Genomic DNA, 52,207 nt, shown 5'->3' with positions numbered 1-52,207 from the left:
GTAAGGATCCGCCCCTAGAGACAATATTTGTGACTCGGGAAGTCTTTTGAAAGTGGCGGGCGGTTTCCCGATTTATACCAGCGTGGATGGTGACAAAATCGACACCGTCACGGGCGTGTTGTTCCACCACAGCTAAAAGTTCTTGAGGAGTTATGTCCTCTAATTTCTTGTCTAAATAACCTAGGGCATCATACATAGGAACTGTACCGATCATAGCAGGAGACATATAGATAAGTCGGTGGCGGAATTCGACAGTTTTACCGTAGTTACTGAGATCCATAATTGCTTCTGCTTTCATATCTAAAGCCATGCGCACTTTGGCTAACTCACTATCTATGTTGGCGCACTCCGGGGAGATGCCCAAGTTAACGTTAATCTTCGTTTTAAGTCCCAGACCAACGCCCTCTGGACTTAACGAGGTGTGATTATGGTTAGCAGGGATGGCTATGCTTCCTGCTGCCACCCGGAGTCTGATTTCTTCAGCACTCAATCCCTCTTTGTCAGCGACAGTTTGCATGGCCGCTGTGATGACTCCTTTTTTGGCATGTTCCATTTGTGTACTCATCAAATCACGCTCTTTCTATAAAACTTCTCTTATGTCAGTATCTTGGTGACTAGGGGATGTTTCACGTATCAAAGGGATGTTTTATTTGGTATAGCGTTTAAGGTGCCAAGGGGACATTTGGTTGCCTGGACGTTTAAAAGGTCTATGTCTCCATAATACGTTGTAAACTCTTTATCTTGCCCGGAATGTCTGAGTTGCCCACAATCTCGGTAACTAAGGCGACGGTCTGAGCTCCTGCCTTGACGACTTCGGCTAGGTTATGCTCCTTGATGCCGCCGATTGCGACAAAGGGGATCTCCAGATTCTTAACGACATAGTCTAAATAGTCCAGTCCGACAGGATCACACACATCAACTTTGGTCTGGGTGGCAAATATTGGTCCTACTCCGATGTAATCAGCACCATCCTTTACTGCTGCTTGTGCTTGAGCGGGCGAATGGGTGGAAACCCCAATGAGGAAATTGGGGCCAACGAGCTCACGGACCTTGTACAGAGGCAAGTCGTCTTGCCCAATATGCACGCCATCAGCGCCCACGGCAAGAGCCAGATCTATGTGGTCGTTGATAACGAACAAGGCACCCGCTTGATGGGTCATAGCCCGTAGTACGAGACATTCCTCATACATAACTCTCACCTTTTTAGACTTCTCCCGGTACTGCAGGATAGGGACGCCAGCGGCTAAAATCTCGCCCGCCACTTCAAGATTACTGCGGCCCAGAGAGTGGGGCTCGGAGGTAAGGGCATAGATGCCAGCGGGAAGAGTCCGTTTTTTTGCAGGGTCTAATTCGTCCATCTTCTGCCGAGGCATTCCTTTCATTGTTGGTCACATCCTTCGTTAAGTACCCAGGCCAAAACCAAGTTAGCCTGTTTAGCAGCTACAACACCGACACGGGGAGAGAAGGGTGGTTGGTCTTTGGCCACGTCGGTACAGAAATCTCCGACGACAGATAAGCCAGAACCCCAATGCATGGTTCGGATCGTATCGGTATCTCCCCAACCGGCTAGCCCAGACGCGCCTACGACTTTTTTCCCAGCAGTCAGCCCTTCTTCCACAAACATTTTCTTAGAGGCGGTCCGGTCAAACCCCTCAACCCATATTGGACACTGCCCAAATATCGTCTGGACATTATCGGGTGTCACGAGAACCGGCCATAATTTCAAGTCTAAGTCAGGGTTGATCCTTAATAGGTTTTCAGCTAGAGCCTCAGTCTTCAAGAGTCCTAATTGATCCGGGAAATACACTTGTCGATTCAGGTTGCTGGCTTCTACGCGGTCAAAATCGGCCAAGACCAGGCGCAAAAACCCGCTGCGTACTAAGTGCCAAGCGACATTGGAGCCCAAGCCACCTAAACCTGCGATCCCTACAGGTGTTTGTCGGACTTTAATTAATTGTTCTGGTAGCAATGTCTCGTTTAAGCCAGTCATTAAAGGATTCATTGCCCGACAACATCCTTTTCCCGCATATTGACCCAGTCGCAAAAAGCCGGTAGATATCCTTTGGCCCGGATCATCCGCACTACTTCAGGGACGGATCGTTCATCAGCAATTTCAAATTGGGCACTGCCTACGTTGTCAGTCTCACTATAACCCCCGACCGAAGTGAGGGCCCCGGCAGACATACGAGTGATTCCGAGAGGCAGCAGATTCTCACGCATTTGCGGACTTTCTCGAGTGGACAAGGTCAGGCCAGCCCGGGGGAGAAATAGTCGGTAAGCTAAAATAATTTGGACTAAAGCGGCATCCGTGACGGGAGCAGCAGAGGAGTTAAAACTACCAGCATAGGGTCTGAGGCGTGGCACAGAGAGTGCGATTTCCACCCCAGGATAGGTCCTTTGCAAGTAATCGGCATGAAGTGCCGAGAAAAAGGCATCTTGTCGCCAATCAGAGAGACCTAAGAGCGCGCCGATGTTAACGGCAGAGATTCCAGCAGCACAAGCTCGCTCTGGAGCCTCTAAACGATTGTGATAATTGCGCTTAGGTCCGGCGGGATGCACTTCCGCATAGGTGATTTCATCGTAGGTTTCTTGAAAGAGCGTGACTGAATCAATCCCTGCCTCATATAGACGTCGGTATTCGTCAGTGGATAGGGGATATACTTCAAGCCCCAGAGAGGCAAACATGGGTCGTAAAGCATGGACACATTCTTCCATATAAGAGGGTCCGCTTTGAGTGCGGGATTCTCCTGTCAAGAGCAGCAAATGCTGTAGTCCAGACGAAGAGATAGCTTTCCCTTCCTTGATGACCTGTTCGACGGTTAACTTGGAGCGTACAATTTCATTACCAGCATGAAAACTACAATAGACACATTGGTTACTACAATAATTAGCGAGATACAGAGGGGTAAACAAACCTATCGTGCGGCCAAAATTGCGGATGGTTAGAGCCTGAGCCTTTTTGGCCATGGGTTCCAAGTAAGATTGGGCAGCAGGAGATAGTAAGACTGCTAAATCTTGAGGGCGAAGAGTCTCACGGGCCAACGCTCGCTCGACATCGACTTCGCCAAAACCAGCCCAGGTCGACTCGGAAAGACTTAGTTGCCACTCCCTGATTTGCTCGTAAAACATCGCTTAACCCTCCTGCAAAAAGCCGGTTAAAGGAGAGGAAGCTTCAGCTTCTATCCGACGTTCACCCGGACCAGCTAAATAGCCTAGACGTCCTGCGGCTACTGCAAGGCGAAAAGCTTGAGCCATGAATACAGGATCTCCTGCCGTGGCAATGGCCGTGTTCACAAGCACTGCGGCCGCTCCCATTTCCATGGCCTCAGCTGCTTCTGATGGTCGACCGATGCCCGCATCGACAATAATGGGCAGAGAAATCTCCTCGATAAGAATACGGATGAGTTCTTTGGTTTGTAAGCCTCGATTGCTGCCAATCGGAGCTCCTAAGGGCATGATGGCTGCAGCACCAACCTCTAGCAAACGTCTAGCAGCACCCAGATCCGGGCTCATGTAAGGGAGTACAATAAATCCCTCGTTCACTAGTTGTTCAGTGGCTTTGAGTGTTTCCCAATTATCGGGTAGCAAGTAGCGCTGATCCTGTACTACTTCGATCTTTACCCAGTTTCCGCAGCCAGCAGCCTGAGCCAAGCGAGCAATTCGAACGGCTTCTTCAGCAGTGCGTGCACCGGAAGTATTCGGCAATAAAATGGTGTTCTTAGGCATGTAATTAAGAATATTCTCCTGCGGGTTTTTCCAGTCGACTCGGCGTAAAGCCATCGTTACTACCTGGCTGCCGCTCGCTTCCAACACCTGAGGCACTATTTCATGCGACGAAAATTTACCAGTTCCTACGAACAGTCGGCTATGCAAATTTACTCCTCCGATGAGTAGACTGTCAGCCAATGGATTAAGACTTTGTTTGGTATCGTTCACGTTATTAGCCCCCTCCCATAAAAATTAAGATTTCTAAACGGTCGTCAGCGTGTAAAAAAGTACTCTGCCAATGTTCTTGAGTTAGGATTTTGCCGTTGAGCTCCACGACCGCCGCTTTAAGGGTCACCGCTTTGTTTTCGAGAAACTGGAATACAGTACATTCTGAGAGAATTTCCTGTGCTTCGCCGTTGACAACAATTTGCAACGGACCGTCCTCCTTTCGCTTGTTCAAATGTGTTTGTCAGGGGTTCCCATCTTACTGCCATGGTACCAGAGAGGGTATAAAGCTATAAAAAAATGAGAACTGCGGTAAGCAGTTCTCACTTATATTCCAATATAAGTTAAACGATTGCTTTCCTCCGCTGGTATTAACCAGATCAGGTTCAAAGGGATCGAGTTTCCTCATCTCAGCCCCGAAGGGCACCCCTAGCAAAAAAAACGTATTCAGTTAAGTAGGTATATAATACTTATCTTGGTAAGTGTTATACCTGTATTCATTATATACCTAAAAGGGCGTAGGTGTAAATATAGGAAAAGGTTATAGAGACTAGTTATCGACGAGTTCAGGTGTCGCAAGGCCAAGAAATGTTATTTTTTAGTGTACAGGATTCGTGCTAATTCGTACTTAGAGTGTGCAATAATGGAAAAAGGAAGAACGGTTGGGTCTTGTGGTATTAAATGTGTATACCGGGGCGGGCGACGAAGGATTCCTCGAGGATTGCCCAATCAGGTTATAGTTAGATTGGATGGTGAGATCCATGAGAATTCCATTGCTCTCTTTGTTCTTACAAGGAATACCTGAACAGACTGCAGTTTTAACTTTAGCTTTAGTAATTGCCAGAATACCTCTAAAGTGGAATAGAATTTTATTGATTGGGATTTTCCTAGCTTTTTGTGCGTATGTAGTGAGACTGTTTCCTATCCTTTTTGGGATTCATACTATTTTGCTGCTCTGTGTACACTTTATCATTTTGACTTGGATCACTAAGGGGGATGCCGGTCTATCTTTTATCGCAAGTTCATCGAGTTTCTTAGTGTTAGTGATATTTGAGTTTAGTTGTATGTCCTTGTTTATGTATATTTATAGATTTACTACTGAAAACTTATTCGATGACCTGGCTATAAGGATTGCGGTTGGAGAACCGCAGGTGCTTCTTTTATTTATCTCTGCTTTTCTATTAAATAAATACATAACAAGAGTTGCTAGAACCTATAATTGAGGATTGCATCTTTGATTAACATTTGAGATTCATCGAGACAAGGCTTCTATAAAGGCTAATTTCAATATGTACATAGGTCTTAGGTACTGTTATTATGTGACGTTAAAGCTAACAGTGTCAATGGTGTATTAACTATTAAGAATCCCTCTCCAAATCTAGAAAATATTTTCTAGTAAGACAAGTTTCGCGTAAATTCGCTCTTGAAATGTGCAATAATTGAAAATAGAGGAAGACTGGTAGTGTGTTGTTAGAAAAGTATGGTTATGTTTAATTGGAGAGGTTGTGAGATCTATAAACATACCCTTAATTGCTTTGTTCTTACAAGGAATACCTGAGCAAACTGCAGTAGTCACTTTAGCATTTGTAATTGCCAGAATACCTTTGAAGTGGAATAAAATTTTATTGATTGGAATTGTTTTAGCTTTTATTTCTTATGTTGTGAGACTGTTTTCCATCCCCTTTGGGGTTCATTTTTTCTTGCTAATTATTTTATTATTTATAGCTTTAACTTGGCTTGGTAAGGGCGATTTCGGTTTATCCCTTCTCGCAAGTTTATTGAGTTTTTTAGCATTAACAATATTTGAGTTTGTATGCCTATCCTTGTTAATGCCTCTTTTTGGAGTAACACCCGAAACCCTATTCACTAACCTAGTAATAATAAGGATCGCGATAACAGAACCGCAAGTAATTCTTTTATTTATCTTTGCTTTTTTATTAAATAAATTTATACCAAAGAAGATGAGGTCGGAAATGAATGAGTTTCTCTGAAAATATTAGTAATAAACTCACTGAAGTAATAACAAATGAATTGGATTATAATGATGATAAAAAGGAAATTATAGTGTATGCCATTGAAACAGCACTTCTATTCGTCTTAGGCTCATTTTCAATAATGCTTCTAGGATTTGCTTTAAATGCTTTACTACCGGCTTTTGTTGCCGCAATTTTCGGTGGTCTATTACGAAGAGTATCGGGAGGCGCTCATTTTAATACTCCTTTAAAATGTTTGACCATTAGTTCTATTACATATGCTTTAATTGGAGTATTAACTAAAAAAATTGTTAATTATGACTTGATTAATCAGTCTGTTCTGATAATTCTCTTGCTTATTTCTTTTTTATTAGTAGCTTTCTTAGCTCCTGTAGATAGCGAATCAAAGCCAATTCGTTCTAAAAGATTAAAAGTTAAACTCAAGATCTCGTCAATGGTTTTCGTCATTGTTTCATACCTACTTATTTCTTTTATTGATAATAAATTAGTAAGTAGTAGTGCGGTTCTAGGTGTATTTTACCAGAGTATCACCTTGCTGCCTATTTTTAATAGAAAAGGAGGTGAATATAGACTATGAAAAGGTATTTCTTTGCTACACTTGCTTCAATACTATTGCTCTTAGCTAGTGCGACTTCCGTTTTTGCATGTGGTTTGTGGGCATATCAACCTAAAACTCCGAAAGCATTGCAAAAATAATCAGGAGGTTGCCAGTCGTGCAAACATCTATGGTAAACAATTTAAAAGCTGGGAGTAGATCCTAGCTTTTAAATTGTTTACCATAGATTATCATAAGCTTCTTAGTACCATTTAGATTGATAACTTTTGGGGGGATAGTTGGAGGATAATCATATGGTTTTTAACATTAAAAATTTCTTAGCTAAACAATCTATTATTCAATTAACTTTATTTAAAGTCATATTTAGTATCTTTGCTTTTCTCATTATTCTCATATTACTCTACGGACAAAATTTTTGGGAGAAACAGATCCTGAAATTTAATTATAATTTATTGTTAAGTGCCTCAAATGTACAAACAAAAATACAATCTCAGATTATCTCTATAGAAGAATTAAAAAAAGATAAAGATTTAACGAAGACTCAAAAAATATTAAAGATAGATGATATTATACAGCCAATAATTAACAAATATAATGATAATCTTGTAGGTTATTATGATGTTGAATTAAATATAATAATTAAAAATCAAAATGAAACCGATATTTCGTTTAATGAAGTTCGTACTACAATAGGAGCAATAAACGAATTTAATAACTTATCAAACAATAATAAGGTCATTAGTGTCAATATACCAATCTATGATAAGGAAAAATTAGTAGGCTATGTTTGGGCCTATACAAAGAATGCAGATTATGTATTCTCATCTTTCTATAACTTCAATGACATTTTAATATTGGTTTTAAGCCTATCAGTCTTAATTATTTTTTTAATTAGAAAGCATATTAAACAGATTGAATTGTGCTTAGAAGAATTCAGTAAAATGATAATTAATAATGGCGAACAACAAGAACAGATTTTAATTAAACTCCCTGAATTAAGACCTATCTTATATAAAATTAGTTGTTTCACAGATGGTTTGAAGCGGATGAACTTAGAATTGGAATCATCAAAACGTCAGATAGACAATATTATGGAAGGAATCTCAGATGGTTTTTATGCTATAGATCGCGAATGGCAGTTTACGTTTGTTAACAACGAAACACAAAAAATCATGTCGGTGCGTAAGACTGATTTAATAGGAAAAAACATATGGGAGATCTTCCCTCAGGGAATAGGTTCATTAACTTATGATAAACTACAAGAAGCGATGTCTCTAGAGGAATCTATTCATTGGGAAGCAACAGGTTTTATTAAACCTGATCAATACTATGAATATCATGCTTATCCATTTGAGGAAGGATTGACAGTTTTCTTCAGAGATATAACCGTATTGAAACGACAACAGTTAGAGTTTGCCCGTTTAGAAAGACTCAATCTTATAGGGCAGTTAGCAGCTGGAATTAGTCATGAGATAAGAAATCCACTCACTACCGTCAAGGGATTTCTGCAAATGTTTGGTTCGAAATCTAAATACGAACAAGACAAAGAGAATATGGATTTAATGGTCTCAGAGATTGACCGTGCCAATGAAATAATTACCGATTTTCTATCCTTAGCTAAAGCAAACTTAGATAATATTAAACCTAGAAACATCAACGAGGTTATCAATAAAGTATTCCCTATGCTTCAAGCAGATGCCTTTAGCAACAATAAAGAAGTTGTTTTTGATCTCAATAAACTACCAGATATTATGATCAACGAAAATGAAATAAAGCAACTTATATTAAACTTAGTACGTAATGCGTTAGAGGTCACCCCAGAGCAGGGGAGTGTTATCATTAGCACCTATTTAAAAGAGAATAAAGTTGTATTAGCCATTATAGATCACGGAACGGGAATACCTCAGGACGTACAAGAGAAAATAGGCACTCCATTTTTCACCACAAAAGAAACCGGAACTGGTCTTGGATTAGCGATTTCTATGGGAATCGCCCAAAGGCATAAAGCTATTTTTAATTTTAAAACGGGAAGTGATGGGACCGTTTTTTACATAATCTTTCCGACATTCTTATAATTCCTAATTTATATACTTATTTCTGAATTTACAAGCAGTGATAAAGATTAATAACATACAAAAATAAGTTAACCACTTTGTGTCCAATAATTGTATAATCGAATATTAAATGAAAACTAGGGCTTCGTCATATAGCGAAGCTCTTCTGTTTGGAATTAACCATCAATTGGATTTTCAGGGCCCGAGAGATTTAATTGATAAAATGCTAGATCAAGCCACTTACCAAACTTGAAGCCCGCATTTTTTATGGTACCGGAGTATTCAAAGCCTAATTTTTCATGCATTTTAAGGCTAGTGTGATTAAATGCATCAATGCCCGCAACTAATGTGGCAAACTTTCTTTCATCAGCAATTCTAATTATTTCTTTGACAAGTTCAGTACCAATTCCACGGCGCTTATATCCATTATGTACATAAACTGAATGCTCTATTGTATATTTATAAGCTGGCCAAGCTCTAAAAGGGCCATACGTTGCAAACCCAATAACCTTATTATTGTCTTCAAAAACAAGAACAGGGATTCCATCCTCATTCTTTTTATTAAACCACAACGTTCTCTCCTCAAGCGTCTGAACGTTATAGGTGTATATTGCTGTAGTATTTAAGATAGCATCGTTATAAATTTCTAGAATTTCGCATAAATCATTTGCTACTGCTTGTCTAATCATAATCATTTTCGGTACCTCCTTAGATTAGTATAACATAATTTAGCATGTAAGGTACTATATTTGCGTCTTATACTGTCTCCTTAATCAGAGAGCAACCATTAAGTTGACATGGCTGCCTGATTTAAATATTTCAACTAAAGAGCCTAAAAGGGCTCTTCTTTTATTGTATTTATAAGTGTTTGTGAATTTGATTGAGTCTCAGAAAAGCAATGGATTGTTGAGTAAAGATTGACAATATATTTCTTTGTACAAGTATGAATTTTGTGTTATCATATGGTCAGATGGTCAGACCGCGACCTCTTATATTATTCGCCCAATTTATATTCAATCAATTAAAAGTTTGCGTGATCTTTTTTAATAAAACTACTATATAACTAGGAGGTTAAGTCATGGAAATATTAGTTTGTATTAAGCAAGTTCCTGGAACTACGAAAATTGAAGTTGATCCAATAACAGGTGTTTTAAAAAGAGACGGTGTCGATTCAAAAATGAATCCTTATGATCTGTTTGCTATTGAAACAGCTTTGAGAATTAAAGAGCAAGAAGGTGGAACGATCAAAGTTATAAGCATGGGACCACCTCAAGCAAAAGATGTTATCAAAGAAGCATTTATGATGGGGGCTGACGAAGGAGCTTTAGTATCCGATCGAAAATTTGCTGGAGCAGACGTTCTTGCTACATCTTATACCATTTCTCAAGGGGTTCGTAAGATGGGTAATTTTGATCTAATCCTTTGTGGCAAACAGACAACTGACGGTGATACCGCTCAAGTCGGCCCGGAGATGGCTGAATATCTCGAAATACCACATATAGCGAATGTTTTAAAAATAATTGAAATAAAAGAAAAATCTGTTGTTGTAGAAATGGACATGCCAAACACACTTGAAATAGCTGAAATCCAATTCCCATGTCTATTAACCGTAGAAAAAGATATATTTCAGCCGAGACTTCCCTCCTATAGAAAAAAAATAAGTACTAAAGATCGAGATATTAAAATTATATCATTAAATGATTTTGAAGATAAAGATGAAAAGAGATATGGGCTTACAGGTTCACCAACACAAGTAGAGAGAATCTTCCCACCCTCGGCTAATAATGACAGAGAGACATGGACAGGTACTGGGGCACAGCTCAGTTTTAAAATAGCGGAAAAACTCAAACAACTAAAGTTTGTATAAAGAAACGGAACGGAGGTATATAGATGAGCAAGCTAATTTGTCACCAAGATAAAATTAATGAGTCAAACATTCAAGAATTAATTGATGTCTGTCCATTTGATGCTATTGAAAATAATAACGGGATTATTGAAATTAACGCTGGTTGTAAAATGTGCAAGATATGCGTTAAAAAGGGACCAAAAGGTATCATGGAATTTGTTGAAGAAGAGGTTGCGAAGGTAGATAAGAGCGCGTGGAGTGGCATCGGGGTCTATGTTGACCATGTTGAAGGGGAGATCCATCCAGTGACCATGGAACTCATTGGAAAAGCAAAAGAACTTGCTGCAGTGGTTAATTTTCCTGTCTACTGCGTATTTATTGGACACAATATTACAGATAAGGCAAAAGAATTGCTTTATTATGGAGTGGACGAAGTCTTTGTTTACGATTATGAAGAATTAAACCATTTCAGAATAGAGCCTTATACAGCTGCTTTTGAAGACTTTGTTAATAAGATAAAACCATCTTCCTTACTGGTTGGAGCGACAACCATTGGCCGATCACTGGCCCCAAGAGTAGCTGCAAGGTTTAGAACTGGTTTAACAGCAGACTGTACAGTCCTAGAAATGAAAGAAGATACAGACCTTGTTCAGATAAGACCTGCTTTCGGTGGAAATATCATGGCCCAAATTGTTTGTCCTAACACGAGACCTCAAATGGCAACGGTAAGATATAAGGTTATGAATGCTCCGGAAAAACAATGCGAGCCAAGTGGCCAGATTACTGTATGTGAACTGGACAAAGCAAGATTGGCGTCTAATATTGAAGTTTTAAAAGTTACAAAAAAAGAAATTGAAGAAAATATCTCTGACGCAGAAGTCATTGTTGCTGTGGGAAGAGCCCTAAAGTCTGAAAAGGATATGGCCATGGTTGAAGAATTAGCCAATCTTCTAGACGCTCAAATAGCTGGAACAAGGCCCCTTGTTGAGTCGGGTTGGATTAATGCTAAGAAGCAAATCGGTCTATCCGGTAGAACGGTTAAGCCAAAGCTAATCATTACTCTCGGCATTTCAGGTGCAGTTCAGTTTTCTGCTGGCATGAACAGTTCAGAGCGCATATTTGCAATAAATAAAGACCCAAATGCTTCGATTTTTAATGTAGCTCATTATGGAATTGTTGGAGATATCTACGATATCGTTCCTCAATTAATTGAAGATATTAAAAACTCAAGAGCTGAGGCTTGTGCTCGATAACTAGTGGAGTGTGAAACTCCATCGGAAGTTTGACTGAACTTATCCAGGGGGCTATATTTTCGAAGAGCGCCACTTTTAGTTCAAGGTTGGAACTCCATGGCGATTAGTCAGCGGATAAATTAAGAAAACGTGGAGGTAATTTCATGAACGATTATAAAACGCTTGAGGCTAACGATATTGATTTCTTAGTGTCGGTTCTAGGGAAAGATAGAGTTTTTACGGGAGAGTCCATTAGTGAAGATTTCAGCCATGATGAATTGGGTGGAATCAGTAGAATGCCTGATGTCTTAGTTGAAGTTCTTTCAACAGATGAAGTGTCCAAAATAATGAAATATGCCTATGAGAATACAATTCCGGTTGTGGCTAGAGGATCAGGAACAGGTCTTGTGGGGGCATCTGTTCCGATTTTCGGTGGAATTATGATGAACATGTGCGGGATGAACAAAATACTCGAAATTGATGAAGAAAACTTGACGTTAACCCTTGAGCCAGGTGTGCTTTTAATGGAAATCGGTAAATATGTTGAAGAATACGATTTATTCTATCCACCCGATCCAGGTGAAAAATCAGCGACAATCGCGGGTAACATCAATACTAACGCGGGCGGTATGAGAGCTGTTAAGTATGGAGTTACAAGAGACTATATTAGAGGACTCGAAGTCGTTCTTCCTAACGGAGAAGTCATTAATGTCGGAGGGAAAGTTGTTAAAAATTCTTCCGGTTACAGCATAAAAGACTTAATCTGCGGATCCGAAGGAACGTTAGGTATCATTACAAAAGCGATATTGAAGCTTATACCACTGCCCAAGAAAGCAATATCGTTGCTAATACCTTTTCCAAATCTTGATATGGCGATAAGTACCGTGCCTAAGATTATAAAATCTAAGGCCACACCAACTGCTATAGAATTTATGCAAAGAGAAGTAATTCTTGCTGCTGAAGAATTTCTGGGCAAAAAATTCCCTGACAATTCTGCAGATGCCTATCTGTTATTAACGTTTGATGGCAACAGCACAGAAGATATAGAAAAAGATTACGAGAATGTGGCTAATATTTGCCTTGAAGAAGGTGCACTCGACGTCTTCATCATTGATACAGATGAACGAAAAGAGGCTGTTTGGTCAGCAAGGGGTGCTTTCCTCGAAGCAGTGAAAGCTACAACGACTGAGATGGATGAATGTGATGTTGTTGTTCCAAGAAATAAAGTGGCCGAATTTATTAAATATACCGATGTTCTGCAAAAGCAGTTTGATGTAAGAATAAGAAGTTTTGGACATGCGGGTGATGGTAATTTACACGTCTATGTTTTAAAGGATGATCTTTCCGAAGAGGCCTGGAAAAAGAAGCTGGCTGAGGTTTTTGAAGCAATGTATAGTAAATCTGTGGAACTACGGGGATTAGTGTCTGGAGAACACGGTATTGGGTTTGCAAAAAAAGAGTATATGTTAGAGCAATACGGACCTGAATATGTAGGACTAATGAAAAATATAAAATTGGCATTTGATCCTAAAAATATACTAAATCCAGGAAAAGTTTGCGAGTAATATGATTTAAGGTGCAATTTTAGTGTGAGCGCTTACTTTTATTTTATTAATAAAGGAGCGCTCTTTTTCTGTACTGTCTGCAAGCATAACTTATCGTTCCATACTTTCTGGAAGGACCCTTCTCGCCATAGATGGTGCTTTGCCGTCCTGCAAGAAGGCTAATACGTGCGAAGACAGTGTCTTCGGGCAGCGCTCATGACTTAAACGTCCTGTTTGAGTCATGAGCGGGTTCAGACTCTTGTATTTCCTATACTTACCAGAATCGATCGTAACAAAAGTAGTAATTAATATTGTATAATGAATTGAAGGACTTATAGTCCTAGTCTTTTTCATGTAATGCTCCTCTTTGTCCCTCCGGGACAGCATAATCGGAGGGTACTTTTTTTGAAAATCTAGGACTAGTACTTTTTTTATCAGGAAAATATGAGATCTCCGATGGAGGTCTCTTTCTTAATATATCGGAAAGTATAAGTTTTGGAGTACATGGAGGTACCCAAAAACTTGTCAAAAACTAATTTCTTGAAGAATTCTTAACATACTCAACGTAAAATATTAATAACTCTATTGTATTCTTATAGCAGAGAGATTCATTTAGATAAAGAAGAACTACATGAAAAAGATGAAAAACCGTCCTTGCTGTGGGACGGTTTTTCGCACGTTTAAAGATATTCAATGCTTCTTGTGACATCCTGTGTCTCTCGGAGCCAAAGAGGCCCGATGTTTGTTATTTAACACCGAGCCTCAGATTAAATTGCTTTCTTGAAAATTGACCAAGGTGTATCGACTGCTGAACCATTTTCTAATAATTGTTCAACTGTTCCTGGCGTATAGAATCCTGCTTCTTCGGTCTTCAATAAACACTCTTCTAATGTAATTTCCTGCCAAGTATCTTCTCCCTTAAGTTGAGCTAAAACTTTCATTTGATCAATCCTCCATGATTTATTAGCATTTGTCTGCCTAATATTATAGCAGGAAACATGTCTCAAAGAAATCCTCTCTTTCATCAGTCAGTTTTTAACCAATGGCCCGACTCAATGGCCCGCTATCAATAGTTCTATTTCTTTAGGGTCTTTCATGAAACATTAAGCAAAGAGGTTTTTGATGTTTAGCGTCTAGCCAAAGCGGTGTATAATGAAGGAAACTGTTGCTATAGAAGTTCTTGAAGTTGTAATTGCATATATAGTAGGAGGTTGTCTCATGAAGTCAGAATGGAAACGATCTGTTTGCCCGTATGACTGTCCCGATACGTGCGGACTTTTAGTTAAAGTTGTCGATGGTCAAGCTGTCAAGGTTACTGGTGATCCGGAACATCCCTATACTAGAGGGACTTTATGCCCCAAAATGGTTCATTATGAGCGAACAGTTCACTCTCCACAAAGGCTGAAGCACCCTCTACAGCGCGTCGGGGAAAAAGGATCAGGTCAGTTTAAACCCATTACTTGGGATGAGGCAATTCAAGGCATTGCCGATAGGTGGAAGGCGATTATGACTGACTATGATGCGGAAGCGATCCTGCCCTATTCCTACGCGGGAACCCTGGGTATTGTTCAGCGCAACTGTGGGGAAGGTTTTTTCCACCGTTTGGGTGCTTCAAGATTGGCTCGCACTATTTGCTCTTCTGCCAAGAGTTATGGCTGGGCGTCGGTGATGGGAGAGACCCTAGCGCTACACCCTGATGAGGTTAAGCACAGCGATTTGATTATCTTGTGGGGTACGAATGCTTTAGCAACGAACATTCATCTGCTGAATTATGTCCGAGACGCTAAAAGACATGGCGCTACGGTCTGGCTTGTTGACACGTATGAAAATCCCACGGCCCAAATTGTTGATAAGGTCGTGTTAGTCTGTCCCGGAAGTGATGGTGCTTTGGCTCTTGGCATAATGCACATCTTAGTACGCGAGGGCTGGATTGACCAACCGTTTATAAATCGACATGTACAGGGGTTTGATCAGTTGCAAACAGAGGTTTTGGCTGATTACCCGCCGGATAAAGTCAGTCAAATTACTGGGGTTAGCATCAGCTTGCTTGAAGAAATGGCAGCTTGTTACGGCAAGGCCCGCGCGCCTTTTATTTCTTTGGGATCCGGTCTGTGCCGCTATGGCAACGGGGCGATGACCGTTCGCACCATTACTTGTCTTCCCGCACTTGTTGGAGCTTGGGGTAAGCCGGGAGGTGGGTTGTTGAGCAGTATTTCTACGAGTAAGGCCTTTAACACGGCTAGGGTAACGCGCGAAGATTTGTTGCAGAAGCCAACTCGTATTGTAAATATGAATCAACTAGGCTATGCACTGACGGAATTAGAGCAACCGCCGATTATGGGTTTGTATGTATATCACTCTAACCCAGTCGTCGTAGCCCCTGATCAAAATATGATTATCAGAGGACTTATGAGAGATGACCTATTTACGGTCGTTCATGAGCGATTTATGACGGATACAGCCCGCTATGCCGACATTATCTTGCCGGCTACAAGCTCATTAGAGCACCCGGATATGTACCGTTCCTATGGTCATTACGGCATTCAGAGAGCGGCTGCGGTTATTCCTCCGGTAGGCGAAGCAAAATCAAACTGGGAAGTTTTCCAGTTACTTGCCCAGGCAATGGGTTTTGATGAATCTTTCTTTGATCAAAAGACTAACGATGTTATTAATCAATTAATAGATCCTCCCACTTCATGGCTCGAAAGCGTTGATTTGGCAAAACTTCAAGCAGGCCGCCCCGTCGAACTTTCTCTGCCTGAGAATTATAAAACAACTTTCCTTACTTCATCAGGTAAAATCGAACTATACAATCCTCATGAAGCTGAGCCTTTACCGCGTTATTTTGAGCCTTACGGTGATGATGCCCCATTCTATCTGATGAGCGCACCTAGTTTGTATTCGCTGAATTCTTCCTTCAATGAGCGCCCCGATTTACTTCGTAAAAAGGAAACAGCTTATTTGCAAATGAATGTCAAAGATGCTGAGACCAAGAATCTGCAGGATGGTCAGAAAGTGATCGCTTTTAACGAGCGGGGCGAAGTGCATTTTATTCTTAAGTTAACGACAACGGTTCCCCCAGGAGTAGTAGTAACCGAAGGGTTGTTTTGGAACGAAAATCTGTCTGAGTATCGCACTGTAAATGCCCTTACATCTCAACGACTAACTGATAGAGCAGCTGGTAGTACGCTTTATGATGTCAAAATCGATGTCCGGCCGGCAATTACCGGCAACTAAGGGTCTAGCCGAAATGCCTAGGTAAAAGTAGTTTATATTCTCTTCAATTAATGGTGAGGAGGTGATGTGCATGGCTTCGGTTGTACGTGTTTTACATTGTGCAGGATTTCGCTTTGACAGCCCTTCATGGGAAGGGCCGGAGGAGTGGGTTACCCAACGAAATCAAGACTTGTGGCAGACATTTGAAGGTGTCCTCTCGCTTTGCCTTTCGGAAAAAATCGATTTTCTTTTACTGGCTGGAAATTTGTTCGAACAAGAGTATGTGCGCAAAGAGACGGTTGAGCGAGTGGCTAAATCATTTGCCAAGTTAGAGGGAACAAAAGTTTTTATCGTTCCTGGAGAACGTGATCCGCTCGTTACTACATCTGCCTATCGCTTGGCAGTATGGCCGAGTAATGTGCATATCTTCTCAGGTGGCCTCAGCAGTGTAAAAACTTCCCTGAACGTCACAGTTTATGGAGCGGGATGTACCTCTTATTGCCAAGAAGAGCCATTCCTTGATGATTTTCAAACTTCGAGGGATGGAACGCTTCAGCTTATGCTACTTCATACTGAAGTAGGTTCAGTAAAGAATAAAAGCTTAATTTCTATCCTACCTGAGCAGATTGCCGCAAGTGGTTTGGATTATTTAGCCTTAGGGCATCGGGACGTTTGGAGTGAGGTCCGGCAAGAGGGAGAAACATATTGGGCCGACTGTGGCTCGTCTGAGGCTAGGAGTTTTCGTGAGAGCGGGCCCCATGGTGTCCTGTTGGGGGAGATTGAAAAAGGGTCCGTTCGGCTTGAATTTCGGGAATTGGGTCAGCGTCGCTATATTGAAAAGACACTGGCTATCGAACCCGATATGGCAGGCCTTGTCGAAAAACTATTGGCAGAAACGAGCACACAAGAACGGCAAAAAAATATATTTAGGCTCAAGTTGGCTGGATCTTTAGAAGACGTAGAAGCAGCCGTTCCCGCCTTACAGAACGTATTGGAGGGTAAGTTCCGTTACATTGAGGTCTTACCCTCCGAAGGGCGACCATCACAAGCAGAGCAAGATATTGTTAATAAGGTGGGACGAAAGACTACCAACGGATATGGTTTTCCCATACTAACACAACTATTTGCCGATAAAATCAAAGAGCGCCTTGATGTATTAGAGAGCTCTGAGGATTACGAACATTGGGAGCTTGTACAGAGAATAGGGTTAGCAGCGCTGGGGCAGGGACGGGAAGACGATGAGGATTGAACGAATCATAACCCACAATTTAACAGGCCTAGGGGACCTCGACTTGACATTTCCTGTTGGCCCAGTTTTGCTCTTTTCTGAGGATAGGACTCGACAGAGGATGCTAGGCGGTTTATTCCTGGAACTATTCTATGATATAAAGAACCCTCTGGTTTCAAAAGTTCAAGCTCGTAAGGGCGTAGTCGAAGTGTGGATGACTGGGGGAAATAATCGTTTACATATTTGTCGACACTCCATTATGAATGACGATGGGCTAGAGCGATCCTCAGCTTTGGAGATTGAGGATGAAACCGGACAGCAAGTATCCTTGCCAGAAAGGACGACGCTGGGAGAGTATTTATTTCGGGTAAAACAGCGAGCTTTCCTGCAGGGAGGGATCGTGGAATGGCCAGAAAATGATGAAACCGCTAACTTATCTCGGTATGTCCGCAACATGCGGCAAGGCGGGGACGCAGGTCTCTCGTTGAGTAAAGTGCGGGCTTCTCTAACAGGGGCGCAAAAGAGAGTAAAAGCACAAACGGAGAGCATGTTGCAGGTCAAGGCTGAGTATGATTCCCTGCGGCGTGAATGGGAAGAAGCACACCGCCAACAAGAAAAGGAACGGCTGCTGCTTATTGAGATAAAAAATTTCCAGGAAAAAGAGAAAATTCTCGCCGAAAGGATTTCTTATGCAGCGAAAACTCAAGAGCGCTTGACTGTGCTTCGTCAAAACTTGGACTACCGTGAGTTACGTCAACTCCAAGGTGAACTCGCTAGGTTGGAAGAACGCTACAGGGAATCAGAATCAAAGTTGACTGAACTTACCCATGAGACCCAAGTAGACTGGGCCATGATTGAGGGCTTGCGTGAAGAGTGCATGGAGTGGGCATATCTTCAAGAAAAGGTAAGTCGGATAGCTGTCGAATTCCAAATGCGGACACAAATAATTAACGAAACGCAGGATTTTCTGCAAACATCTGGATATCAGGGATTGTCGGAAAATGAAGTACAACGGTTGCGACGGGCTAAAGAAGAGAAGCACAAAGCCCAGCAGGAACTGGAACGGGAACAGGACAACTTTACAGTCGTGAAAAGTAAATTTGAGGAATTACAAAAAGTATGCATGGAAGAGATTGCCAGGCTTCAAGAATTCTCAGTTATGGCCGGAGTAACAAATGCCTTAGAAATTAGAATAGCGCAAAAAGAAAGGTATTTGGCACAGTGGCAAAGCTCAAAAATTGGTAACTTTCTTGATAGGGTACTGCAGGAACAATTAGGCGTGAAAAGTATTGGCGAAAGGTTTTCTCTGCGCATTGCAAAACACTACCAAAACTATCATGCTTTAAATAACCAGGAATTCACAAGTCAACTGAAGGAATTTCGTAACCAACGGGAGCGGGTAGAACAATTACAACTAGAATTAGAACGATTGAATGATAAAGTTCATTGGGAAGAAAAACTACGCAAGATAATAAACTCCCGTACTATGATCCTAGACCAGGCTTTTAGCAAAGCTAACGTAGCTGATCTTGCGGCTTGGTTGAACGGGTGGGAAGACCACCAGCGCAAGAAACACCAGTTGGAGCTATGGCATGGTGAGCTACAGCTTGAACTAGAACAGCTGAAGATGGAAGAAAGTAAGATGGCTGCATCTGCGAAACAACTCCGGGAGAAGTTGGCAAATTGGGGGACCCTGGCAACAGACAGAGATGAAGTCCTAGCTGCCGTTCTAAAGGTTGCCAGGCAACTGCGAGCGAAAGACGAGGCGGCGAGGGAAGTTAACCTGTTTACCGAGAAGTTTTATAATTTGCTCGGCGACCGCAATATGGAGTATCTCGCTAAGATTTTGGAACCTTTGGCGGATTTAGAACGTGAAAACCATCGTTTCAATGAAGAAAAGATGGTTGAAATAGCAGTATGGCAGAAAGAACAGGTGGAAATTCGTCGGCAACTGGAGACCGCAGAACAAAGTCTCCAATGCATCCTCAAATTTCCGTCGTTGTCTGTTCTGGAGAAAAAGATAGAGACGGTTAAACGGCAGTGGATGGCCTATGAAGGCTTGCATGATGCCTTGGATGACGCTCAGGCCTTGTTAGAAAATTCTTGGCAGGAATGGAAAACCGTGTACGGTAAGCAACTTAAAGAAGAAAAAAAGTGGATTTTCAGTCAAATGTCCTCTTCACCAGCTAAAGGGGCAATAGAGAGAGCTGTGACAGAAGGGAAACGAGATTATTTTGCTTATCGCATGGCTATCGCTCAGTTAGCCCTTCGAGACAACAACGAAGTACCGTTTCTTTTCTCAGTAGGAAAACTGAGTAGCGGACAAAGTTTTTGGGAAGAAGTTTTGAAGTATCTTCTTCAACTTTCTCATTCCAGACAAGTAGTTCTTGGAACCTCGGATGCTGAACTGTGGCAAAAGCTAACTGCAAGCAAATGGAAAAGTATGGTGGTCTAGGTCCGCTGAGGAAATATATCGGCTAGCGTCCCGTCTTGCACTTTCAGGCGATTTGCTTGATTAAGAAACACGGGTATCTGGGTAACTGGAGAACGTTCGAGGAGGTATGGCGATGAAAAGGTTAAAGGTAACGATCTTGATAGAGAATACAGTAGGTGCTCCGTTAGGACTCTTGTCAGAGTGGGGGTTGTCTATGCTCTTGGATTTTGGTGATGAGTGTATATTATTCGATACAGGGGAACAGGGAAACCTTCTGAGTAACGCTCGGATTTTAGGTCATGATCTTCGGCGAATTGACCGAGTGATCTTAAGTCACGGGCACTATGATCACACGGGAGGACTGCTAAAGTTTCTGGAATACAGAGGAAGAGTTCCGGTTTACGCTCATCCGGACTTGTTTTCAGAGCACTATGCCCTGGGATTTAAGGAACATGAAAATAAATATATTGGTGTACCGTTTCGTAAGGAGCAGCTGGAGAGCGCCGGAGCTGAGTTTCACTGGCATAGAGAACCCGTAGAACTAAATCCTGGACTTTGGCTAAGTGGTGAAATCCCTCGTGAAACAGCCTTTGAACGTTTGGATAATAGACTGGTTGAGATGAAGGGCGGGCAAATCGTCCAAGACACTCTTCCAGATGATTTTAGCTTATTCTATAAGACAGACCAGGGATTAGTTATCCTTTTAGGCTGTGCGCATTCAGGGTTAGTAAATATCGTAGAACATGCTAAACGGTTGACGGGCGAGAACAAAATAAGAGCGATTATGGGCGGGACCCATCTAGGCCCTGCAACTCAAGATCAGCAACAACAAACGATTGACTATCTCAAAGGACTTGATTTGGCTTGTTTGGCTCCGAATCACTGTACTGGATTAGCTATGTTGAGTAAGTTAGCGGCTGAATTTCCAGGCGTGTTTGTGTGGGCTGCGGCAGGCAATACGTTGGAGTTTAAGTAGCCAAGATATAAGAGGAACACAAAGAGGGGTTTTACATTAAAGCGTGCAGTTTTGCAAGTCGATCAAGAGTTCATGATGTATTTGAAGTAGAAATTGAATATCTCCTTCGGATAGTTTTTCTAATGCTAAGATCATGGCTCTATATGACAGAGCGTTTTGGCAAGATTTCTTTGCTAATGCTTGACCTAGGGAGGTTAAGTTCAAATGAATTTCCCTGCGGTCTTCTTTGAAGGTATTTCGCTCAACAAGAGCTAAGGTGACAAGATCGTCCACATTAATGCTTACTGTACTTTTAGAGAGCTGTAACTTTTCTGTTATTTCCTTGAGAGTTATTTCAGGACAAGAATAAATAGTATTTAAGATTCCCATTTGTTGTAATGTTAGACCAAGGCTTGCAGCGTTTTGTTTAGTGAATTTAGTTAGAGTTTTATTGATTGCCACAAAAGATTGGACTACATTGGCAGCTTGCTTAACTTTATTATCATTATAATCCATGTTTATGAACCTCCAATCATAGAATTGGTTTAAAACTATAACAGTTCGAACGTGAACTATTATAGCGGGTCGAGGAAAAGATGTCAATTTACGCTAAACAACAACCAGCCCCTCAGCTAATATCCGAGAGGCTGGTTGTCAACAATGCGGGATTTAAGATTAATTTAATGTGTGATGAATTAATTTCCATTAATCGTAATGGAACCACTTATTTGGCACTCTACTGCAATAAATGTATTGCCCCCACCTCGGGAATGAGTAGCAGGTTTTTTAAACATATACAGTCAAATAAAAATGTTTCGTGTCTTTCTTTGTCTTTTAATGTCAAATTTTGATTTCTATGTTAAGAATAAACAACAGCTAAGTGGTTGTCAAGAATTCCACGCAATCCGTGAACTTCAAAAACCCCCACTTATTGAGTAAGGAGCCCTAAGATGCCCAATTTCTAATCACCATTTTAAGGACTTACTACAATTTTTGTGCGGGAAAACGACTCAAAACTGGAGGAATCTTAACTCCAGCTATGGCTCTTGGTATTACGGATAAACCATATGAATGGAAGGATATACTTTACTTTAAGAAATTTTAAACTATATATTAAAATAGTTTGCTAGTTTATGTTTATTAGGAAAGTCAATGATATGACAAAAGGAAGGGTTTTCTACCCTCCCTTAATTGTTTGAACTATTTCAGCTTATTAATAGTTGTTTTCTTTTGCTTATAAAGGATGTACTTTGGAATCGGGTTAGTATCGTCAAGGTTTACTTCTTTGAAGATTGAACTCTTCCTACTTTAATTATAACATATAAAAAATTGTAAATGTAGACTATTTGTTCCCATTTGATGCTGCTATAATGCAATAGCACGTTAATGTGATTTGTTGGAGAGGTATTATTGTGGAATCCAAAGGAATTGATATGATTCCAGAAACAAAACTAAATGCAGTAAAATAAGCCTTAGAGGTGACCCTTTCTACCGGTATTTGAAAGAATTGCCAAAGGAGAGAAACGCATGAGTTCCATTGTGCTTGGTTTTCAGGATATTGACAAAACAAAACTCATGGTTGTTGGGGGTAAAGGCGCGAACCTGGGGGAACTTTCCAAGATTGAAGGAATACGCGTACCGGATGGCTTTTGTATTTCTACTGAAGCCTTTAAAAGAATCATTGGGGAAACGTCGTCGATTAACGAATTACTTGATCAGTTATCGCATCTAAAAGTGGAAGACTGGGATAAAATCGGTAAACTTAGCAGGAAGATTCGACAAATCATTATGGAAGTGGAAATTCCTTCCAATGTTGTGAAAGCAGTTACTCACTTTCTCTCCCAGTTTGGCGACAAACATGCTTATGCAGTGCGTTCTAGCGCGACTGCTGAAGATTTACCACATGCCTCTTTTGCTGGTCAACAAGACACCTATTTAAATATCATCGGAAAAGAAGCAATCTTGCAGCATATCAGCAAATGTTGGGCTTCCCTATTTACGGATCGTGCGGTAATCTACCGAATGCAAAACAGATTTGACCACAGCCAAGTTTATTTATCCGTTATCGTTCAAAGGATGGTTTTCCCACAGGCTTCAGGAATTTTATTTACAGCTGATCCGATGACTTCTAACCGAAAGCTGCTAACAATCAATGCCAGTTTTGGACTTGGAGAAGCACTGGTCTCTGGCTTGGTATCTGCCGATTGTTATAAAGTACAGGAAGAGGAAATCGTCGATAAAATGATAGCAACCAAAAAATTAGCTATCTATGGACTAAAAGAAGGCGGAACAGAGACACAGCAGATCGATCCTGATCAGCAAAAGACTCAAACACTTACCGAACAACAAATTTTAAAACTAGCACGCCTTGGAAGACAGATCGAAGCATATTTTGGATGTCCACAAGATATCGAATGGTGTTTGGTTGATGATACATTTTATATTGTCCAGAGTCGGCCAATTACTACTTTATACCCCATCCCTGAAGCAGAGACCCAAGAAAACCACGTCTATGTATCTGTTGGCCATCAACAAATGATGACCGACCCCTTTAAACCATTGGGAATGTCAATATTTCAGTCAAGACGCTATCTATGCTTTTCTCAACAAATACGGAATGCGCTGTGCCGGAGAAATCGATATTACTAAAACTCGTTGGAGTGAAAAACCAACGACACTTGTCCCCATGATTCTCAGTAACCTCAAAAACCAAGAGCCTAATGCTGGCAAGGGGAAATTTGAGCAAGGGCGGCGTGTTGCTTTGAAAAAAGAACAAGAGTTATTAGATCGATTGCAGCAATTACCGGATGGTGAACAAAAAGCCAAAGAAACAAAACGAATGATTGACCTAATCCGGAATTTCATCGGTTATCGTGAATATCCAAAATACGGCATGGTTAATCGCTACTTCGTTTATAAGCAGGTTTTACTGAAAGAAGCCGAACAACTGGTACAAGTGGGCGTTATTCATGAAAAAGAAGATATATACTATCTCACTTTTGAAGAACTTCGCGAAGTCGTACGCACAAATAAACTGGATTACCAGATCATTTTCCTTCGAAAAGACGAGTACAAATTATATGAAAAACTAACTCCGCCACGTGTTATCACGTCTGACGGTGAAATCATTACAGGTGAGTACAAACGAGAAAATCTCCCAAGCGATGCGCTTGTAGGGCTACCTGTTTCTTCCGGAGTTATCGAGGGACGAGCACGTGTCATCTTAAACATGGAAGATGCTGATCTGGAAGATGGAGATATATTAGTCACCTCCTTTATTGACCCTAGCTGGACACCATTGTTTGTATCCATAAAAGGCCTCGTCACCGAAGTCGGTGGACTGATGACCCATGGAGCAGTTATCGCACGTGAATATGGCTTAGCAGCAGTTGTCGGAGTGGAAAATGCTACCAAACTGATCAAAGACGGACAGAGAATCCGGGCAAATGGAACTGAAGGATACGTAGAAATCCTATAATGGGGAAGTTTTATGAAAGTCTCTAAAATCTGGTTTTTTCATATTAGGATCAATAGGGTTACCTAAGGTATTGTTGCTTGAATTTCCTAAAAAGTGTTGTGTAAAATTTTGGAGGACTTCGTATCTGGAGCAGGCGAAATCAGCTGTGCCTTCCACATGAATAATGTTCAGAAAGAGATAAAATATATCATCCCGACAGATTTCGATCGCATTTACTGGGAGTTTTTTGGGCGTCGGATTTGTGTCAGGACAGGAACTCATGCAGTTTTTTGCGGTATATGGGAGTTGAATGGGAAATGATAATTTTAGACAATGTCCTGTTTTTTGATTTCATGTATTGGTATTTACCTAAATAGATAAGGAGTGTTAGTTTATGATTAATGGAAAAATGAAAAAACTATCGCCATCAATCGACGAATGGCTCAAAGAAGCAAAAACTGATCCGGCGGCTTTACAGGAAGGGATGTTTTTAGTTCATAATGGCGTTGTGCGTCAAACGCCCAAAGCCAAGGTACGCCAAGGAATTGATGACGGTTCGATGGTGAAGGGAATGGAATTTGCTTATGATGCAGCAAAGGTTGATGTGGCGATTGCTGAAACCTATACCATGGACGGTATCTTCCATGTCAGGGTTTGGCTTAATGAAGGTCAGCTCGAACTTGGTGATGATATAATGTATGTGCTGATAGGCGGCGACATCAGACCACATGTTGTTGATGCCCTGCAATTCCTGGTTGAAAAGATTAAAGGCGAATGTGTTACCGAAATCGAACAAAAATAAGTAACTTGGACAACTTAACCAGATAATTTTGATTTGGGAGCATTGAAATAATTGGGATTTTCGATATTTATGTAAACATATTACATGGCATCCATATCGCCGAAAATATCATTGAGGTGTAAAAACTGGCAGGAATAAAGTGGAGTAAGATAACTTGTCTTATTTCGATAACCTGTTTGCGACGCTTGATGCCATATAAGAGTCTGGCTTAATCACACATTGAAATCCGCAAGCTCTTACCCACCCTTTAATTTCGGCAACGTATTGTGAAGTCGGACCATTATATCCCACGTCTGCATGTACCTCAATTTCGTGTGGAATATTACTTTCTTCAAAAATTGTATTCAGTTTAAGAGCTAATTCAATGCTTAAATTTGTTTCGTAAAATATCTTTTGTCGAATGTTATTAATCCTTTTTATTTTCTTGATCTCAAAAAAATAAATTCCACCCTGTCCGACTTTGTTTTTTATTTTATGGATACCTACAGTAACAGGTACCTTTGTATAGCTGAAATTTTGGCTGTCGGTTCCCACGGCGATTACATATTCCATAGTTGGGTCTTGAGTAGTGTAAGTTTTTATAATCGAAACCATTTCTGTAAAAGAAACTTCTCCGTATGTCAGACTATGCATTAAAGATCTCCTTTCAAGTTGTACAACTATCAAGTGAGCTGAGATACGAATTTCTTTGCCATTTTGAACGACTATATATTATTATATGACTTGTGTGTAAAAACAATATTAAGTCTTCGTTAAAAAAAGATAAATGAGTTGTTAGTGGAAATAGATGCTTATAGCCCAAATGAAGAGTCTATTAACTATTTTTATTAATCAAAACACGGCAAGATACTAAAATTTATTAATGGATTTATTTGGAGCATTGTATTAAGTACAGGATAATATATTTTAATATAAGTTCCCATAAGGAAGATTTAAGGAGTTTTTATAAATGACCCAAGATGATGTCTGTTTTTTTAGAGCTTGGTTTGAAGATTACTCAAAGAGCTATCCTGCAGAAGATGCGGAAGTCGAGGCCAACCTAAGATATAAAAGAGAACATTCCCTTAGAGTTCGAGATTATGTGCTAACAATTGGACAGGATCTTCAACTAGATACGAACCACATGTTTCTGGCGGAGGTTATTGGGCTTCTTCATGATGTTGGACGTTTTGAGCAGTATGCAAAGTACCATACGTTCAAAGATCACCAGAGTGAAGATCATGCGAAATTAGGACTCTCGGTTTTGGAAAGGGCTAAGATCTTTTCGGGCCGTGTGAGTGAGTTGGAAAAGGAGATTATTCTTACAGCCATCAAGAATCACAATCAACGCGTCATCAATGAAAACGTGAGCGGAGATACTTTGATGTTTTGCAGGCTCATCCGGGATGCCGATAAGCTAGACATTTTTGAGCAGGTCATTAGTTTTTATGAGAACCCCTTGCGGACTCCGCATTTTGCTGTAGAGCATAATCATGAAGAGGAAAATTATTCCTCGGAAGTTATTCAGGGCATTCTGAGTGGAAAACAAATTTCTTATACCTCTGTCAAAACCTCTGTGGATATTAAGTTGATCCGCTTGTCTTGGTTGCTCGACATGACCTTTCCGATTGCGTTGGCAATAGCCAAAAGGAAACAGTATCTTGAAAGACTAAGGGCGTTTATTCCTGTGACAGTTGATACTCTTAAAGTTTTCCAGTACATAGAAGCTCAGATGGACAACTAAGAAGATTTTATACAGCGATGGAAATATCAAAATGAATCAAATATATATTCCATGTCAATTAGCGTATCAACTCTAGTCATTAAGGGAATAGAGCTGGACGTTTTCATAGTCGCCTATAAATTATGTACTTTGAGAAGGAAAATGGCAGAAAATGTGGAAAGTCATAATGAGAGCATAAGATGCTTTTTATGAAAAGCTTGTGGTATTTTGCACAATTATTCCAATGATAGTTTACTCTACCAAAACTGAAGGGAGAAGTATATGCTAACTTTTTTTGCTGGGCTAGGGTTAAAGGGAATATTGGTTTTAGTTTTTGGGGTTTTTATTGTTATTTCTATTCTTAAAAAGCTATTTAAATTGGCCATTACCATTGCGGTTATTGCAGCGTTTATTCATTTCGGATTACCGATACTTCAGACTGCAATGTCTAAGATGTGACTTGTGGAGCCTAGCCCAGTATCAAACTTGGCAGGCTCTTTTGTTTTGCTCGACTTCTAAGAGCAGGGAAAGTTTCTGGACATTTTGCGTTGAGCCATGTGAACAATGGTTAATGAGCATATAAATGTCCTGTGTGCCGCAACAGACTCATTCATGCCGGGGGATGTACCGAGTGTATCACGGGAGATTGGGCCAAGTGTGCACAAGAGATATAGGGAATATTAACCAATAGAAGGTGTCGATTTAGCATATCGACGCCTTTTTGTGTCGGGGTGAAAGGAAAGATATTCGAAACCTTCACTGATATTTATAAATCTAAGAATAGATGAAATTTGTTTTTGGGTATTTATTCTATTATAAGAATCTTGTTGGTAATTGTAACAGAATTGAATTATCTACTTTATAACTCGCATACTAAGACCATGCACAAAATCAAAGATCACAACGGCCAAGTTGGTCACAACATTGGGTGAATAGTTTGTTTCCAGATAATAGCTGAAATTACGTAGAAAAGGCTTTATGGTTTATAAGTAAGGAGGAAAAACCATGGCTCGAATTATCGTGTTGGGAGGAAACTTTGGGGGTCTCACAAGTGCTTTAGAACTAAGGCGAAAATTAGGTCATCAACACGAGGTCATCATGGTCTCAAAATCACCTAATTTTTTGTTTGTACCTTCGCTACTATGGATTCCCTTTGGGAAGAGGAAACTCAAGGATATAACAGTACCGTTAAAACCCATTACGGCCAAAGCAAGAGTTCAATTTATCTGTGCAGAAATCATTGAAGTATTAGCGGAAGAGAAGCTTGTCCGATGCAGAGAAAAAGACTTTAAGTATGATTATTTGATCATTGCAACTGGCCCGGAATGGATCTTTGACCAAATACCAGGTTTAGGTTTGGATAGTAACGTGTCCTTTATCGTTAATCCCGAAACAGCGCGAGAAACTAGGAAACGCTGGTTAAAATTTGTTAAAGATCCGGGTCCTGTCGTAATTGGAGCAACGCAAGGATCTCAGTGTACTGGGCCTGCTTACGAATTCCTGTTTAACTTAGAGAAGCGATGTCGAGATCTCGGAATACGTAAGAAGGTTAAAATCACCTTTATTACCCCAGAGCCTTTCCTAGGGCACTTAGGTTTAGGAGGAATTACTGGAAGTAACTTCTTACTAAAAAAACTTTTATCCATGTTTAGGATAAACTACATAACCAATGCAGAAATTCAAGAGGTCTCTAACGAAAACATCTTACTTAAACAAGGGCAAAGCATCCCCTACAAGTTTTCGATGCTTATGCCGACGTTTAAAGGTGCCCAGGTTGTCGAGAATTCAACCGGATTAGGAACTAAAGATGCTTTCATATCCGTTAACAATGCTTACCAGCATAAAAAATACCCGAATATTTTCGGAGTTGGTATTGCCGCTGATCTGCCCAGGAGGTTTAAAACGCCAGTTCCCATAGGCATTCCCAGGACGGGATATCTTGCCGATGAATCTGCCAAAACTGCTGCGGAAAACATCGCCAGATTGTTAAGTGGAAATAATAAGCTCGAAGAGAAGCCCATGGAGAAGATACCAGAGCTTTGTATCATGGATGCCGGTGATAAGGAAATGTTGAGTATAGCAGATAGCCTGCTAAAGCCACGTAGATTTTCCCTAGTGTTACCGAATCCATTTTACGACATTAGCAAAATAATGTTTGAGAAGTATTATCTTTGGAAAGTAAAACATGGTTACAGTCGATTACCTTAAGCCTTAAGAGTACTTGCCTTGTTGCCAGCTATTCCAAGCCTTCAAATTGCATATTATAGTAATGAGCATATATTCCGTTGTTCTCAATCAGCTGTTTGTGGCTGCCTCTTTCTTGGATGCCAACATCAGTAACCACGACAATTTCGTCCGAGTTTTTTATCGTACTCAGTCTATGAGCAATCACGATGGTGGTTCTGTCTTTAGAGAGGCTTTCCAGTGATTTTTGAATGAATTGTTCACTTTCATTATCAAGCGCTGAGGTAGCCTCGTCCAAGATTAAGATCGGAGGATTTTTTAAAAACACCCTGGCGATTGACAGTCGTTGCTTTTGACCGCCGGAGAGTCTGACTCCTCGTTCTCCTACGTACGTATCGTAACCCTTGTCAAGAGACATAATAAACTCATGAATATTGGCATTTTGAGCAGCCTGTATGATTTCGGCATCCGTAGCATCGGCCTTACCGTAGGCAATATTTTTTTTAATTGAACCGTCAAACAGATAGACATCCTGCTGCACAATGCCGATCGCGTTTCGTAGAGACTCAAGCGTAAAATCCCGGATATCCTTACCATCAATGGTCAACGATCCTGCGGTTATGTCATAAAATCTCGGTAAGAGAGAACATAGGGTAGTTTTCCCCCCACCGGAAGGTCCGACCAAGGCAATCGTTTTACCTGCTTTAATCGTTAGACTTACATTATCCAAAACGTTGTAATCATCGTTATAGCGAAAGGATACATTTTTATATTCAATCTCCCCTAAAACATGGACAAGAGGTTTAGCGCCTGCTTTATCTAGGATATCGGGTTGAGTTTCCAAAACTTCATTAAAGCGTTTAAATCCAGCGTACCCCTTTTGAAACTGCTCAGTAAAGTCAATCAGCACATCAATCGGATTGATAAAGATGTTAATGTAGAGGACATATACAGCTAGATCGGTAATTTTCAACGAACCTTCGGCAATAAATAAACCTCCCGAAACGATAACAACAACATAAAGCAATCCCTCAAAAAACGAATTCCAGGCGTGAAAATTCCCCATGGTTTTGTAGGTCTCCATTTTAGATGATAAAAACGCCTGATTGCTTTCGTTAAATTTTTCACTTTCCACAGTTTCATTGGCAAAGGACTTGACCACCCTAATTCCAGAGAGACTATCCTGCACGCTGGAATTCACCGCGGCAATTTTCACCCTGTTATCGGTAAATATGGGTGCCATTCTAATATTTTTATAGATAGTAAAGAGCACCATGACAATTGTGACGAACAACAAGATTAAGGTCATTTTAAAATTGATCATCATTAAGATAATAAAGGAACCCACGATTTTTAGAACAGAGATAAAGACATTTTCCGGACCGTGATGAGCAAGCTCAGATATATCAAACAAGTCGGCGACTAGTTTAGACATCATTTCTCCAGTATTGTTTTTATCATAATAGGAAAAGGATAACCTTTGAAAATGATTAAACAAATCTTTTCTCATCTCGGTTTCCATTCGAGCACCCATAATATGTCCCCAAGAAATAATAAAGTATCGACAGAAATACTTTATGATGTACATGACCAACAAGGCGATGCCCACAAATACTAAAGCATGTAGAATTGTTGGCTTATCTTGAGTAAATAGATTTTTGGTCAGATAACTAAGGATTTGAGGAAAGGCCAGATCAATGATGGAAACGATCACGGCGCAAAACATATCCGTGTAAAAAAGGAGACTATGAGGTTTATAGTACTTGATAAATTTCTTGAAAATATTCATCGATGTGCTAGGTTCCCCTCTCAGAACTTTTATCTCATTGTAACAAGAGAAGTAGAGTTTGCCTACTGGTCAAGAACAAGGCTGGACACATGGATTTGTGTTCCAGCCTTGAAAAGTTCAAAAGTAAAATATTTGATCATGCCATTAGATATTGATCAAATATCAATCTCATTGCCAAAGGTAAGTATTATTAAGGGAGCTTTTTAATAGGATTAACCATTGACTTTCTTTAAAAGCTCTGCCATATTTTTCCCAAGGACTTGGAAAGTCTGGATACCTTCAGCATCATTTTGGACATCGCCAGGATCACGGGATAGGGTCATATTCCAATAATTTGAACTGCAAATAATCATTTCCGCGATCCCAAAAAAGAAGTTAATGGCCGAGTAAGTGAAGGTTGATCCGGCTCTTCGGACGGAAACCACAGAAGCCCCAACTTTTCCCTTCAACATTGTCCCTCCATTGGACTTCGCCACAAAACCGCAACGATCGATAAGAGCCTTTACCTCTGTGCTCACATTGCTGAAATAGGTGGGTGAACCGATAATGATTCCATCGGCCTCTTCCATTTTCTGAATGAAAGTATTCATTTCATCGTCCTTACGTGCACACCGATTATCTTTTGTTTCTCGACATTTACCGCAGGCTAAGCAGCCAAAGACTTTACGCCCACCCAATTGGATGATCTCTGTTTCAATACCTTCCTTTTCTAACTCAGCTAAGACGATCTTCAGGCTCTGAGCAGTATTGCCATTAATCCGCGGACTTCCATTAAATGCTATAACCTTCATATTCATTCACTCCTTATATTTTCAGCTCAAGTAATTGTGTAATATAATAATAATCGATATAATATAACTTAACAAGTACGTACTATATCGTACTATAGTATGTAATTGCATACTTAGAGTGAAAAGGATTATACTTCTAAGTTAGATATTTATCAGTCAAATGAGGAGTGAAACGAATGATCAAGTTCAAAAATAATGAATATCAATGTTCAATGGAATTGACTTTAGCCCTTATAGGTGGAAAGTGGAAAGCACTAATACTCTGGCATTTAGCGGATAAGACCTTAAGGTACAGTGAATTACGGAAAGTCTTGCCAAATGTGACGCCTAAAATGTTGACCCAACAGCTTAGAGAGCTGGAAGACAGTGGATTGGTCAAGAGATTTATTTATACACAAATACCGCCAAAAGTTGAGTATTCTCTAACTCAAGCAGGTAAGAGCCTCCTGCCAATTTTAGATACCATGTGTAAGTGGGGACTGAACTACGCCAATGAATATGAACAAATAGAAGAAAAGAAACCAACTAAAGAAGAAACTGAAAGTGTTTAATCCTGTTATAGGAACACATTAATTGGGCATTCTAAGATTGTTTCCGACAAATAAATAAATGAATGAGGAGGACTGGCAAATGAGAAAACTGGCTGTAAGTTTTTTAGCTTTGGCTTTGTTGGTTTTAAGCGCCGTGCCTGCCTTCGGGGCTGTTGATCAAGCTAAATTGAAGGAGATCAAAGCTCTCACCCAACAAATGTATACCATTAAAGCGCAGATTGTTGATAAGGAAGTAGAAGCCGGAGTACTGGATCAAACTAAAGCCGAAAAAATCAAAAACGCCATGCAAGAACGTCAACAAAAAATTGAACAGGATATTGACAAAGGCGAATTTCATGGTTTTAAGCACAAAAAAGGCTGCGGCCGTAAACCCTCTAATGATTCCCCCATTCCTCAAAAAACAGAGTAAACTCATTCACTGATCTTGCATTGTCGGATAACGTTAAGAAGCGAACCCTAAGGGAATTTAGGGTTCGCTTCTCTATCTACCATCAGAGGTTGACTCTTGAATTGTCTTCAATTGTGCAGTTTCCGAGGTGAGTCCTTGGAGCATTTTCCTTACTTCCATATAGTCAGGTAGGAAATAGCTGGCTTGAGATTTATCTGTACCAACGCGAATAGTAAACGTTTTTGGCGGCAAAACGCCTGGCCAGGAATGTTCGAGGGCGAGGACGGCAAACAAGTCCTCATCGGTAGTATCATCCCCAATGGCCAGAATAATATCATAGTTGTCTTTGAGCGCTAGATAGAGGCCGGTCGATCCTTTTGTCACTTCAGAGTTTCGAATTTCAATGACTTTATTGCCTTGGAGAATATGAATATTAATATTAGAAGTGAAAGCGACCAACTCGTCCATTAGTTCACGAGCACATGCGGCACTAAGCTCAGGATTTGCTTGACGGAAATGCCAAGCCAATGAAAATTCTTTCTCTTCGATAAATGAGCCAGGGAGTCTGTCAGCATACATTTCGAGGATTGGCATAAGATTGCGTTTCCAGGTGTTGACCAGAGGTTTTCTCAAACTCCACGGTTCTCCCGGTCTTTTGAGCCAAGCCCCATGCTCAGCCACGAGGGTGATATTTAAGGAGCCGAGCCAAGTTTCCAAGATCGCTCTGTCCCTGCCACTAATGATAACCACTTCTGTATTGGTTTCGGTCAAATTCTGCAGAAGATCCAGAAGTTCCTTATCGGGTTTAGCTTGGTCAGGGCTGTCGGTAAACGGAACCAGTGTTCCGTCATAGTCAAGAAGCAACAGCCGTTTATCGGCCTGATGGAAAAAGGTGTGCAAGGTCTGTTGGTGTCTGTCAAGAGGAAGGGTCTGGGATTGGCCTTTCTGCACCTGCAACAGTTCTTGGATAAAATCGCCTGACCAGCGTACCACATCGTAACGTTTGAGTTGCTGTTGCATTACTTCATTGCGCTTTTTCTGCTCTGCTTCAGGCATTGTCAAAGCTTGTTGCAAAGCCCCTGCAATAGCTTCAAGGTTATTCGGGTTGATGATTAGAGCCTCTCCCAATTCTTTGGCAGCTCCAGCCATTTCGCTCAGAATAAGCACACCTGTTTGATCAAGGCGAGCAGCCACATATTCTTTAGCAATTAAATTCATGCCATCCCGCAGGGGGGTAATTAAAGCTACATCGCTTTGTCTGTACATGGCCAGCAGAGCGTTAAGTGGTAAAAACTTATATTGGTAAATAATCGGTGTCCAGTTAAGCGTGCCGAAACGACCGTTTATCTCACCCACAAGTTCATCGATCTGTCGTTTCATTTGTTGATAATGCTTAACTCCAACGCGAGAAGGAACAACGATCATGAGCAGTACTACTTGCTCGCACCACTGGGGGTTGTTCTCCAAAAACAGCTTGTATCCCTGTAGGCGGTTACTGATTCCTTTACTGTAGTCTAAGCGGTCTACCGAAAGAACGGCTTTAAATCCGTCAAGTAGTTGTTCAAGTTCTTTCATGTTTTGTCCAAACCCTGAACTTGCAGGGTTTGAATGATATCTTTCGTAATCAATGCCCATGGGAAAGGTTTCAACTTTAACCGCATGATCCTGAGCTAGGATTTGCCCCAGTTTATGTTTATATCCTAAAATCCGCAGCACCGACCGTAAGAAATACTGGGCATATTCATGCGTGTGAAAGCCAATAAGATTTGCACCTAGGAGCCCGTGCAGGATTTCTTGGCCCCACTCAGACGGCAATAGGCGATAGAGTTCATAGGATGGAAAGGGAATATGCAGGAAAAAGCCAATAGGAGTATGGGGGAGTTCTTCCCGGAGCAGGCCCGGCAGGAGCATAAGGTGGTAATCGTGTACCCAGATGACATCACCCGGTTGGATTACCTCTAACACCGCGTCCCTGAAGATCTTGTTAACCTCTCGGTATTGGTGCCAGTAATCCTTGTCATAGTCAGTATAGGACGGAAAATAGTGGAACAAGGGCCAAATGATTTTATTGCAAAAACCCAGATAAAATTTGTCCATAGCCTCAGCCGATAAGAATACAGGAGAAGCGTTGAGATCTTTTAAGACGCGCTTCACATCCGTTTGCATCTTATCCTGCACTGTGATTCCCGGCCAACCGATCCAGACATATTCGATGTCCTGGGTCGAGGTGCTTTTCATCAAATCTAGATAAGCACTTAAGCCAGAGACCAATCCCCCAGCGCTTTGTTCAAATTTGAGTTTGCCTTCCTTCTGAACCCCGTTCAACGGCAGTCTGTTAGAAACAATGATTAGTCTCATGAACATTTCTCCTTTCTACTTGATACAGCTCCCCTTACTATAAATTTATTGTTCTTACTAGAAATAAACAAAGGAACCGCGTTAGGCGGTTCCGCAAGGCCCTCAATCCATGGTTAAATTAAGCGCAAATGAATTCAAGTATGTTTTTAAGGCCAGAGGAAACCTTGTGAAAGATTTACTTATTTTACCTAACAACTTAATAATATCATTTGAGTTGCCTCGTGTCTAGTCTCCAAGAGTTAAAAACAAGCGGTGAAATGGCGGCTGGAATTAGTTATGCAGTGAGAGATTTTCAGCTAAACATAAGAACCAGGTACGGGTTTAAGATTAGCTGTGTGTTATGGTATAGTATAGTTTCTCGCCAAAACGGAACGATAAGTGTTGAAATTATCCGCGACGCTGAAGCAATTATAGTGGAATTAGCAGATAAGTGAATTGAACTGGTAGCAATTCATTGGAATAGAGGTATTAAAGATGATCAACGATCCCTTGAAAATATTTGTGACTGTAGTCGAATATAAGAATTTCTCCCGTGCCGCTGAAGAGCTCTATTTGTCCCAACCCAGTGTCAGCTTGCAAATTCGCAATTTAGAAAATGAACTCGGCTCGAAGCTCATGAATCGCTCTTCAAAACACTTGGAGCTTACCCAATCGGGCGAAATCTTCTATGACTATGCCAAGCAGATGTTGCTTCTGTATGACAAAGCAAAAGAAGACATCGACCAGTTAACAAATGTGGTTACAGGCTCACTGAAAGTTGGAGCAAGTTATACGCTTGGAGAATACATTTTGCCCTTTGTATTGGCTGAATTTGCGGCTCAATTTCCGACTGTGGACATAGAAGCGTCTATCAATAATACGGAGGAAATTACTCAAGCAGTTCGGGCCAACCACTTGGACATTGCTCTTGTGGAAGGGGAAGTAACCTATTTAGATCTTGACATCCGTCCTTTAATGGAGGATGAGATTATTTTAGTGGTACCCAACCAACATCCCTTGGCTAAGCTTCCAATAGTTACTGCGGATCATCTCCAGGATCAAGTGTGGATTCTTAGAGAAAGCGGTTCTGGAACGCGGTCATTCTGTGACAAGCTTATTTCGGATTGGGGAATTAACGTTAAAAAGACCTACGTCTTTGGAAGTAGTCAAGCCGTAAAGCAGGCAGTAGTGGCTGGTCTAGGTATGGCACTTGTCTCATGTTGGATTGTCCGTAAAGAATTAGACGCGAAGGAATTGACGCGGGTTTCGATTAAAGGGAAGCGACTTTCTCGTTCATTTTCTTTAATAAGATCGAAGAATCACGAAATGTCCAAAGCAATGGAAGTTTTCACGGAACAGCTCTTCTCACATGACCTACTTACCTGATTAAATGGACAATTTACCTCCGGAAAATGGATAACTAAAGAGCCGATTACTCTTTGGGAGTAGTCGACTCTTTTTAAGTAGATTAGGTGCTCTCAAAGCCCTTTGGTATTGAAGATCTTCAGGCTTTTTGTTGGATCAAAAGATGAAGATGAGGGGATCGCCAACGCAGCAAAGATCCGTTATAGACGCCAACTAGGGTTTTGATTAAGACAAGACTAAAGAATCCTAACAAAGCGATAAATTGTATCAATCCAGCTATTGCAAAGAACGAATGCCCTAAAAGATGGTTCAAGGCGTAGGTTCCAGTTGTAAAGCTGCCAAGTGGGAAGACGTAACTCCACCAGCCCAGGTTATAGGGGATTTTACTTTTTTTGTCCATAAGATGCACAAGCGAGTAGAGACTGGCGATCATGATCCACCAGATGCCCACTCCCCACATCGCAACAGCAAAGAGGATACCCAGAGCATAAAATCCGGCGTTCCAAGCACCAAAGAGGGGCTGAGTGACAAGGGGAAGAGTGCAAAAAATTGTCATAGACATTCCTAGGGGACCGATTTCGATCCAAACGCTCGGGGCTAAGCTCCCAGCAATCTTACCTTGATAAACAAGCCGGGAATAGTATAAACTGCTGATCATGATAAATAGGAAAAAAGTCATGCCAAACATAGCCAAAATGAGCATAGCAAAAGAAAACTGATAAGTAGAAGAACTCCAAAAGGGGATAAGATTAGCACCTGTAGCTGCGGCTACGATGGGGGGAACAACTGGAATTAGCCAACTGGCATGGGTTTCCTCAACGGAAACTTGGTGGGTGACAAAGAGTAAATAAGGTACAATAACGACGGTAAACAGAGCAACTATAACTCCGCAAAGCCAGATGACTTTACTGATCAAGATAGCAGTTGACGGAGCAAGCATGTGCGTACCGATGACAAGATAGTCATTTCCAATCACATTGATGCCCATCGCTAAGGCACCATAAAAAAGGATCTTGCTCGGGTCGGAAAAATCCTTGAGTGCCTCGTCAGTGTGGCGTATCCATCGCCACAACCACAAGCCAAGAGCAATGGTAAAAACCACATTATCGACAAGAAAAAAAGCCATGCCGGTCATGTGTTGTCCAGGGAGAGGAATGGGCGATGTATAAGTCAGAGCAGCGACAATACCAATTCCCATGACTACTGTGAACCAATTAGTGCCAAATTGGCGGGCAACGGAAAGGTGTTTATCAGGTTTATCAATTAGGGTACGAGATAAGGCAACTTGGGATGCTAGCACAGTCATTTCTCCAATCCTAGGTTATATCGTGTTGACGACTAAGATAAGGATGCGAGGTCGTCTACAACCTCACTATAATGTGTCTGGCAAGGTAGAGCAATTCTGATTTCGAATACAAAGTATTAGAAAAATGAAGGTTTAAAACATGGGGATTAGTAAAAATATTAATAGAATGGCCAAGAGAATAACATAAGCCAGTAACGCTCCTTTAAGAAATGTGAGGGAGGTTACTGGCTTTTATGATTATCTTAGCGTGGGCTTACGAAAAATTATAGGTCCAAAAAGATTCACGCCTGAGCATGTGGCTATAAGAGTCCTTCGATGATGGTTTTTTTAACTGTCCATTGGCAAGGCGTCCAAGAACTAGTTGTGATTGAGTCCTGTGCGCCCGGATCGCAGCCAGCTTCACTTCAGCCATGTCAGAAATGTCATTGACGATATCCGGTGGGCCGAGCACATCCTGACAGTCACGGGCAAAAGCGTGAGCATGTACTATAGGGCGTTCTTGATCAGAAAGACGAGAGATCGCACGGATAGTTACATCGCCAAGAGCATTGTGATCTGGATGTACTGCGTAACCGGGATAGTGGGTAAGGACCAGGGAGGGCTTGAGCTCGCGCAGGATTTGTTCAATTCTATCGGCCAATATTTCAGGATCTTCAAACTCAATCGTTTTATCGCGTAACCCCAGTTTAATCACCTTTTGGATGCCGATAGCCTGGCAAGCTTTCTCCAATTCTGCTTCCCGAATTTTAGGTAACGACTCACGGGTGGCAAAGAATGGTTTTCCCATATTGCGCCCCATTTGGCCCATAGTACCGCAGATATAAGTGACCGGAACCCCTGATTTGGTAAATTGTGCTATAGTTCCACCACAGCCAAACGTTTCGTCGTCTGGATGGGGAAAAACTACGAGAACATGTTGTTCCAAGAATTATTCCTCCCACGTTAATCAAAATTTACGGCAACGTCTGAACCCCGTTGCGGTGTTCAGGCGACGGCTTTACAGTTCAAAGGGGTGCAAACTGAGTTCCAAAGCTACAGCCAGACGCCCCTCTTGATCATGACCGGCCAGTAAGAGTTGGCCTTCTTGCTCCATCTCAAAATCAGTCAGTCCTTCGGCGTAGACCCAGCCGAGTTCCATCTTGAGCCCGACGCGATATGGGCCGTCACCTGTGATGATCCCTCGTCCATAAGAAATACGACCATTGCGAATATATGCCCCTACAGTCATATTGCTCTCTCGGTTATGGGCTGCATAGGCTCCATTGGTCGTCTCTAGGTGGAGGTATACATCTCGGTTTAGAAAATTGTCCAGCGCAGGTTGTACAATCGACTTATCTATTGGGTTCATGAACTATCAATCCCTCCACCAATGATTTATTTGAATTTCTTCGTGGCATTAAGTGTAAATCTTCGCTTCAACTACCTAATGGCAGATTCAGACTAATGAAGGATTAAACCTATGCTTTGTCCTCATTATATACCATTTTTCTTGTTATTTACACCAGCGTGGTTGCGCGGGCAGGATTCCTACCGGAAATCTGGCTGGGGGAAGCGATTGCAGAACGGATGAGCCTAAATTTTAGTGTTAAGTAGAAGAAAAACAGTTTATACTTTGTTAATAAACTGTTTAGGGAAAATCAAGACCATTAGGTTAGAATATCCATAGGAAGCTTCCACAAATATAGTTGAGGGGTTGAACGAATGAAAGTTAAAAAGAAAACGGCAATGCTCGTTAGTTTTACACTGGGGACTTTGTTGTTAGCGACAACTGCCCTGGCAGACATTGTCACAAAAAGCGGCTATGACCAGTTAAAGGATGCTCTTAAAGTGACTGCCGAGCAGAGCAGCGACAAATTTAACAGTTTCACAATGGATTTATCAGTTGCGATAAAAGATAATGGCAAAACGCTAGGGACCACAAACGATATTCATAAGTACGACAGAAGTAAGAATGCGTCAGAAAACATTTCATCTAGAGAACGGATTAACGGAGATAATATCAATTCCCAAACCTACTCAGATAAGACGACCGAAATCCGAGTTTCCCAGAGTGATCCGACTTACTATGTGACGGAGTACCCCCAGGAAAGAAAGGAAGAAGCTTTTTCTAATCCTTTCAAGGAAGATGGTGCTGACGATATTGAAAAAATAGCGGACGCTGTCGTGGGGAGTCTAAAAGACCATGTGGTAGTCACGGAAAATTCGGATGGCAGTAAAGGGTTCGCAGGCTCATTAACTGAGGTGCAAATCCCATCCTTGGTCAATGCTGTGGCTTCGTTTCAAACGAAACAAGAATTCAACGGTAGTCAAGATATTCTACCTCATCTCACCAAGGATGTTTTTGTCAAAGAAGTTAAGGGTACAGCCAAAGTTAACAAAGACGGTGTGCTGGAAAGTATCTTAGGATCTGCAGTGCTGTCTGGTAAGGATGAGCAAGGAACGGTTCATGAGATATCTATTGAAGCTTTATTCAAAATTTCCGATATTAACGCAACAACGGTTACGAAACCTGATCTTACAGGGAAGAAAGTTGTTAAGGACACTGCAAGAGAGTACGGGTCTGAGATTACTAATCCTGAAAAGTTTGTTGGCAAATTTAAAAATGATATTCTTATCGAAAAGGACGGCAAGTTTGTTAAAGTCGGAGAACAGATTATGGAGATCTCACATTTTGATAATCAGACCCTTACAGGACAATATTACGAAGTATATAAGCCGGGATTTGAAGAATATGCGAATAGCGAGCGTGATTTCAAATTTAACGCTAAAAAGTCAGATCAGAAAAATTCCTCAGAGTTTGATTACACTACGGAATCTGGCAGTAAGCGAAGCATTTACGTTGATGACCATTCAGGACAGTTGTATTTGAATGGGGTTATGATGTCCAGAGGGAACCTGATCTTTGATTCATCCTTTAGACCAGATTTAGAGTAAGTGCTTTATATAAAAGAGGAGATTGATAGCTGCCGGGAGAATTCCTGGCAGCTGTATTAGGTGTTCACTAGGGAGGAAAAGGCATGGAAAAAATTATTGAGATTGAAAATTTAACCAAGTCCTATGTCAATGGACGTGGTATCCAGGATATTAATCTTGATATATTTAAAGGGGACATCTTTGGTTTTCTGGGCCCAAATGGGGCTGGAAAAACCACAGCCATGAAAATAATGACAGGACTCATCCGGCCAGATCGTGGGGATGTGAAAATCTTCGGACACAGTGTGACGGAAGAGTATGAGTTAGCGATGGAAAAGGTAGGTTGTCTTATCGAAATCGCAGAATCTTACGCTTATCTTAGCGCCTTTGATAATCTGAAGCAGTTGGCTCGGTACTATCCAGAGGTCGATCATCACCGGATTGAAGAAGTGTTAGAGCTGACAGGTATGAGCAAGTATAAGCATGAAAAGCCCAAAAAATTCTCTCTCGGGATGAAGCAGCGCCTAGGTTTGTCGGCGGCAATATTATCCCGACCTCAGGTCGTCATTCTTGATGAACCGCTGAACGGTCTCGATGTCGAGGGAATGATCGATATTCGCAGGATGATCCACCATTTGGCGGAGCAGGAAAAAACCACATTTTTCATCTCTAGTCATCTGATCCATGATGTAGAGCTGACCTGCAATCGCATCGGGGTGATCTACAATGGAAAAATGCTCAATGTTGAGAGTACTCAGACTATCTTGAACAACTATGCGACTCTAGAGAATTATTTTGTAAGTGAGGTAGAGAGAAATGGCCGTGTTTCAAGCTGCGCTCGTTAATGAAATCGAGAAGCTCTATAAAAAGAAAAAGGCCCTGGTGGCGGTTTTGCTTTCTCTGGCTGTGATTGTCATAGGGCAACTGGCTATTGTCGGAGTGAGAAGTGGCTTCGGACTCCGAGGAGCGGGAAGTGTTGAATTTCCGATGCTCGTATTGTCGGTGGTGGTCAACACCGTCCTGCCGCTCTTTACGGCCTTAGTTACGATAGATAGTTTCTCGGGAGAGTATTCTCAGAATAGTATGCGCATCACCTTGACTCGACCAGTAAGCCGATTTAAGATCTTTACCGCCAAAATTACGGCCATCGTGCTATTTATCTTGGTCACGCTACTGTTATTACTCATCTTTTCGATGGTGGCCGGGTTTATGTTTAATACGAATTCCGCAACCTGGGACTCTTTGGGCCGGACAGTGTTTTCCTATCTTGTTAGCTTACTGCCCATGACTGTTTTGGCTTTAGGGATTGTCCTGTTAGCCAATCTCTTTAAGAGTGGAATATCCGTCTTTTTTATATCTATCTTGGCTTTTATCGTCTTTAAGGTATTGGGAGTGCTCTTTTCTCAGTATTCAAGTCTATTCATGACAACACAACTTGACTGGTATAATCTATTTCTGGTAAACTCTTTTCCACTAGGAAAAATTATGCGTCAATTTATGATCATGCTCGGATCGGGTATAATGCTGTTTACAGCTGGTTTTTACCTATTTGATAAAAAGGAATTTTAGGGTGACGTTATGAACCTCAAAAAACGTTTGATTTTAGCCAACGCTTCAACAGTAGTCATTCCCATGATTGTTACTGTTTTTATTGCTTTGGCTGTTCTTTTTGTTGTCGGTAAATTATCGACTCATGATATATCGTTCGAAAACTACCAGAAGTTATCACAAATTAAGTTTGAGCTCATAAATAGTGAAGCCGGTATTTTGCAGCGCACACCTGAGGTGGTAGAGCAAGAAAGCTTTCAAAAGCATCTCCAGGAACGGTTGGCAGAAATTAATGGAGAGCTCATGATGCTTAAGCAAGACAAAGTCATTTTCTCTTCCCGGAATTTCAGTAAAATCGATGTGGCTAAGTGCTTAGAAGCAGGAAACTTGCAGGGGGGAAGAGAACTTGTCGTTATTGGCGACGTTTCTTATACTGTTGAATTAATCAATCTTAAGTTTAAGGATGGTTCCCAAGGGAGCGTGTCATTGCTTGCCCCTGTGGATCGATCCGTCGCGAATCTGACAAGTTTCCTAGTGTTGATAGGTGTTACATTTGTTCTAACATTTATGCTCAGCAATATTGTGGTTTCCTATCAATTTTCTCGAAGTATTATCACGCCGCTTCAGAATCTGCAACGTGCGGCGGCGGAAATTAGTCGAGGTAATCTGGATCATCCGATTGTGGAGGAAGGAGATCAAGAGATTCAAGCGTTGTGTCGTGATCTTGAACTCATGCGAATTAAGTTAAAGGACTCAGTGTATACTCAATTAAAGTATGAGGACAACCGCAAAATGCTTATTTCCAGTATTTCTCACGATTTAAAGACGCCTGTGACCTCAATTCAAGGGTATGTGGAAGGTATCTTGGATGGTATAGCCAATACTCCTGACAAAAGGGAGCGATATTTAAAGACGATATCTTTTAAGGCCCACCAAGTTGACCAAATGATTGACGATTTGCTGCTTTATGCTAAGCTCGATCTCAACCAAATTCCCTTTGATTTCGAAAGAACGGACATCGAGGAATATCTTAAACTCTGTGTAATCGAAAGTGAACCAGAATTAGAAAACAGTCAAATTCAGATTTCATTTCATAACGAGTTGCGTGAGAAACAACAACACGTCTTGTTAGATCGCGAGAGAATGAAACGAGTGATTATGAATATCCTGGATAATTCTCGCAAATACATGAGTAAAGATCGCGGCGAAATAAAGATTTTACTAAGAGACACTGCTGCCAGCCTGATTATTGAACTGCGGGACAACGGTTCAGGGATCAGTGAAGAGGATTTGCCCTACATTTTTGATCGCTTCTACCGATCAGACGCTGCTCGAAGCAAAGGAAGCGGTTTAGGCCTGGCTATCGCAAAACATATCATCGAAGGACACAATGGAAGAGTATGGGCGGTCAGTCACGGGGAGGAGGGGGTCAGTATCATGATTTCGTTAAGTAAATCTTGATACTGGAGGATAGTAATGAAGAAAAAGATCCTAATTATTGAAGATGATTCCAGTATTGCTGAATTACAAAAAGACTATCTCGAAGTTGCTGACTTCGACGTCAGAGTATGCACCAATGGATTGGAAGGCTCAAGAGAGCTTCAAGAAAATGAAGTTGATCTACTGATTTTAGATATCATGCTCCCTGGGATCGATGGGTTAGAAATTTTGCGGAGTATGAAGGAGGATAAAGATATTCCGGTTCTCTTAGTATCGGCCAAAAAGGAAGAAATCGATAAAATTAAAGGGTTAAGCCTGGGTGCCGACGATTATATCACGAAACCTTTTAGTCCAGGCGAACTGGTCGCGCGAGTCAAAGCCCACTTAGAGAATTATGACAGGCTAAAGTATCGCTTTAGCCAAGGTGTTAAGAAGGGGAATGCTTTGACGATTCGGGGGCTTAAAATTGAAAAAGACTCCCATAGAGTCTTTGTTCTCGGCCAAGAAGTAAGCTTGGCTCAGAAAGAATTTAGCTTACTCTTGTACTTAGCGCAAAATCCTAACAGAGTGTTCGGGCGAGAAGAACTATTCGAACGTATCTGGGGGTTAGACGCCTTAGGAGACTCCGCAACAGTTACAGTGCACATCGCTAGAGTGCGTGAGAAAATTGAAAGTGATCCATCTAACCCTCAATATGTAGAAACAGTTTGGGGGGCGGGCTATCGATTTAGGGTCTAAAGGCACATCGGTTTAGTATGTAGGACACTCAAAATGTTAGGAAGTAGTTATTAATTAAACGTATGGGTACTGATGCAAGGGTCATTTTTTAAGACATAGTATCTCTCTTCCCGATCAATTATGTTTGCTGCTTTTAACTCTTTAAGTGCCTGGATGGCCATTACACGTGAACAACCAATTAAATCAGCTAATTCTTGCTGGGTAATTTTTAAATCGATCAGGGTTGAAGTTGACGTTTTTCGTCCATACTGTTCGGCGAACCGGTAAAAAAGTCGTAATAATCGCTCTTTAACCGTCAGTCCAGTTTCTTTTCCTGACTTCAACATAGTTTCATAACGCTTTTGCCCCAGGTAGCCAATAATCCTCATGGCAAACGTAGGGTCTTGTTTGATCAAAGCCTCAAATTGTAGTTTACTGAAACTGCAGACACAAACCTCTTCCATGGCGATAGCACTTGAATGCTCGGGTTGATCCTGATATAGGGACAACTCACCTAGGACTTCACCGGGACCACAGATATCAAGAATTGTTTCATGGCCATCCACGGTTGTTTGGGTAAGTTTCAGTTTTCCCGATTTTATGAGGCAGATGGTGCTTGTTTTCTCTCCTTGACGGAACAGGTAGTTTCCCTTAGAAAACTTCTTTTTTTGTGTACAATGACACAAGTCCATGATTTGATTTTGGGCCAGCCCTTTAAAAAGATCTAATTCCTGGAGACAGATGATGCAATGTTTCATAATTTCTCCTCCTTCTCCATTATTTTTACATTCTTTTTACTTTAGAGACAAGGGATCAATGGTTGTATAAATAAATTCTATCAAACAATGTCCAACACTACTATAAAAACTAAAACATAATAATCCCGCCTGTATTGGCGGGATTATTATTGTTTTGCTAATTTTCTACAGGAGCATCTCAACTTTTTCGGCCTTAAACAAAACCAGTTTCTCTTCTATGCAGGCTTTGCCTGAAAGCCTAAAACCTTTGGGCCCACCGTCCATCGTTGCAATGACAACCTGCATCATTCCGTTAGCTTTGATGTTTTGCTGGGTAACCTCCATCTTATAAATACCAAATCCCAGGATGTCCTCATCTCTGATTTCCGCTACTTTTCCCACCACGATCATATGTGGTTCGCCTTGGGCGGAAACCGTGGTGATGGGAACGAATGGAGCCTTTGCTATCGTATCCTTAATTTCTTGAGTTATAACCATGTCAAATCACTCCTTAAAATTATTTCGTAGAGTATGTTCTTTTTACAAAAGCGCTGTAAGTACTTCTATTCTCTTCTCCTCTCCTCTCCTCCCTGAGCTAAGTAATGCCTCAAATAATTGGACGTAATGATTAACTCGTCTTACCTAATCTTAGCATGGGGCTTAAAAGAAAAAAGTTAAATAATTAACATAAAGGCCTTTGTTTTCAAATGTCTCTAGGACACTTAGGAAAGAAGAAAGAGCAAGAAGCCAGCGTTAGCGTAGCTCCTTGCTCTTTCTTCTTTCCCCGAGTTGTCCACTTCGACTAGCTTAAACCTCTTTAAGTAAGATCTGACTAAACTCAATTCTAGGGCGAGCTTTGGGGTTTTGGTCAGGATAACCGATGGGGATTAAGGCCACAACATTATAATTCTCAGCTAAATCAAGGATCTGTTTTACTTTCTCCTGGTCGAACATCATAATCCAACACGTACCGAGGCCCAGGTCAACAGCTCGCAATGTAAGGTGATCAATAGCAATCGCTGCGTTTAAGCGAAGATAGGCTTCAGCAGTAGCTTGATCCATCGGTCTGCGCTTAGCGTAACCATCTGGGTCCATCTTATCGAGGGGGGTATCTGCGAAGGCCCCAGCTTCTTTGAGTTCTCGTGCTCGGGTGCTTAAGCTTCCAAGCGATTCAGTGTCCACGCAGCAGGCAATGACAACCGGTGCCTGACTGACAAACGGTAAAGGAGTAGCTTGGCTCAATTGGGCACGAACGGCATCACTCTTAATCACAACAAAGCGCGTAGGTTGTAGATTACTACCAGATGGAGCCAGTCGGGCGGCTTCAATAAGTTGGGTAATGAATGCTTCTGGGATGTGCTCAGATTTAAATTTTCGAATGCTTCGTCTTGTTTCCATAGCCTCGAGTAATTCCATTTAGAACATCTTCTTTCATTGCAAAATCGTTCAGGCCTTTGGAGGTTATTTCCATTGATTTCTTCTTGAGCTGGCGTACTCATTGTTTTTAACTATTAGCCTGATAGGATTAATTTAATGCTTTTTCACTATTATATACTATGTTTCTGTCAAGAGGCAGGAGAAAATGATTTACCACGATCTTAGAAGGAATTTAATGAAGAGTGTGGAGATACATGTCAACAAGAAGTGCAAAGGAAGGGGGTGGAAAGATGACTTTAATCAACTATCGTGGACAAGTAATCGGTATCAATTCTGCTAAGTTTCAACAGACAAATATTGAAGGAAAATGGGATTTGCGCTAACGTGATGGCATTCTCATATAGACAGTTATCTATAAAGAAGGTATAATAAGGATATAGATATTTTTCGATATTATTCACTTAAAAATAGGACGGTGATTTTATGAAGTATAGTTACGCAGAATATGTTTTATTATTTAAGGCAATTGCTGATCCGACACGCCTGAACATCGTCGACTTGCTTTCTTGTGGTGAAATGTGTGGCTGTCAACTTTTAGATAACTTTAAAATTACGCAACCAACCCTGTCCTATCATATGAGGATACTGTGTGAGAGCGGGCTTGTTAATGGAAGGCGTGAAGGGGCATGGATGTATTATAGTATTAATGGCGCAGTCATAGAAACTATGTCTGAGTTTTTAACTGAGATTAAATCCAATAAAGACAAATGTATTAGTAACTCTGATAGTCAATGTAATTGTTAGGAGAGGTGAATGGTCGTGAACAAATTAAAGGTCGCCTTCGTCTGTGTACACAATTCATGCCGCTCACAGATGGCAGAAGCTTTAGGGGAAAAAATGGCAGGAAATGTCTTTGAGTCATCGTCAGCAGGTACGGAAACAAAACCTAATATCAATAAGGATGCTGTTCGAATCATGAAACAGCTTTATGATATTGATATGGAAAAAACACAGTTTTCAAAGCTTATTTCCGACATACCTCAGCCAGATATAGTTATAACTATGGGATGTAATGTAAATTGTCCATATTTGCCGTGTCAGCATAGAGAGGATTGGGGCCTTGAAGATCCAACTGGAAAAAGTGATGATGAGTTTCAAAAAACGGCAAGAACAATTGAAAGAAAAATTCTAGAACTTAAGGAAAAGATAATGACTAACCAGTTCGGTGGCTAAATTGTTAGAAGAGGTGTCAAGTAAATGGAAATTTCCACGAGAGAACTGAAAATTACACCAACTTCATCTGAATTGACGTTTAATGACGTTGTAGGTACTTGGAAAGCCCGCTGGGGAATCAACAGAATGAACTATACCGTGGAACCTGGTCTTTATAGTGTGGGAAAACCCAATAGCAATTCGCCTGTCTTGGTTTCAGCTAATTATAAAATGAGCTTCGATAGCTTAAGAAAAGAATTGAGTGGGGTAGATGCTTGGATTCTAGTGCTCGATACCAAAGGCATCAATGTATGGTGTGCTGCCGGAAAGGGAACCTTTGGGACCCAAGAGCTTCTAAACCGTATTGCAATAGTACAGCTGGAGAAGGTTGTCTCTCACAGCAAGGTTATAGTTCCACAATTGGGTGCACCGGGTATAAGTGCACACGTGGTTGCCAAGTTTTCTGGTTTTAAAGTCGTTTATGGGCCAGTGCGGGCCAAGGATCTAAAAAAATTTATCGAGTCAGGAATGAAAGCCACGCCAGAAATGCGGACGGTCAAGTTCACGACCTATGATCGCCTTGTTTTGACTCCAGTAGAACTTGTCGGTACTTTCAAAGTCTCTTTAATGATTTTCGGTGTACTCTTTTTGCTAAATCTTCTCGGTTTAGGACCTTTCGGTCTCGTTGATTTTTACGGCTATATGGGCTCAGTTCTAGTAGGCTGTGTTTTAACCCCGGTCTTGCTGCCGTTGATTCCGGGCAGAGCTTTCGCTTGGAAAGGATGGATGTTGGGATTTATTTGGGCGATCATTGTTAACGTGCTTAATGGTTGGAATGAATGGACGGCGGTTCCTCAATATAGTATTTTGAAAGCTTTAGGATATATGCTTATTCTTCCTTCTGTAGCGGCCTTTTTAGCGATGAACTTTACAGGCGCTTCAACGTTTACTTCATTTTCAGGTGTCTTGAAAGAGATGAGAAAAGCAGTTCCAGCGATAATTATCTCGCTCATCTTGGGGATCATTCTGCTATTGGTTAATAGCTTTATTAAACTCTAAGGAGTTGTTAAATATGACGAATCGATATTTGAAAAATGTTGCTACATTGAAACTGAAGTCGGATCAATGTACGGGTTGTGGCAGGTGCCTTGAGGTTTGTCCGCATAATGTATTTCTAATAGAAGATAGGAAATCGGTCATTGTTGATAAAGATCGTTGCATGGAATGCGGTGCCTGCGTCAAAAACTGTCCATTTAATGCTCTAGAAGTTAAGCCGGGGGTGGGTTGTGCCTTCGCGATCATTATGGGCTGGCTGACAGGAACAGAACCAAGCTGCGATTGTTCAGGCGGCAGCGGAGGCGGCTGTTGTTAAGTAGGAGCATCATAGAAGGGGCGCTGGCCGTATAAGACGGTTTCTGACAGGAAGTGATGATATTGACCGTATATTCGACCAACAGTTGAATAATGATTAGTCTATCACGTTTCTTTATGGTATATTATATTTGTCAACGACAATTAATCATTATGCGTAATGAAAAACCAGTCTAATTGCGACCAGCTTAGGACTAGACCTGCACAATGATTAGATCAAGAAATTATTAAGGGAGGGAACTTTATGGATAACCAAAAAACATTACAGAATCTAATGGAAGCTTTTGCTGGAGAATCACAGGCTAATCGAAAATATATCGCTTACTCAAAAAAAGCTGAGGCAGATGGTAAAAAGAATGCTGCGAAGCTTTTCAAAGCCGCTTCAGATGCTGAAACTATTCATGCCCTTAAGCATTTCGAGGTTGCGGGTAAGATTATGTCGACGGTTGAAAACTTAAATGATGCAGTAAATGGAGAAAATCATGAATATCAAAGCATGTATCCCGAATTTTTAAAAGTCGCTCAGGAAGAGGAAAATAAAGCTGCAGTGAGAACCTTTACATATGCCTTAAAGGCTGAGGAGGTACATGCTAGACTTTATAAAGAAGCACTTGAAAATCTTGAACAAGAGGAAGAAGTGTTCTACTATCTTTGTCCTGTTTGTGGGAACATCGAGAAAGTAGTGCCCGAAAAATGTTTTATTTGCGGTACCTCGGGAACGAAATTCATCAAGTATTAAGATCTTTGCTTCAGTAACTTCGATAACTTCAGTAACTTCAGTAACGTGAAAAGCCCCTTGAGTTGTTAATACACGAAATATGTAACCCAAAATCCCCACCTGTTTGACTAGGTGGGGATTTCTTTATTAAAGAACTTTACAATAGGAGACCTATCTATAAGGTCATGGGCAAGTTTTGCCTATGACCTTATAGCAATCAGACCTTAACAGTTTGCTTTCTGCAGGGTAAGGGTCGTCTTAGTATGCTGGTTAAAGGGAGATATGTAGTTCAGACGGATGGATAAGAGCAGAGCGCAGAGCAGGAAGCTTAAGATCATGCTGATGACTCCACCCCAACCAAGGGTTTGCCAGAAGGTTCCGCCAATTGTTCCTCCCGAGCTCGAACCTGCATAGTAGAAAAAAAGATAGAGAGATGACGCCTGCGCCTTATCGTGAATAGCCTGGCGTCCAACCCAACTGCTCGCTATGGAATGACTGCCAAAAAAGCCAAAGGTAAAAAGGGCAATACCCAGGATTTTAATTACTAGAGGAGTGATTAAAGTAAGACAGGCACCAAAGGCCATGATTAGTAAGCCAATTTTGAGCATCTTGTTTCGACCGTGCATATCAGCTCTGCGGCCCATCCAAGTGGAACTAAACGTGCCTACAATATATATTACGAAAATAAAACCAACTAACGTTTGACTAAGCGAATAAGGAGGAGCTATTAATTGATAGCCGATATAGTTATAAAGGGTAACAAAACTTCCCAAAACAAAGAAAGCAATACCATATAAGCAAAGCAAACTAGGGTCTTTCAGTTGGTTAACCATTGATTTCGTTAAGTTTCCAATATCAAGCGGACGGGGTTGAAAATGTTCTGATGGAGGTAATAGGTACCAAAAGAGCAAGCTCGCCAAAATACTTAAAACCCCAACTGTGCCGAGAGCTACTCGCCAATTAAAGAAATCAGTAAGCATCCCAATAATAATACGACCACTCATACCCCCAACTGAGATCCCACTGACGTAGAGACCCATCGCGACTCCTAAGTCCGCTGGTTCAATTTCTTCACTGAGATAAGCCATGGCCACTGCAGGTAAACCCGCTAAAACGATTCCCTGAAGGATGCGGAATAGGAGAAGAACATGATAATTAGGGACAAAGGAGGTGAGAATGGCTAGTATAGAGGCTGAGATTAGAGAAAAGTTCATCAGAGGCTTACGTCCCTTTACTTCAGACAAGGAACCTACGAAAAGCATACTGATCGCAAGTGCTATCGTCGTTAAGGAAAGGGATAAGCTCGCAACAGCCGGGGAGATATGAAACTCGTGCGAAAACTCTGGCAACAGAGGTTGTGTACTGTACATAATAGCAAACGTGTTGAAGCCACCAAAAAACATAGCTAAGGTCGTTTTACGAAAAGCTTTAGTGCCTTTCTTAATATAAGGCATTCTCTTTCACATCCAAAATAGATTTTCTTATATAGTACACCTTGACAGCTTATAACGTCTAATTTATAATTTGCATTGATTTAATGCATCCAGGTTATACAAATATATGGATGTACTGATTAATAGGCACTAGAGAGGTATTTTCATGGAATGGACTCAACTACAATATTTTCAGACCGTAGCCCAATTGCAACACTTTACTAATGCGGCAGAAGTACTTTCAATTTCCCAACCGGCTCTAAGTCGCTCGATTGCCAGGCTAGAAGAGGAATTAGGGGTTCCTTTATTTGAAAGGCAAGGACGCACGGTTTCACTCAATACTTACGGCGGAATTTTTCTTAATCGTGTCAATCGCGCAATACAGGAAATTACGATCGGGCAACAAGAAATTCAAGATTTGGTAGATCCTCTAAAAGGAAGTGTTTCTTTGGGGTTTATCCATTCCCAAGGCTCTAATCTTGTTCCGGATTTACTTGGTTTATTTCGTAAAAGCTTCCCGGACATACGATTCATGCTCTCCCAAAACGTGACGAATCAGATCTTGGATCAACTTGAGGCAGGCGAAATCGATTTTTGTTTTTGCTCTCAGCCTTTTTCTCGGGAAAATATCCATTGGATCCAATTGTTGACCGAAGAAATTATACTTATTGTACCGAAGGAACATCCACACGCCAAACGAAGCACTGTTAATCTCAAAGAACTATCAGAAGAACCGTTTATTACTTTTAAAACTGAACTGTCTTTAGGAGAGACTATTTATCGTATTTTTAAGGAGGCAGGGTTTTCGCCAAAGGTAACCTTTGAGGGAGAAGAGGTCGGAACCGTGGCGGGACTGGTTGCTGCCAAGCTTGGAATAGCCCTCATTCCGAAAATCAGAACCTTTGAGATGATGGGAATATCTCAAGTCCATGTTTCAGAACCTAAATGTCAACGGATTATTGGAATGGCTTGGGTGGAGGGCCGATATATATCCCCAGCGGCGAAACATTTTAAGGAATTTGTATTGGAGCATTTTGTAAATGCTTGAGATGAAAATCGAGAAAAGCAGCTATTTCA

At 41.1% G+C, this 52,207-nt stretch carries 53 protein-coding genes, 1 pseudogene and 1 riboswitch; of the genes and pseudogenes, 33 read left to right on the top strand and 21 right to left on the bottom strand.

The features are described from left to right. The 6 genes from DSBG_RS12860 to thiS all read right to left on the bottom strand — a co-directional run. Nucleotides 1–565, bottom strand: a 565-nt coding sequence (locus tag DSBG_RS12860; RefSeq protein WP_242877600.1) for a phosphomethylpyrimidine synthase ThiC, incomplete at its 3' end; no start/stop codon positions are given. A 142-nt stretch (nt 566–707) separates the two neighbouring features. Then, the gene (gene thiE, locus DSBG_RS12855) at nt 708–1,373 is read right to left on the bottom strand and encodes a thiamine phosphate synthase (RefSeq protein ID WP_242877602.1); all 666 of its coding nucleotides are present in this window, start codon (nt 1,371–1,373) and stop codon (nt 708–710) included. A 5-nt stretch (nt 1,374–1,378) separates the two neighbouring features. Then, the gene (gene thiF, locus DSBG_RS12850; RefSeq protein ID WP_348980973.1) at nt 1,379–1,990 is read right to left on the bottom strand and encodes a sulfur carrier protein ThiS adenylyltransferase ThiF; all 612 of its coding nucleotides are present in this window, start codon (nt 1,988–1,990) and stop codon (nt 1,379–1,381) included. Between the two features lie 8 nt (nt 1,991–1,998). Next, nucleotides 1,999–3,129, bottom strand: a complete 1,131-nt coding sequence (thiH, locus tag DSBG_RS12845; RefSeq protein WP_068964717.1) for a 2-iminoacetate synthase ThiH — start codon at nt 3,127–3,129, stop codon at nt 1,999–2,001. Nucleotides 3,130–3,132: 3 nt separating this feature from the next. Next, nucleotides 3,133–3,936 carry a thiazole synthase gene (locus tag DSBG_RS12840; protein ID WP_491005740.1) on the bottom strand — a complete coding sequence of 268 codons (804 nt, stop codon included), beginning with the start codon at nt 3,934–3,936 and terminating at the stop codon, nt 3,133–3,135. A 4-nt stretch (nt 3,937–3,940) separates the two neighbouring features. After that, entirely contained in the window at nt 3,941–4,141 is a 201-nt protein-coding gene (thiS, locus tag DSBG_RS12835; RefSeq protein ID WP_083236852.1) for a sulfur carrier protein ThiS, read from the bottom strand. A 132-nt stretch (nt 4,142–4,273) separates the two neighbouring features. Beyond that, nucleotides 4,274–4,374, bottom strand: a riboswitch (TPP riboswitch). 320 nt (nt 4,375–4,694) lie between these two features. On the opposite strand from thiS, the gene DSBG_RS12830 reads away from it, so the two are divergent. From DSBG_RS12830 to DSBG_RS12815, 5 genes are all read left to right on the top strand, one after another. Beyond that, the gene (locus DSBG_RS12830; protein ID WP_068964716.1) at nt 4,695–5,156 is read left to right on the top strand and encodes a hypothetical protein; all 462 of its coding nucleotides are present in this window, start codon (nt 4,695–4,697) and stop codon (nt 5,154–5,156) included. Nucleotides 5,157–5,438: 282 nt separating this feature from the next. Next, nucleotides 5,439–5,924: a hypothetical protein gene (locus tag DSBG_RS12825; RefSeq protein ID WP_083236851.1), complete on the top strand. Its 486-nt coding sequence runs from the start codon at nt 5,439–5,441 to the stop codon at nt 5,922–5,924. Next, a complete protein-coding gene (locus DSBG_RS12820) occupies nt 5,911–6,504 on the top strand; it encodes an accessory gene regulator ArgB-like protein (protein ID WP_068964715.1) in 594 nt (197 codons plus the stop codon). The genes DSBG_RS12825 and DSBG_RS12820 overlap by 14 nt, the downstream gene beginning before the upstream one ends. Then, nucleotides 6,501–6,623: an AgrD family cyclic lactone autoinducer peptide gene (locus tag DSBG_RS21875; protein ID WP_083236850.1), complete on the top strand. Its 123-nt coding sequence runs from the start codon at nt 6,501–6,503 to the stop codon at nt 6,621–6,623. Before DSBG_RS12820 ends, DSBG_RS21875 begins: the two co-directional genes overlap by 4 nt. Before the next feature lie 153 nt (nt 6,624–6,776). Then, nucleotides 6,777–8,558 carry a two-component system sensor histidine kinase NtrB gene (locus tag DSBG_RS12815; RefSeq protein WP_068964714.1) on the top strand — a complete coding sequence of 594 codons (1,782 nt, stop codon included), beginning with the start codon at nt 6,777–6,779 and terminating at the stop codon, nt 8,556–8,558. 155 nt (nt 8,559–8,713) lie between these two features. Here the strand turns inward: DSBG_RS12815 and DSBG_RS12810 are convergent, their stop codons facing one another. Beyond that, entirely contained in the window at nt 8,714–9,232 is a 519-nt protein-coding gene (locus DSBG_RS12810; protein WP_348980972.1) for a GNAT family N-acetyltransferase, read from the bottom strand. A 383-nt stretch (nt 9,233–9,615) separates the two neighbouring features. Here DSBG_RS12810 and DSBG_RS12805 point away from each other — a divergent pair, with 383 nt between their 5' ends. The 3 genes from DSBG_RS12805 (at nt 9,616) to DSBG_RS12795 (ending at nt 13,180) form a co-directional block, all read left to right on the top strand. Continuing rightward, a complete protein-coding gene (locus DSBG_RS12805; protein WP_068964713.1) occupies nt 9,616–10,404 on the top strand; it encodes an electron transfer flavoprotein subunit beta/FixA family protein in 789 nt (262 codons plus the stop codon). Nucleotides 10,405–10,427: 23 nt separating this feature from the next. Beyond that, complete coding sequence (locus DSBG_RS12800) at nt 10,428–11,636, top strand: electron transfer flavoprotein subunit alpha/FixB family protein (protein ID WP_068964712.1); 1,209 nt, start codon at nt 10,428–10,430, stop codon at nt 11,634–11,636. Between the two features lie 143 nt (nt 11,637–11,779). Beyond that, entirely contained in the window at nt 11,780–13,180 is a 1,401-nt protein-coding gene (locus tag DSBG_RS12795) for an FAD-binding oxidoreductase (RefSeq protein ID WP_068964711.1), read from the top strand. A 90-nt stretch (nt 13,181–13,270) separates the two neighbouring features. Here the strand turns inward: DSBG_RS12795 and DSBG_RS12790 are convergent, their stop codons facing one another. Together DSBG_RS12790 and DSBG_RS23130 are read right to left on the bottom strand one after the other, a co-directional pair. Then, the gene (locus DSBG_RS12790) at nt 13,271–13,513 is read right to left on the bottom strand and encodes a hypothetical protein (RefSeq protein ID WP_068964710.1); all 243 of its coding nucleotides are present in this window, start codon (nt 13,511–13,513) and stop codon (nt 13,271–13,273) included. A gap of 413 nt (nt 13,514–13,926) precedes the next feature. After that, nucleotides 13,927–14,100 (bottom strand): hypothetical protein, encoded by a 174-nt coding sequence (locus DSBG_RS23130; RefSeq protein ID WP_009624500.1) that lies wholly within the window; start codon nt 14,098–14,100, stop codon nt 13,927–13,929. 277 nt (nt 14,101–14,377) lie between these two features. On the opposite strand from DSBG_RS23130, the gene DSBG_RS12785 reads away from it, so the two are divergent. The 4 genes from DSBG_RS12785 to DSBG_RS12770 all read left to right on the top strand — a co-directional run bounded on the left by DSBG_RS12785 (nt 14,378) and on the right by DSBG_RS12770 (nt 21,013). Further along, nucleotides 14,378–16,396, top strand: a complete 2,019-nt coding sequence (locus DSBG_RS12785; RefSeq protein WP_068964709.1) for a molybdopterin-containing oxidoreductase family protein — start codon at nt 14,378–14,380, stop codon at nt 16,394–16,396. Nucleotides 16,397–16,466: 70 nt separating this feature from the next. Continuing rightward, complete coding sequence (locus tag DSBG_RS12780) at nt 16,467–17,624, top strand: metallophosphoesterase family protein (RefSeq protein WP_068964708.1); 1,158 nt, start codon at nt 16,467–16,469, stop codon at nt 17,622–17,624. Then, nucleotides 17,614–20,058, top strand: a complete 2,445-nt coding sequence (locus DSBG_RS12775) for an AAA family ATPase (RefSeq protein WP_068964707.1) — start codon at nt 17,614–17,616, stop codon at nt 20,056–20,058. Before DSBG_RS12780 ends, DSBG_RS12775 begins: the two co-directional genes overlap by 11 nt. Nucleotides 20,059–20,170: 112 nt before the next feature. Next, on the top strand, nt 20,171–21,013 hold the full coding sequence (locus DSBG_RS12770) for an MBL fold metallo-hydrolase (protein ID WP_068964706.1): 843 nt from the start codon (nt 20,171–20,173) through the stop codon (nt 21,011–21,013). A 36-nt stretch (nt 21,014–21,049) separates the two neighbouring features. On the opposite strand, the gene DSBG_RS12765 is transcribed toward DSBG_RS12770, so the two are convergent. Then, complete coding sequence (locus DSBG_RS12765; RefSeq protein ID WP_068964705.1) at nt 21,050–21,508, bottom strand: MarR family winged helix-turn-helix transcriptional regulator; 459 nt, start codon at nt 21,506–21,508, stop codon at nt 21,050–21,052. A gap of 1,011 nt (nt 21,509–22,519) precedes the next feature. Here DSBG_RS12765 and DSBG_RS12760 point away from each other — a divergent pair. Both DSBG_RS12760 and DSBG_RS12755 read left to right on the top strand, forming a co-directional pair. Beyond that, nucleotides 22,520–24,470, top strand: a pseudogene (locus tag DSBG_RS12760) (phosphoenolpyruvate synthase). 373 nt (nt 24,471–24,843) lie between these two features. Then, complete coding sequence (locus DSBG_RS12755; protein ID WP_068964704.1) at nt 24,844–25,251, top strand: molybdenum cofactor biosynthesis protein MoaE; 408 nt, start codon at nt 24,844–24,846, stop codon at nt 25,249–25,251. Nucleotides 25,252–25,410: 159 nt separating this feature from the next. Here DSBG_RS12755 and DSBG_RS12750 read toward each other — a convergent pair whose 3' ends face one another. Further along, nucleotides 25,411–25,884: a ribonuclease H-like YkuK family protein gene (locus DSBG_RS12750; protein ID WP_068964703.1), complete on the bottom strand. Its 474-nt coding sequence runs from the start codon at nt 25,882–25,884 to the stop codon at nt 25,411–25,413. Nucleotides 25,885–26,200: 316 nt separating this feature from the next. Here DSBG_RS12750 and DSBG_RS12745 point away from each other — a divergent pair, with 316 nt between their 5' ends. The 3 genes from DSBG_RS12745 (at nt 26,201) to DSBG_RS12740 (ending at nt 29,161) form a co-directional block, all read left to right on the top strand. After that, the gene (locus DSBG_RS12745) at nt 26,201–26,974 is read left to right on the top strand and encodes an HD domain-containing protein (RefSeq protein WP_068964702.1); all 774 of its coding nucleotides are present in this window, start codon (nt 26,201–26,203) and stop codon (nt 26,972–26,974) included. A gap of 261 nt (nt 26,975–27,235) precedes the next feature. Next, nucleotides 27,236–27,412 carry a hypothetical protein gene (locus DSBG_RS23125; protein WP_176716269.1) on the top strand — a complete coding sequence of 59 codons (177 nt, stop codon included), beginning with the start codon at nt 27,236–27,238 and terminating at the stop codon, nt 27,410–27,412. A 546-nt stretch (nt 27,413–27,958) separates the two neighbouring features. After that, on the top strand, nt 27,959–29,161 hold the full coding sequence (locus tag DSBG_RS12740; protein WP_068964701.1) for an NAD(P)/FAD-dependent oxidoreductase: 1,203 nt from the start codon (nt 27,959–27,961) through the stop codon (nt 29,159–29,161). 28 nt (nt 29,162–29,189) lie between these two features. Here the strand turns inward: DSBG_RS12740 and DSBG_RS12735 are convergent, their stop codons facing one another. Both DSBG_RS12735 and DSBG_RS12730 read right to left on the bottom strand, forming a co-directional pair. After that, nucleotides 29,190–30,926 (bottom strand): ABC transporter ATP-binding protein, encoded by a 1,737-nt coding sequence (locus DSBG_RS12735; protein ID WP_068964700.1) that lies wholly within the window; start codon nt 30,924–30,926, stop codon nt 29,190–29,192. A gap of 212 nt (nt 30,927–31,138) precedes the next feature. Beyond that, nucleotides 31,139–31,717, bottom strand: a complete 579-nt coding sequence (locus DSBG_RS12730) for a flavodoxin family protein (protein ID WP_068964699.1) — start codon at nt 31,715–31,717, stop codon at nt 31,139–31,141. Between the two features lie 176 nt (nt 31,718–31,893). Here DSBG_RS12730 and DSBG_RS12725 point away from each other — a divergent pair, with 176 nt between their 5' ends. Continuing rightward, the gene (locus tag DSBG_RS12725; protein ID WP_068964698.1) at nt 31,894–32,268 is read left to right on the top strand and encodes a winged helix-turn-helix transcriptional regulator; all 375 of its coding nucleotides are present in this window, start codon (nt 31,894–31,896) and stop codon (nt 32,266–32,268) included. 79 nt (nt 32,269–32,347) lie between these two features. Continuing rightward, nucleotides 32,348–32,677 carry a DUF2680 domain-containing protein gene (locus DSBG_RS12720; RefSeq protein WP_068964697.1) on the top strand — a complete coding sequence of 110 codons (330 nt, stop codon included), beginning with the start codon at nt 32,348–32,350 and terminating at the stop codon, nt 32,675–32,677. A gap of 72 nt (nt 32,678–32,749) precedes the next feature. On the opposite strand, the gene DSBG_RS12715 is transcribed toward DSBG_RS12720, so the two are convergent. Beyond that, nucleotides 32,750–35,014 (bottom strand): bifunctional alpha,alpha-trehalose-phosphate synthase (UDP-forming)/trehalose-phosphatase, encoded by a 2,265-nt coding sequence (locus DSBG_RS12715; RefSeq protein ID WP_068964696.1) that lies wholly within the window; start codon nt 35,012–35,014, stop codon nt 32,750–32,752. 209 nt (nt 35,015–35,223) lie between these two features. On the opposite strand from DSBG_RS12715, the gene DSBG_RS23120 reads away from it, so the two are divergent. Further along, a complete protein-coding gene (locus DSBG_RS23120) occupies nt 35,224–35,448 on the top strand; it encodes a hypothetical protein (protein ID WP_176716268.1) in 225 nt (74 codons plus the stop codon). A 40-nt stretch (nt 35,449–35,488) separates the two neighbouring features. Continuing rightward, complete coding sequence (locus DSBG_RS12710) at nt 35,489–36,379, top strand: LysR family transcriptional regulator (RefSeq protein ID WP_068964695.1); 891 nt, start codon at nt 35,489–35,491, stop codon at nt 36,377–36,379. A gap of 118 nt (nt 36,380–36,497) precedes the next feature. Here the strand turns inward: DSBG_RS12710 and DSBG_RS12705 are convergent, their stop codons facing one another. The 3 genes from DSBG_RS12705 to DSBG_RS12695 all read right to left on the bottom strand — a co-directional run bounded on the left by DSBG_RS12705 (nt 36,498) and on the right by DSBG_RS12695 (nt 39,012). After that, complete coding sequence (locus tag DSBG_RS12705; protein ID WP_083236849.1) at nt 36,498–37,664, bottom strand: TDT family transporter; 1,167 nt, start codon at nt 37,662–37,664, stop codon at nt 36,498–36,500. Nucleotides 37,665–37,917: 253 nt separating this feature from the next. Beyond that, nucleotides 37,918–38,589: a bacillithiol biosynthesis deacetylase BshB2 gene (gene bshB2 / locus DSBG_RS12700; protein WP_068964694.1), complete on the bottom strand. Its 672-nt coding sequence runs from the start codon at nt 38,587–38,589 to the stop codon at nt 37,918–37,920. Between the two features lie 72 nt (nt 38,590–38,661). Beyond that, nucleotides 38,662–39,012 (bottom strand): YojF family protein, encoded by a 351-nt coding sequence (locus DSBG_RS12695; RefSeq protein ID WP_068964693.1) that lies wholly within the window; start codon nt 39,010–39,012, stop codon nt 38,662–38,664. A gap of 353 nt (nt 39,013–39,365) precedes the next feature. On the opposite strand from DSBG_RS12695, the gene DSBG_RS12690 reads away from it, so the two are divergent. The 5 genes from DSBG_RS12690 (at nt 39,366) to DSBG_RS12670 (ending at nt 44,303) form a co-directional block, all read left to right on the top strand. Then, nucleotides 39,366–40,598 carry a hypothetical protein gene (locus DSBG_RS12690; protein WP_068964692.1) on the top strand — a complete coding sequence of 411 codons (1,233 nt, stop codon included), beginning with the start codon at nt 39,366–39,368 and terminating at the stop codon, nt 40,596–40,598. Between the two features lie 83 nt (nt 40,599–40,681). After that, a complete protein-coding gene (locus DSBG_RS12685; RefSeq protein WP_068964691.1) occupies nt 40,682–41,422 on the top strand; it encodes an ABC transporter ATP-binding protein in 741 nt (246 codons plus the stop codon). Further along, the gene (locus DSBG_RS12680) at nt 41,394–42,146 is read left to right on the top strand and encodes an ABC transporter permease (protein ID WP_068964690.1); all 753 of its coding nucleotides are present in this window, start codon (nt 41,394–41,396) and stop codon (nt 42,144–42,146) included. The genes DSBG_RS12685 and DSBG_RS12680 overlap by 29 nt, the downstream gene beginning before the upstream one ends. Before the next feature lie 9 nt (nt 42,147–42,155). Then, nucleotides 42,156–43,586 (top strand): sensor histidine kinase, encoded by a 1,431-nt coding sequence (locus DSBG_RS12675; RefSeq protein WP_068964689.1) that lies wholly within the window; start codon nt 42,156–42,158, stop codon nt 43,584–43,586. A 15-nt stretch (nt 43,587–43,601) separates the two neighbouring features. Continuing rightward, nucleotides 43,602–44,303 (top strand): response regulator transcription factor, encoded by a 702-nt coding sequence (locus tag DSBG_RS12670; protein WP_068964688.1) that lies wholly within the window; start codon nt 43,602–43,604, stop codon nt 44,301–44,303. A 50-nt stretch (nt 44,304–44,353) separates the two neighbouring features. On the opposite strand, the gene DSBG_RS12665 is transcribed toward DSBG_RS12670, so the two are convergent. The 3 genes from DSBG_RS12665 to DSBG_RS12655 form a co-directional block, all read right to left on the bottom strand. Next, nucleotides 44,354–45,040, bottom strand: coding sequence for a Crp/Fnr family transcriptional regulator (locus DSBG_RS12665; protein WP_068964687.1), 687 nt, complete (start codon nt 45,038–45,040; stop codon nt 44,354–44,356). Nucleotides 45,041–45,205: 165 nt separating this feature from the next. After that, nucleotides 45,206–45,517: a pyridoxamine 5'-phosphate oxidase family protein gene (locus tag DSBG_RS12660; RefSeq protein ID WP_068964686.1), complete on the bottom strand. Its 312-nt coding sequence runs from the start codon at nt 45,515–45,517 to the stop codon at nt 45,206–45,208. Nucleotides 45,518–45,826: 309 nt separating this feature from the next. After that, the gene (locus DSBG_RS12655; RefSeq protein WP_242877598.1) at nt 45,827–46,417 is read right to left on the bottom strand and encodes a nitroreductase family protein; all 591 of its coding nucleotides are present in this window, start codon (nt 46,415–46,417) and stop codon (nt 45,827–45,829) included. Between the two features lie 233 nt (nt 46,418–46,650). Between DSBG_RS12655 and DSBG_RS24050 the strand changes: the two genes are divergently transcribed. From DSBG_RS24050 to DSBG_RS12630, 6 genes are all read left to right on the top strand, one after another. Next, on the top strand, nt 46,651–46,779 hold the full coding sequence (locus tag DSBG_RS24050; protein ID WP_282434215.1) for a hypothetical protein: 129 nt from the start codon (nt 46,651–46,653) through the stop codon (nt 46,777–46,779). Nucleotides 46,780–46,879: 100 nt separating this feature from the next. Further along, nucleotides 46,880–47,200 carry an ArsR/SmtB family transcription factor gene (locus DSBG_RS12650; RefSeq protein ID WP_068964684.1) on the top strand — a complete coding sequence of 107 codons (321 nt, stop codon included), beginning with the start codon at nt 46,880–46,882 and terminating at the stop codon, nt 47,198–47,200. A 15-nt stretch (nt 47,201–47,215) separates the two neighbouring features. Beyond that, nucleotides 47,216–47,629, top strand: a complete 414-nt coding sequence (locus DSBG_RS12645; RefSeq protein WP_068964719.1) for an arsenate reductase ArsC — start codon at nt 47,216–47,218, stop codon at nt 47,627–47,629. Nucleotides 47,630–47,653: 24 nt separating this feature from the next. Next, nucleotides 47,654–48,667: a mercury methylation corrinoid protein HgcA gene (gene hgcA, locus DSBG_RS12640; RefSeq protein WP_068964683.1), complete on the top strand. Its 1,014-nt coding sequence runs from the start codon at nt 47,654–47,656 to the stop codon at nt 48,665–48,667. Nucleotides 48,668–48,680: 13 nt separating this feature from the next. Continuing rightward, on the top strand, nt 48,681–48,980 hold the full coding sequence (gene hgcB / locus DSBG_RS12635; protein WP_068964682.1) for a mercury methylation ferredoxin HgcB: 300 nt from the start codon (nt 48,681–48,683) through the stop codon (nt 48,978–48,980). A gap of 243 nt (nt 48,981–49,223) precedes the next feature. Then, the gene (locus tag DSBG_RS12630; RefSeq protein ID WP_068964681.1) at nt 49,224–49,718 is read left to right on the top strand and encodes a rubrerythrin family protein; all 495 of its coding nucleotides are present in this window, start codon (nt 49,224–49,226) and stop codon (nt 49,716–49,718) included. Nucleotides 49,719–49,921: 203 nt separating this feature from the next. On the opposite strand, the gene DSBG_RS12625 is transcribed toward DSBG_RS12630, so the two are convergent. Next, on the bottom strand, nt 49,922–51,151 hold the full coding sequence (locus DSBG_RS12625) for an MFS transporter (RefSeq protein WP_068964680.1): 1,230 nt from the start codon (nt 51,149–51,151) through the stop codon (nt 49,922–49,924). Nucleotides 51,152–51,296: 145 nt separating this feature from the next. Between DSBG_RS12625 and DSBG_RS12620 the strand changes: the two genes are divergently transcribed. Then, nucleotides 51,297–52,178: a LysR family transcriptional regulator gene (locus tag DSBG_RS12620; RefSeq protein WP_068964679.1), complete on the top strand. Its 882-nt coding sequence runs from the start codon at nt 51,297–51,299 to the stop codon at nt 52,176–52,178. The last annotated feature ends 29 nt before the right edge of the window (nt 52,179–52,207 follow it).

This window comes from Desulfosporosinus cupriresistens (assembly GCF_001707885.1).
In the GTDB taxonomy this organism is placed as follows: domain Bacteria; phylum Bacillota; class Desulfitobacteriia; order Desulfitobacteriales; family Desulfitobacteriaceae; genus Desulfosporosinus.
Note: the sequence above shows the minus strand (reverse complement) of the source record. Positions and strands in the feature narration are given on the sequence as shown.

Bases quoted from the DNA above. Each gene is read 5' to 3' on its own strand.
- thiE (WP_242877602.1), bottom strand. From the start codon at position 1,373: ATGCCTCGGCAGAAGATGGACGAATTAGACCCTGCAAAAAAACGGACT.
- thiF (WP_348980973.1), bottom strand. From the start codon at position 1,990: ATGACTGGCTTAAACGAGACATTGCTACCAGAACAATTAATTAAAGTC.
- thiH (WP_068964717.1), bottom strand. From the start codon at position 3,129: ATGTTTTACGAGCAAATCAGGGAGTGGCAACTAAGTCTTTCCGAGTCG.
- DSBG_RS12830 (WP_068964716.1), top strand. From the start codon at position 4,695: ATGAGAATTCCATTGCTCTCTTTGTTCTTACAAGGAATACCTGAACAG.
- DSBG_RS12820 (WP_068964715.1), top strand. From the start codon at position 5,911: ATGAGTTTCTCTGAAAATATTAGTAATAAACTCACTGAAGTAATAACA.
- DSBG_RS21875 (WP_083236850.1), top strand. From the start codon at position 6,501: ATGAAAAGGTATTTCTTTGCTACACTTGCTTCAATACTATTGCTCTTA.
- DSBG_RS12815 (WP_068964714.1), top strand. From the start codon at position 6,777: ATGGTTTTTAACATTAAAAATTTCTTAGCTAAACAATCTATTATTCAA.
- DSBG_RS12810 (WP_348980972.1), bottom strand. From the start codon at position 9,232: ATGATTATGATTAGACAAGCAGTAGCAAATGATTTATGCGAAATTCTA.
- DSBG_RS12805 (WP_068964713.1), top strand. From the start codon at position 9,616: ATGGAAATATTAGTTTGTATTAAGCAAGTTCCTGGAACTACGAAAATT.
- DSBG_RS12800 (WP_068964712.1), top strand. From the start codon at position 10,428: ATGAGCAAGCTAATTTGTCACCAAGATAAAATTAATGAGTCAAACATT.
- DSBG_RS12795 (WP_068964711.1), top strand. From the start codon at position 11,780: ATGAACGATTATAAAACGCTTGAGGCTAACGATATTGATTTCTTAGTG.
- DSBG_RS12790 (WP_068964710.1), bottom strand. From the start codon at position 13,513: ATGAAAAAGACTAGGACTATAAGTCCTTCAATTCATTATACAATATTA.
- DSBG_RS23130 (WP_009624500.1), bottom strand. From the start codon at position 14,100: ATGAAAGTTTTAGCTCAACTTAAGGGAGAAGATACTTGGCAGGAAATT.
- DSBG_RS12785 (WP_068964709.1), top strand. From the start codon at position 14,378: ATGAAGTCAGAATGGAAACGATCTGTTTGCCCGTATGACTGTCCCGAT.
- DSBG_RS12780 (WP_068964708.1), top strand. From the start codon at position 16,467: ATGGCTTCGGTTGTACGTGTTTTACATTGTGCAGGATTTCGCTTTGAC.
- DSBG_RS12775 (WP_068964707.1), top strand. From the start codon at position 17,614: ATGAGGATTGAACGAATCATAACCCACAATTTAACAGGCCTAGGGGAC.
- DSBG_RS12770 (WP_068964706.1), top strand. From the start codon at position 20,171: ATGAAAAGGTTAAAGGTAACGATCTTGATAGAGAATACAGTAGGTGCT.
- DSBG_RS12765 (WP_068964705.1), bottom strand. From the start codon at position 21,508: ATGGATTATAATGATAATAAAGTTAAGCAAGCTGCCAATGTAGTCCAA.
- DSBG_RS12755 (WP_068964704.1), top strand. From the start codon at position 24,844: ATGATTAATGGAAAAATGAAAAAACTATCGCCATCAATCGACGAATGG.
- DSBG_RS12750 (WP_068964703.1), bottom strand. From the start codon at position 25,884: ATGCATAGTCTGACATACGGAGAAGTTTCTTTTACAGAAATGGTTTCG.
- DSBG_RS12745 (WP_068964702.1), top strand. From the start codon at position 26,201: ATGACCCAAGATGATGTCTGTTTTTTTAGAGCTTGGTTTGAAGATTAC.
- DSBG_RS23125 (WP_176716269.1), top strand. From the start codon at position 27,236: ATGCTAACTTTTTTTGCTGGGCTAGGGTTAAAGGGAATATTGGTTTTA.
- DSBG_RS12740 (WP_068964701.1), top strand. From the start codon at position 27,959: ATGGCTCGAATTATCGTGTTGGGAGGAAACTTTGGGGGTCTCACAAGT.
- DSBG_RS12735 (WP_068964700.1), bottom strand. From the start codon at position 30,926: ATGAATATTTTCAAGAAATTTATCAAGTACTATAAACCTCATAGTCTC.
- DSBG_RS12730 (WP_068964699.1), bottom strand. From the start codon at position 31,717: ATGAAGGTTATAGCATTTAATGGAAGTCCGCGGATTAATGGCAATACT.
- DSBG_RS12725 (WP_068964698.1), top strand. From the start codon at position 31,894: ATGATCAAGTTCAAAAATAATGAATATCAATGTTCAATGGAATTGACT.
- DSBG_RS12720 (WP_068964697.1), top strand. From the start codon at position 32,348: ATGAGAAAACTGGCTGTAAGTTTTTTAGCTTTGGCTTTGTTGGTTTTA.
- DSBG_RS12715 (WP_068964696.1), bottom strand. From the start codon at position 35,014: ATGAGACTAATCATTGTTTCTAACAGACTGCCGTTGAACGGGGTTCAG.
- DSBG_RS12710 (WP_068964695.1), top strand. From the start codon at position 35,489: ATGATCAACGATCCCTTGAAAATATTTGTGACTGTAGTCGAATATAAG.
- DSBG_RS12705 (WP_083236849.1), bottom strand. From the start codon at position 37,664: ATGACTGTGCTAGCATCCCAAGTTGCCTTATCTCGTACCCTAATTGAT.
- DSBG_RS12695 (WP_068964693.1), bottom strand. From the start codon at position 39,012: ATGAACCCAATAGATAAGTCGATTGTACAACCTGCGCTGGACAATTTT.
- DSBG_RS12690 (WP_068964692.1), top strand. From the start codon at position 39,366: ATGAAAGTTAAAAAGAAAACGGCAATGCTCGTTAGTTTTACACTGGGG.
- DSBG_RS12685 (WP_068964691.1), top strand. From the start codon at position 40,682: ATGGAAAAAATTATTGAGATTGAAAATTTAACCAAGTCCTATGTCAAT.
- DSBG_RS12680 (WP_068964690.1), top strand. From the start codon at position 41,394: ATGGCCGTGTTTCAAGCTGCGCTCGTTAATGAAATCGAGAAGCTCTAT.
- DSBG_RS12675 (WP_068964689.1), top strand. From the start codon at position 42,156: ATGAACCTCAAAAAACGTTTGATTTTAGCCAACGCTTCAACAGTAGTC.
- DSBG_RS12670 (WP_068964688.1), top strand. From the start codon at position 43,602: ATGAAGAAAAAGATCCTAATTATTGAAGATGATTCCAGTATTGCTGAA.
- DSBG_RS12665 (WP_068964687.1), bottom strand. From the start codon at position 45,040: ATGAAACATTGCATCATCTGTCTCCAGGAATTAGATCTTTTTAAAGGG.
- DSBG_RS12660 (WP_068964686.1), bottom strand. From the start codon at position 45,517: ATGGTTATAACTCAAGAAATTAAGGATACGATAGCAAAGGCTCCATTC.
- DSBG_RS12655 (WP_242877598.1), bottom strand. From the start codon at position 46,417: ATGGAAACAAGACGAAGCATTCGAAAATTTAAATCTGAGCACATCCCA.
- DSBG_RS24050 (WP_282434215.1), top strand. From the start codon at position 46,651: ATGTCAACAAGAAGTGCAAAGGAAGGGGGTGGAAAGATGACTTTAATC.
- DSBG_RS12650 (WP_068964684.1), top strand. From the start codon at position 46,880: ATGAAGTATAGTTACGCAGAATATGTTTTATTATTTAAGGCAATTGCT.
- hgcA (WP_068964683.1), top strand. From the start codon at position 47,654: ATGGAAATTTCCACGAGAGAACTGAAAATTACACCAACTTCATCTGAA.
- hgcB (WP_068964682.1), top strand. From the start codon at position 48,681: ATGACGAATCGATATTTGAAAAATGTTGCTACATTGAAACTGAAGTCG.
- DSBG_RS12630 (WP_068964681.1), top strand. From the start codon at position 49,224: ATGGATAACCAAAAAACATTACAGAATCTAATGGAAGCTTTTGCTGGA.
- DSBG_RS12625 (WP_068964680.1), bottom strand. From the start codon at position 51,151: ATGCCTTATATTAAGAAAGGCACTAAAGCTTTTCGTAAAACGACCTTA.
- DSBG_RS12620 (WP_068964679.1), top strand. From the start codon at position 51,297: ATGGAATGGACTCAACTACAATATTTTCAGACCGTAGCCCAATTGCAA.